The sequence below is a fragment of the Micrococcus sp. PSi08 genome (genome assembly GCF_054960655.1).
The window spans coordinates 1-55,676 of the sequence record NZ_JBHNYP010000014.1 but is presented as its reverse complement, the minus strand read 5'-3'; the positions used below and the strand labels follow the sequence as shown (position 1 = coordinate 55,676).

The 55,676-nt window shown below is 74.4% G+C and carries 53 protein-coding genes, 1 tRNA gene, 1 pseudogene and 1 riboswitch (1 of these 56 running past the window's edge); of the genes and pseudogenes, 37 read left to right on the top strand and 18 right to left on the bottom strand.

What is annotated here, in order from left to right:
- Positions 1–193: the 3' end of an MFS transporter gene (locus tag ACFI33_RS06535; RefSeq protein ID WP_127445834.1), read on the top strand. Its footprint begins 1,031 nt before the window's first position; the window shows 193 of its 1,224 coding nt (coding positions 1,032–1,224); its start codon lies off the left edge, out of view; the stop codon is at positions 191–193.
- 63 nt (positions 194–256) lie between these two features.
- Here the strand turns inward: ACFI33_RS06535 and ACFI33_RS06530 are convergent, their stop codons facing one another.
- Entirely contained in the window at positions 257–460 is a 204-nt protein-coding gene (locus ACFI33_RS06530) for a cold-shock protein (protein ID WP_010080175.1), read from the bottom strand.
- 238 nt (positions 461–698) lie between these two features.
- Positions 699–1,223: a flavin reductase family protein gene (locus ACFI33_RS06525; RefSeq protein ID WP_036316175.1), complete on the bottom strand. Its 525-nt coding sequence runs from the start codon at positions 1,221–1,223 to the stop codon at positions 699–701.
- Positions 1,224–1,296: 73 nt separating this feature from the next.
- Positions 1,297–1,416: riboswitch (SAM riboswitch) on the bottom strand.
- 193 nt (positions 1,417–1,609) lie between these two features.
- On the opposite strand from ACFI33_RS06525, the gene ACFI33_RS06520 reads away from it, so the two are divergent.
- Positions 1,610–2,209, top strand: a complete 600-nt coding sequence (locus tag ACFI33_RS06520) for a hypothetical protein (protein WP_231119479.1) — start codon at positions 1,610–1,612, stop codon at positions 2,207–2,209.
- 47 nt (positions 2,210–2,256) lie between these two features.
- On the opposite strand, the gene ACFI33_RS06515 is transcribed toward ACFI33_RS06520, so the two are convergent.
- Together ACFI33_RS06515 and hisD are read right to left on the bottom strand one after the other, a co-directional pair.
- The gene (locus ACFI33_RS06515) at positions 2,257–2,625 is read right to left on the bottom strand and encodes an RNA-binding S4 domain-containing protein (protein ID WP_095347005.1); all 369 of its coding nucleotides are present in this window, start codon (positions 2,623–2,625) and stop codon (positions 2,257–2,259) included.
- Between the two features lie 10 nt (positions 2,626–2,635).
- Positions 2,636–3,952 (bottom strand): histidinol dehydrogenase, encoded by a 1,317-nt coding sequence (gene hisD, locus ACFI33_RS06510; protein WP_127435311.1) that lies wholly within the window; start codon positions 3,950–3,952, stop codon positions 2,636–2,638.
- A 134-nt stretch (positions 3,953–4,086) separates the two neighbouring features.
- Here hisD and ACFI33_RS06505 point away from each other — a divergent pair, with 134 nt between their 5' ends.
- The gene (locus ACFI33_RS06505) at positions 4,087–5,664 is read left to right on the top strand and encodes a mechanosensitive ion channel family protein (protein ID WP_285139450.1); all 1,578 of its coding nucleotides are present in this window, start codon (positions 4,087–4,089) and stop codon (positions 5,662–5,664) included.
- A gap of 16 nt (positions 5,665–5,680) precedes the next feature.
- Here ACFI33_RS06505 and ACFI33_RS06500 read toward each other — a convergent pair whose 3' ends face one another.
- Positions 5,681–6,217: a universal stress protein gene (locus tag ACFI33_RS06500; RefSeq protein WP_049147497.1), complete on the bottom strand. Its 537-nt coding sequence runs from the start codon at positions 6,215–6,217 to the stop codon at positions 5,681–5,683.
- 73 nt (positions 6,218–6,290) lie between these two features.
- Positions 6,291–7,106, bottom strand: coding sequence for an MBL fold metallo-hydrolase (locus ACFI33_RS06495; protein ID WP_127435460.1), 816 nt, complete (start codon positions 7,104–7,106; stop codon positions 6,291–6,293).
- 12 nt (positions 7,107–7,118) lie between these two features.
- On the opposite strand from ACFI33_RS06495, the gene ACFI33_RS06490 reads away from it, so the two are divergent.
- From ACFI33_RS06490 to ACFI33_RS06470, 5 genes are all read left to right on the top strand, one after another.
- Positions 7,119–8,270, top strand: coding sequence for a glutathione S-transferase family protein (locus tag ACFI33_RS06490; RefSeq protein ID WP_127435459.1), 1,152 nt, complete (start codon positions 7,119–7,121; stop codon positions 8,268–8,270).
- Between the two features lie 200 nt (positions 8,271–8,470).
- Positions 8,471–9,238, top strand: coding sequence for a LamB/YcsF family protein (locus ACFI33_RS06485; RefSeq protein WP_060973977.1), 768 nt, complete (start codon positions 8,471–8,473; stop codon positions 9,236–9,238).
- On the top strand, positions 9,235–10,995 hold the full coding sequence (locus tag ACFI33_RS06480; protein WP_144869272.1) for a 5-oxoprolinase subunit B/C family protein: 1,761 nt from the start codon (positions 9,235–9,237) through the stop codon (positions 10,993–10,995). The genes ACFI33_RS06485 and ACFI33_RS06480 overlap by 4 nt, the downstream gene beginning before the upstream one ends.
- On the top strand, positions 10,992–12,770 hold the full coding sequence (locus ACFI33_RS06475; RefSeq protein ID WP_462623828.1) for an acetyl/propionyl/methylcrotonyl-CoA carboxylase subunit alpha: 1,779 nt from the start codon (positions 10,992–10,994) through the stop codon (positions 12,768–12,770). Before ACFI33_RS06480 ends, ACFI33_RS06475 begins: the two co-directional genes overlap by 4 nt.
- Positions 12,767–13,474: a GntR family transcriptional regulator gene (locus ACFI33_RS06470; protein ID WP_129866957.1), complete on the top strand. Its 708-nt coding sequence runs from the start codon at positions 12,767–12,769 to the stop codon at positions 13,472–13,474. The genes ACFI33_RS06475 and ACFI33_RS06470 overlap by 4 nt, the downstream gene beginning before the upstream one ends.
- Before the next feature lie 22 nt (positions 13,475–13,496).
- Here ACFI33_RS06470 and ACFI33_RS06465 read toward each other — a convergent pair whose 3' ends face one another.
- Entirely contained in the window at positions 13,497–14,309 is an 813-nt protein-coding gene (locus ACFI33_RS06465; RefSeq protein WP_036316823.1) for a putative hydro-lyase, read from the bottom strand.
- On the bottom strand, positions 14,302–15,585 hold the full coding sequence (locus tag ACFI33_RS06460) for an NRAMP family divalent metal transporter (protein WP_036316820.1): 1,284 nt from the start codon (positions 15,583–15,585) through the stop codon (positions 14,302–14,304). The genes ACFI33_RS06465 and ACFI33_RS06460 overlap by 8 nt, the downstream gene beginning before the upstream one ends.
- A gap of 168 nt (positions 15,586–15,753) precedes the next feature.
- On the opposite strand from ACFI33_RS06460, the gene ACFI33_RS06455 reads away from it, so the two are divergent.
- The 16 genes from ACFI33_RS06455 to ACFI33_RS06380 all read left to right on the top strand — a co-directional run bounded on the left by ACFI33_RS06455 (position 15,754) and on the right by ACFI33_RS06380 (position 29,574).
- Positions 15,754–16,509 (top strand): VIT1/CCC1 transporter family protein, encoded by a 756-nt coding sequence (locus tag ACFI33_RS06455; RefSeq protein WP_078025513.1) that lies wholly within the window; start codon positions 15,754–15,756, stop codon positions 16,507–16,509.
- A gap of 468 nt (positions 16,510–16,977) precedes the next feature.
- Positions 16,978–17,214, top strand: coding sequence for a 50S ribosomal protein L28 (gene rpmB / locus ACFI33_RS06450; protein ID WP_002858335.1), 237 nt, complete (start codon positions 16,978–16,980; stop codon positions 17,212–17,214).
- 1 nt (position 17,215) lies between these two features.
- A complete protein-coding gene (gene rpmG, locus ACFI33_RS06445) occupies positions 17,216–17,383 on the top strand; it encodes a 50S ribosomal protein L33 (RefSeq protein WP_002858336.1) in 168 nt (55 codons plus the stop codon).
- Position 17,384: 1 nt separating this feature from the next.
- Positions 17,385–17,690, top strand: a complete 306-nt coding sequence (rpsN, locus tag ACFI33_RS06440; RefSeq protein ID WP_002858338.1) for a 30S ribosomal protein S14 — start codon at positions 17,385–17,387, stop codon at positions 17,688–17,690.
- 229 nt (positions 17,691–17,919) lie between these two features.
- The gene (locus ACFI33_RS06435) at positions 17,920–18,201 is read left to right on the top strand and encodes an HU family DNA-binding protein (protein ID WP_002858339.1); all 282 of its coding nucleotides are present in this window, start codon (positions 17,920–17,922) and stop codon (positions 18,199–18,201) included.
- Between the two features lie 157 nt (positions 18,202–18,358).
- A complete protein-coding gene (locus ACFI33_RS06430; RefSeq protein ID WP_127435278.1) occupies positions 18,359–19,054 on the top strand; it encodes a hypothetical protein in 696 nt (231 codons plus the stop codon).
- A 110-nt stretch (positions 19,055–19,164) separates the two neighbouring features.
- Positions 19,165–19,848: a copper resistance CopC family protein gene (locus ACFI33_RS06425; protein WP_002858345.1), complete on the top strand. Its 684-nt coding sequence runs from the start codon at positions 19,165–19,167 to the stop codon at positions 19,846–19,848.
- Between the two features lie 103 nt (positions 19,849–19,951).
- Positions 19,952–20,563 carry a copper chaperone PCu(A)C gene (locus tag ACFI33_RS06420; RefSeq protein ID WP_148408319.1) on the top strand — a complete coding sequence of 204 codons (612 nt, stop codon included), beginning with the start codon at positions 19,952–19,954 and terminating at the stop codon, positions 20,561–20,563.
- Positions 20,550–21,962: a Dyp-type peroxidase gene (locus tag ACFI33_RS06415; RefSeq protein ID WP_061873115.1), complete on the top strand. Its 1,413-nt coding sequence runs from the start codon at positions 20,550–20,552 to the stop codon at positions 21,960–21,962. Before ACFI33_RS06420 ends, ACFI33_RS06415 begins: the two co-directional genes overlap by 14 nt.
- 73 nt (positions 21,963–22,035) lie before the next feature.
- On the top strand, positions 22,036–24,294 hold the full coding sequence (locus tag ACFI33_RS06410; RefSeq protein ID WP_127445803.1) for a cytochrome c oxidase assembly protein: 2,259 nt from the start codon (positions 22,036–22,038) through the stop codon (positions 24,292–24,294).
- Entirely contained in the window at positions 24,284–25,138 is an 855-nt protein-coding gene (locus ACFI33_RS06405; RefSeq protein ID WP_228070732.1) for a hypothetical protein, read from the top strand. Before ACFI33_RS06410 ends, ACFI33_RS06405 begins: the two co-directional genes overlap by 11 nt.
- Before the next feature lie 94 nt (positions 25,139–25,232).
- Entirely contained in the window at positions 25,233–27,332 is a 2,100-nt protein-coding gene (locus tag ACFI33_RS06400) for an NHL domain-containing thioredoxin family protein (protein WP_119217973.1), read from the top strand.
- Between the two features lie 40 nt (positions 27,333–27,372).
- Positions 27,373–27,852 (top strand): flavodoxin domain-containing protein, encoded by a 480-nt coding sequence (locus tag ACFI33_RS06395; protein ID WP_078025518.1) that lies wholly within the window; start codon positions 27,373–27,375, stop codon positions 27,850–27,852.
- A 124-nt stretch (positions 27,853–27,976) separates the two neighbouring features.
- Positions 27,977–28,570, top strand: coding sequence for a hypothetical protein (locus ACFI33_RS06390; protein WP_127445802.1), 594 nt, complete (start codon positions 27,977–27,979; stop codon positions 28,568–28,570).
- A 44-nt stretch (positions 28,571–28,614) separates the two neighbouring features.
- Entirely contained in the window at positions 28,615–28,764 is a 150-nt protein-coding gene (locus tag ACFI33_RS06385) for a hypothetical protein (RefSeq protein WP_153239439.1), read from the top strand.
- 21 nt (positions 28,765–28,785) lie between these two features.
- Positions 28,786–29,574, top strand: coding sequence for a diaminopimelate dehydrogenase (locus ACFI33_RS06380; protein WP_127435528.1), 789 nt, complete (start codon positions 28,786–28,788; stop codon positions 29,572–29,574).
- A 55-nt stretch (positions 29,575–29,629) separates the two neighbouring features.
- Here ACFI33_RS06380 and ACFI33_RS06375 read toward each other — a convergent pair whose 3' ends face one another.
- A complete protein-coding gene (locus tag ACFI33_RS06375) occupies positions 29,630–30,610 on the bottom strand; it encodes an AEC family transporter (RefSeq protein ID WP_127435529.1) in 981 nt (326 codons plus the stop codon).
- Between the two features lie 260 nt (positions 30,611–30,870).
- On the opposite strand from ACFI33_RS06375, the gene ACFI33_RS06370 reads away from it, so the two are divergent.
- Entirely contained in the window at positions 30,871–31,317 is a 447-nt protein-coding gene (locus ACFI33_RS06370) for a DUF2087 domain-containing protein (protein ID WP_020626108.1), read from the top strand.
- A gap of 65 nt (positions 31,318–31,382) precedes the next feature.
- Here ACFI33_RS06370 and ACFI33_RS06365 read toward each other — a convergent pair.
- The 3 genes from ACFI33_RS06365 to ACFI33_RS06355 all read right to left on the bottom strand — a co-directional run bounded on the left by ACFI33_RS06365 (position 31,383) and on the right by ACFI33_RS06355 (position 33,290).
- A tRNA-Gly gene (locus ACFI33_RS06365) sits at positions 31,383–31,456 on the bottom strand.
- A 99-nt stretch (positions 31,457–31,555) separates the two neighbouring features.
- On the bottom strand, positions 31,556–32,803 hold the full coding sequence (locus tag ACFI33_RS06360) for a cation:proton antiporter (RefSeq protein WP_127445801.1): 1,248 nt from the start codon (positions 32,801–32,803) through the stop codon (positions 31,556–31,558).
- Positions 32,804–32,810: 7 nt separating this feature from the next.
- Positions 32,811–33,290 carry a cation:proton antiporter regulatory subunit gene (locus ACFI33_RS06355; RefSeq protein WP_101962221.1) on the bottom strand — a complete coding sequence of 160 codons (480 nt, stop codon included), beginning with the start codon at positions 33,288–33,290 and terminating at the stop codon, positions 32,811–32,813.
- A gap of 179 nt (positions 33,291–33,469) precedes the next feature.
- Here ACFI33_RS06355 and ACFI33_RS06350 point away from each other — a divergent pair, with 179 nt between their 5' ends.
- From ACFI33_RS06350 to mnhG, 9 genes and pseudogenes are all read left to right on the top strand, one after another.
- Positions 33,470–34,999 (top strand): hypothetical protein, encoded by a 1,530-nt coding sequence (locus tag ACFI33_RS06350; RefSeq protein ID WP_462623827.1) that lies wholly within the window; start codon positions 33,470–33,472, stop codon positions 34,997–34,999.
- A gap of 3 nt (positions 35,000–35,002) precedes the next feature.
- Positions 35,003–35,584 (top strand): dCTP deaminase, encoded by a 582-nt coding sequence (dcd, locus tag ACFI33_RS06345; RefSeq protein WP_127435185.1) that lies wholly within the window; start codon positions 35,003–35,005, stop codon positions 35,582–35,584.
- Positions 35,503–36,903, top strand: a pseudogene (locus tag ACFI33_RS06340) (MFS transporter); the annotation flags it as partial. The gene dcd and the pseudogene ACFI33_RS06340, both read left to right, overlap by 82 nt.
- A 68-nt stretch (positions 36,904–36,971) precedes the next feature.
- Positions 36,972–40,070, top strand: a complete 3,099-nt coding sequence (locus tag ACFI33_RS06335) for a Na+/H+ antiporter subunit A (RefSeq protein WP_127435187.1) — start codon at positions 36,972–36,974, stop codon at positions 40,068–40,070.
- Entirely contained in the window at positions 40,067–40,627 is a 561-nt protein-coding gene (locus ACFI33_RS06330) for an NADH-quinone oxidoreductase subunit K (protein WP_127435188.1), read from the top strand. Before ACFI33_RS06335 ends, ACFI33_RS06330 begins: the two co-directional genes overlap by 4 nt.
- The gene (locus ACFI33_RS06325) at positions 40,624–42,255 is read left to right on the top strand and encodes a Na+/H+ antiporter subunit D (RefSeq protein ID WP_127435189.1); all 1,632 of its coding nucleotides are present in this window, start codon (positions 40,624–40,626) and stop codon (positions 42,253–42,255) included. The genes ACFI33_RS06330 and ACFI33_RS06325 overlap by 4 nt, the downstream gene beginning before the upstream one ends.
- Entirely contained in the window at positions 42,242–42,859 is a 618-nt protein-coding gene (locus ACFI33_RS06320) for a Na+/H+ antiporter subunit E (RefSeq protein WP_070708908.1), read from the top strand. The genes ACFI33_RS06325 and ACFI33_RS06320 overlap by 14 nt, the downstream gene beginning before the upstream one ends.
- Positions 42,859–43,197: a monovalent cation/H+ antiporter complex subunit F gene (locus ACFI33_RS06315; protein WP_127435190.1), complete on the top strand. Its 339-nt coding sequence runs from the start codon at positions 42,859–42,861 to the stop codon at positions 43,195–43,197. Before ACFI33_RS06320 ends, ACFI33_RS06315 begins: the two co-directional genes overlap by 1 nt.
- Positions 43,194–43,601, top strand: a complete 408-nt coding sequence (mnhG, locus tag ACFI33_RS06310) for a monovalent cation/H(+) antiporter subunit G (protein ID WP_041104525.1) — start codon at positions 43,194–43,196, stop codon at positions 43,599–43,601. Before ACFI33_RS06315 ends, mnhG begins: the two co-directional genes overlap by 4 nt.
- A 75-nt stretch (positions 43,602–43,676) precedes the next feature.
- On the opposite strand, the gene ACFI33_RS06305 is transcribed toward mnhG, so the two are convergent.
- From ACFI33_RS06305 to ACFI33_RS06285, 5 genes are all read right to left on the bottom strand, one after another.
- Positions 43,677–43,955: a DUF4235 domain-containing protein gene (locus ACFI33_RS06305; RefSeq protein WP_036317169.1), complete on the bottom strand. Its 279-nt coding sequence runs from the start codon at positions 43,953–43,955 to the stop codon at positions 43,677–43,679.
- 77 nt (positions 43,956–44,032) lie between these two features.
- The gene (locus tag ACFI33_RS06300) at positions 44,033–45,034 is read right to left on the bottom strand and encodes an aminotransferase class IV (RefSeq protein ID WP_102708547.1); all 1,002 of its coding nucleotides are present in this window, start codon (positions 45,032–45,034) and stop codon (positions 44,033–44,035) included.
- Positions 45,035–45,097: 63 nt separating this feature from the next.
- The gene (locus ACFI33_RS06295) at positions 45,098–48,376 is read right to left on the bottom strand and encodes an MMPL family transporter (RefSeq protein WP_462623826.1); all 3,279 of its coding nucleotides are present in this window, start codon (positions 48,374–48,376) and stop codon (positions 45,098–45,100) included.
- A gap of 160 nt (positions 48,377–48,536) precedes the next feature.
- Positions 48,537–49,049 (bottom strand): nucleoside/nucleotide kinase family protein, encoded by a 513-nt coding sequence (locus ACFI33_RS06290; protein ID WP_123244408.1) that lies wholly within the window; start codon positions 49,047–49,049, stop codon positions 48,537–48,539.
- Complete coding sequence (locus tag ACFI33_RS06285; protein WP_462623825.1) at positions 49,046–49,522, bottom strand: MarR family winged helix-turn-helix transcriptional regulator; 477 nt, start codon at positions 49,520–49,522, stop codon at positions 49,046–49,048. Before ACFI33_RS06285 ends, ACFI33_RS06290 begins: the two co-directional genes overlap by 4 nt.
- Positions 49,523–49,586: 64 nt before the next feature.
- Here ACFI33_RS06285 and ACFI33_RS06280 point away from each other — a divergent pair, with 64 nt between their 5' ends.
- Positions 49,587–51,869, top strand: a complete 2,283-nt coding sequence (locus ACFI33_RS06280) for an MMPL family transporter (RefSeq protein ID WP_462623824.1) — start codon at positions 49,587–49,589, stop codon at positions 51,867–51,869.
- Between the two features lie 77 nt (positions 51,870–51,946).
- Here ACFI33_RS06280 and ACFI33_RS06275 read toward each other — a convergent pair whose 3' ends face one another.
- Positions 51,947–52,597, bottom strand: coding sequence for a Dps family protein (locus tag ACFI33_RS06275; protein ID WP_049146221.1), 651 nt, complete (start codon positions 52,595–52,597; stop codon positions 51,947–51,949).
- Between the two features lie 324 nt (positions 52,598–52,921).
- Between ACFI33_RS06275 and dnaK the strand changes: the two genes are divergently transcribed.
- The gene (gene dnaK / locus ACFI33_RS06270) at positions 52,922–54,781 is read left to right on the top strand and encodes a molecular chaperone DnaK (RefSeq protein ID WP_036340002.1); all 1,860 of its coding nucleotides are present in this window, start codon (positions 52,922–52,924) and stop codon (positions 54,779–54,781) included.
- Between the two features lie 163 nt (positions 54,782–54,944).
- Entirely contained in the window at positions 54,945–55,607 is a 663-nt protein-coding gene (locus ACFI33_RS06265; RefSeq protein ID WP_010080231.1) for a nucleotide exchange factor GrpE, read from the top strand.
- Positions 55,608–55,676: the final 69 nt, after the last annotated feature.

Sequence of the window (55,676 nt, the reverse complement as noted above, 5' to 3'; positions counted from 1 at the left end):
CCGTGCGACCGGGGCGAACTCGATGGGCATGTACGCCGGCTTCGCCCTGGGCCCGCTGCTGATGGGCGTGCTGCGCGACGTCACGGGCGACTACCGGGCCGGCTTCGCGGTCGTCGCGGCCGGGTATCTGCTGGCCCTGGGCGTGGTGCTGCTGCTGCGTCGCCACGTGGGCCGGCGGGGCGTGGACGCCTGACACACGACGACGCCCCCGGTCCGTGTGGACCGGGGGCGTCGGAAGCCGTGCGTCAGGCGAAGATCAGAGCTTCGTCACGTTGGCGGCCTGGAGGCCCTTGGGGCCGTCCTGGGTCTCGAACTCGACGCGGTCGTTCTCCTGGAGCTCCTTGAAGCCGTTGCCCTGGATGGCGGAGAAGTGCACGAACACGTCCGCGGAGTTGTCCTCGGGGGCGATGAAGCCGTAGCCCTTCTCAGCGTTGAACCACTTGACAGTACCGACAGCCATGATGGTGTCCTTTCGATGTGCCCCCGCGGTGCGGTGGCGGTGTTGGACCGCGGCCCGGATGTGGGACGCGGGTGAAGCGGCGAGACTGAACCGCTTGCCCAACACTCATCGACGCCGGCGATGCCGGGCTGACGAGCAGTGAAGATGGCGGGATACAGCTTGATCAACTTCAGGCTCCATCATTGCACGGATCTCGCCGACCGGGAACCAGGGGCCCGATTGTTCACCTGGGGTTCGCTCAGAGCGCGCGCAGGCCGTGGAAGAGATTGCGGTGCAGGGCGGCCGGGGGAGCGGCGTCCGTGTGATCCGCGAAGGCCGTCACCTCCAGCAGCACCACCGTGTGGTCGCCCGCCGGGACCTCGGCGTGCACCCGCGTCTCGAGCCAGAGCGAGGAGCCCCCGATCAGCAGGGCGTCGTGCGGGCTGCGGTGCACGTCCAGACCGGCGAAGCGGTCGCCCTCGCGGGAGGCCAGCTGGCGGCACAGCGGCGTCTGGTCCGCCGCGAGCAGGGAGACGCCGATCGCCCCGGCCCGGCGCAGGCGCGGCCAGGTGCGGGAGCTGTTCTGCGCGGAGAAGGACACGAGGGCCGGCTCCCAGGAGATGCCCACGCCGAAGGACGAGGACACCATCACCTCGGGGACGCCGTCGGCGAGGCCCGCCAGCGCGACGACCCCGGTGGGGAATGCCGAGAGGCCGGAGCGGAGGTTGCCGAGGGACAGGTCGGTGTCCCACGCGGCGGTGTGGGGTTCGTGGGTCAGGGTCATGGCGCGCGTCCTCTTCCGATGACTGGCGCGGCTCCGCAGACGGCGGGAACGCGGATCGCCCGGATCCGCGGAGGCGCGGTACTTGCCCGTCGGGGTGTCCGAGGGGCCGAATCATCACCTGGAGCACCCCACTACTGCGTGAGAGGGTTGCCGTCCCGCCGGCCAGGGCCGTGAATGACGGGAACTCGTGATTCTGGGGATCAGCCTACGGAGGGGTCCGTGGGGTGGTCAAAGCGCGGCGGTCGCGCGGCGTCATCCGAGCTGCCCGATGTGATGCTTGACACACCGCGCATCGCCAGCCAGGATCAAGCCACTCGAGAGGGGGGACTCGAGACCGCAGCCCGCGGCCCCGCAATCGGTTCTCTGAGAGGGATCGGATCATGCGGATGGACATCGAGAAGAAGCGTGCGGCATTGTCGGCCGCCGTGGTCGTCGCGGCTCTCCTCGGTACCGCTATCTCGGGATGCTCCGCGTCCCCGGGCAGCGTCTCCTCCACCGCTGCGGCGTCCTCCGTCACCGTGACGTCAGCGGCCCCCTCGGCAACCCGGTCGGCCTCCGCCACCGGTTCGTCCGCGTCGTCACCCGCCGGTGAAGAAGCACTCCCCGCCGCGCTGTTCGAGGAGGACGGGATGACGTTGGTGGAGTACACGCGCCGGCATCCGGATGCGGACCATCTCGACCCGGAGAAGGAGTCCGTCCTGGAGGAGGCGGTCGGGACGGGCACACAGCAGATCACCGTGGACGCCCAACAGGGTGCGGTCCTTCGGGTCATCGTGCTGTGTCCTTCGGATGCCACCGGTGAGACGGAGATCCTGACCTCACGGGGTGGCGGGGGAACGAAGACCTGGATGGCCGGGTCGGAGGCGCTGTGCGGCGGCTGGTCGGCGGCGACTCCCCCCGTGGATGAGGCGGGGCCGATGACGTTCACCGTCACGGTGGACAATGACAAGCCGTTCCGGATGGTGCTGACCGCACCCTCCGCATGAGGCCGCCATCACGACGGCGGATGACGGCGCGGGGAGGACTGAGACGCTCAGCGTCGGTCGCGGCCGCGCAGCGCGTCCAGCTGCCGGCGGTCCCGCTTGGTGGGCCGGCCCGCGCCGCGCTCGCGGTACGGCACCGCGAGCAGCTCACGCGGCACGGGCGGCGGGGAGTGGTCCACGTACTGCTGCCGGGCCACGGGGGCGCCCACCCGCTTGGCGATCAGCCCCGTGACCTCGAGGATCCGCTCACCTCCGTCCTGGCGCACCCGCACCCGGTTCCCGACGACGACGGGCGTCGCCGCCTTCACGGGCTCGCCGTCGATGCGCACGTGGCCTGCGCGCACGGCCGCCGTGGCCGCGGACCGGGTCTTGTACAGCCGCACGGCCCACAGCCACGCGTCGATGCGGACGCCGCTCACGCCCGCCCCCTCACGCGAAGCGGGCGCGGATCGCGGCGCCGTGCGCGGGCAGGCGCTCGTCCTCGGCCAGCACGCCGATCCCGTCCGCGACCTCCTCGAGCCCGGTCTCCGTGTAGCGGATGCGCTGCTGCAGGCGCAGGAACGTCACGGTGTTCAGACCGGAGGAGTGCCGGGCCGTCCCCGAGGTGGGGAGCACATGGTTGGACCCGGCCGAGTAGTCGCCCAGCGGCACGGGGGCGTACGGGCCCACGAACACGGCGCCAGCGTTGCGGATGCGCCCCACGAGGGCCTCGGGGTCGCGCGTCTGGATCTCGAGGTGCTCGGTGGCGTAGCGGTCGGAGACCTCCACGGCCTGGTCCATGTCCCGCACCAGCAGCACGCCGGACTGCGGTCCGGTGAGCGCCTCACGCAGCTGCTCCTCGTGGAGCTGCCCGGGCACCTGCGCCTCGATCGCCGCCTGCACGTCCCGGAGCAGGTCCTCGGAGTCCGTGATGAGCACGGAGGCGGCCAGCGGGTCGTGCTCGGCCTGGCTGATCAGGTCCGCGGCCACCCAGTCGGCGCGAGCGGTGCCGTCCGCGATCACGGCGATCTCGCTGGGCCCTGCCTCGGCGTCCACGCCGATCACGCCCTGCAGCGCGCGCTTCGCGGCGGCCACATACACATTGCCGGGCCCCGTCACCAGGTCGACGGGCGCGCAGAGCCACCCGCCGTCGTCGTCCTTCACGCCGTGCGCCAGCATGGCCACGGCCTGGGCGCCGCCGGCCGCGTAGACCTCGTCCACGCCCAGCAGCGCGCACGCGGCGAGCACGGTGGGGTGGGGCAGGCCGCCGTGGTCCCGCTGCGGGGGTGAGGTCACCGCGAGGCTCCCCACGCCGGCGGCCTGCGCGGGCACCACGTTCATCACCACCGAGGAGGGGTACACGGCGCGGCCGCCGGGCACGTACAGGCCCACGCGGCCCACGGGGATCCAGTGGTTCTCCACGACGGCGCCCTCGCCGAGCTCGACCGTGGAGTCCTGGGGGTGCTGGGCGTCGTGCACGAGCCGGGCCCGGCGGATCGACTCCTCCAGGGCGGCGCGCACCCGCGGGTCGAGCCCGGCCAGGGCGGCCTCGAGCGCCTCCGCGGGCACGCGCAGGGCCGGCGGACGGACACCGTCGAACCGCTCAGCCAGCTCCAGCAGGGTCTGCTCGCCGCCGTGGCGGACCTGCTCGATGATCGGGGCGACCACCGGCACCACGGAGGACACGTCCACGTTCGCCCGCGGGATGATGCGGGACAGGTCCGCGGTGGCGGTGTCGAGCGGGCGCAGGTCGGTGACGGAGAGCACGGATTCCTCCAGAGGGGCGGCGGCGGGCCGGCGGGACGGGGCACGACGACGGCCGGGCCCGGACCGCGCGGACGGTCAGGCTCCATTGTGCTCTTCTCCGGGGTGCGTCCGGGGGCGGGTGTCAGACTGTCGTCATGGTCCTCCCCGTCCTGCCCGCCCTCGCGACCCCGCCCCTGCTGACCGCCCTGGACCGCCTCCTGGCGGGCGAGACCGTGCCGTCCGGGGTGGAGGGGGACATCCAGGACGGGGCGGCCGCCACCACCCGGGCCTTCGGCGTGGAATGGGGGACGCTGCTGACCGTGCTGATGGCGTTCGCGATCGGCGCGGCGGTCGTGTACCTGGCCCTGCAGGTGGCGCGCGTCGTGCTCGTGCGCCGCCCCGCGTTCCAGCACGGCGCCGCCCGGCTGAGCCTGCCGGCCGCCGTCGCCGCCGGCCTGCTGGCCTCCCGGATCTGGCTCGGGGTCATGGCCGAGGAGCAGACCTGGTACCGGCCGGCGTCGTTCCTGATGCTCATCGCCGTGGCCGCGGCGGGCGCGTGGGCTGCGTGGCGCCTGGTCGGCGTGATCGAGAAGGGGATCCTCGGCCGCTACCAGGAGACCAGCGTCGAGCACCGCCGCGAGCGACGCATCCGGACGCAGACCATCCTGATCCGGCGCATCCTCAACGCGGTGATCGTGGTGGTGGCCGTCGCCGTGGTCCTGCTGGGGGTGCCCGAGGTGCGCTCGCTCGGGGCCGGTCTGCTCGCCTCCGCCGGTGTGATCTCGGTGATCGCCGGCCTGGCCGTGCAGTCCACGTTGACCAACGTGTTCGCCGGCTTCCAGCTCGCCTTCACGGACGCGATCCGGGTGGGCGACGTGGTGGACATGGAGGGCGTGTTCGGCACCGTCGAGGAGATCACCCTGTCCAACGTGGTGGTCAAGCTCTGGGACGGGCGACGTGTGGTCTACCCGTCCTCGCACTTCACCACGCAGCCGTTCGAGAACTGGACGCGCGTGGGCACCGAGGTCTCCGGCGTCGTGGAGCTGGACGTGGACTGGCGGGTGCCGATGGACGCGCTGCGCGCACGGCTCGCGCAGCTGCTCGAGTCCACGGACCTGTGGGACGGGCGCGAGCACGCGCTGCAGGTGACCGACGCGACCGGCGGCGTCGTGCGCATCCGCGCCGTGGTCTCCGCCCGCAACTCCGGCGACCTCTGGGACCTGCGCTGCCTCGTGCGCGAGGACCTCGTGGCCTTCCTGCGCCACGAGCACCCCGAGGGCATCGTGGTGCAGCGCATGGTGGTCCGGCACCCCGCCCACGACGACGCGGCGCCCGCCTCCGAAGGCTCCGACGCGGGGGCCCGCGGTGGCGACCGGACGGGTGAGCCGGGCCCGGACGGCTCCGGGGTGGCGGCCCGCGAGCCGCGCCCGCGCACCGCGCCGCTGCCGCGCGTCGACGGCGCCGATCCGCGCCCGCACACCCTCACCACACCGCTGACCCGCGTGGGCGACCACTCCGGCCTGTACACCGGCTCGATGACGGCGGTGCAGCGCAACCGCGAACTCGCCGGCCCGGGCGAGGAGGCGTTCGCCGAGCGGCGCGCCCAGCAGGCCAAGCAGGCGGCGGAGGCCGCGGCGGCGGACGAGGCCGGGCGGCGCAGCGGCGCCGGCTCCCACGCGGACGGCCCCCTCGACGACGCCGTCACGCGCCGCCGTCAGGACGACGAGGACTGAGGCCCGGCGGGAGCGCTCAGCGCTCGAGCGTCGGGTCCCCGGAATCGACGGGTGTGAGCCGACGCCGCTCTGCCATCGGCTCGGACGCGGGCAGGCCGTGGGCGGCCGGGTCCGTCTCGGCGACGTGGCTCACGGCCTCGGGCGTGTGGTCCCCGTACTGCCGGTACTCCTTCACGCACAGCACCGGCTGATCGATCTCCTGCAGCAGCTCGTCCGAGACCGATCCCATGACGAACCGGCCGAAGCCGCCGCGGCGGCGCACGCCGATGACCACGATGGACGGGTCCAGCTCCGCGGCCACGTCCTTCATCTCCTCCACCGTGGACCGGCCGCGCGCGTACTGACGGAACTCGGCCGTCACGCCGGAGGCGTCCAACCGGGCCTGCACGCCGCGCTGCTGCTCCTCCGTGACGAGGGACTTGGTGCGGTGCTCGCCGCCGGGGCCCGCATTGACCACCACCACGTGCTCGCCGGTGGAGCGGGCGATGTCCAGGGCGGTGTCCAGAGCGGCGTCCGCGGCCTTCGAGGGGGCGTAGCCGACGAGGATGGTCATGGGGTGCCTCCGCGGGGTCGAGGGGACGGGTCTGAGGTCAGCGTAGTGCGGACCGGGCCCGCGGCGGAGGGGCTCAGTCCTCGCGCAGGTGGCGCAGGTGCGCGGCCACCGTCTGGACGGCCACGCGGGCCACGGTGCCGGTGAGGCCGGGGTAGATGCGCGGGGCCAGGTCCTCGGGTGTGATCGTCGCCGCCTCGGTCTCGGGCAACGCGGCCAGGGCGGCGCGGATCTGCTCCAGGCGGCCCTCGCGGTGGTGCCGGTAGTCGCGGGCGACGACGTCCAGCGGCTCCGGCACGGGCCCGTGCGCAGGCAGCACCGTGAGCGGGCCCGCCGCCTCGAGGCGGCGCAGGCTGGCCAGGTAGTCGGTGAGGGTGCCGTCCGGGTGGTCGAGCATGGTGGTGCCCGAGCCGAGGATGGTGTCGCCCGTGATGACCGCGCCGTGCGCGCCCGCGTCCGGGACGGCGAACGAGTAGGAGTCCGAGGTGTGGCCCGGGGTGTGCCACGCCAGCACCGGGGTGCCGGCGACGTCGATCCGTTCGTCCGGCGTCAGGACGGCGGCCCCGCCGCGGCACCAGTCCGGGTCCGCGGCACGCACGGGGGCGCCCGTGGCCGCGTGGAACGCGTCCACCCCGCCGGTGTGGTCGGCGTGCCGGTGCGTCACCAGGATGAGCGCGATCCGGCGCCCCTCGGTCGCCGCACGGACGCGCTCGAGGTGGGCGGCGACGTCGTCCTCCGGGCCCGGGTCCACCACGACGGCCGCATCCGAGTCCGGTGCGGCGACCACGTACGTGTTGGTGCCCGCGAGGGTCATCGGGGAGGGGTTCTGGGCGGTCACGCAGCGCACCAGCGGGGCGGGCGTGGGGCCGGGCGTGGCGGTGGTCGTCGTCATAGGCTCGAGTGTATGGAGAACCAGCAGACCGGCCAGGCCGCGGACCGCGGCACCATCGACACGCGCGAGGGACTCACGGGCAACTACGTGCAGTCCGGGGCGGAGTTCACGCGGGACACGAACTACATCGCGGACCGGATCGTGGCGGACCCGGAGGCCGTGCGGGCCCTGCCCGTGGCCGAGCCGTCCACGGTCGGCCGCGTGGGCGGCGGGCTCACCGAGGGGGCCGAGGTGTGGCCCGTCGAGGCGGGCCGCTACCGGCTCGTGGCGGCGCGGGCGTGCCCGTGGGCGAACCGGACGATCATCGTGCGTCGCCTGCTCGGCCTGGAGGACGCGATCTCGCTGGGCACCCCGGGGCCGACCCACGACGAGCGCTCCTGGACCTTCGACCTCGACGAGGGCGGGAAGGACCCCGTGCTCGGCACCGAGCGGATCCAGGAGAACTACTTCACGCGGTTCCCCGACTACCCGCGGGGCATCACGGTGCCGGCGATCGTGGACGTGCCGACGGGCGGCGTCGTGACCAACGACTACCCGCAGATCACCCTCGACCTCTCGACGGAGTGGACCGCGTTCCACCGCGACGGCGCCCCGCAGCTGGTCCCCGACGCCGGGCCGGAGCGGGACGAGATGTTCGAGGTGATCGAGCGCGTGTTCACCGAGGTGAACAACGGCGTGTACCGGTGCGGCTTCGCGGGCTCGCAGGAGGCGTACGACGCCGCGTACGAGCGGCTGTGGGCCGCGATGGACTGGCTCGAGGAGCGCCTGTCGACGCGCCGCTTCCTGATGGGGGAGCGGATCACCGAGGCCGACGTGCGGCTGTTCACCACGCTCGTGCGGTTCGACCCCGTGTACCACGGGCACTTCAAGTGCAACCGGAACAAGCTGACCGAGATGCCGGCGCTGTGGGGCTACGCGCGCGACCTGTTCCAGACCCCGGGCTTCGGCGACACGATCGACTTCGCGCAGATCAAGGAGCACTACTACGTGGTGCACGAGGACATCAACCCGACGCGCATCGTGCCCGCGGGCCCGGAGCTGGGGAGCTGGCTGATCGAGCACGGGCGTGAGGCGTTCGGCGGGGACCCGTGGGGCGGCGGCACCGCACCCGGGCCCGTGCGCGAGGGCGAGCGCGTGGACCCGGAGCACACGCCGCTGCGGTGACGTCGCTCGGCCCGGCCCGCAACGCGGGTTGAGTTATCGCGGGTGGCGCGGCTGGACACCCGCGATAACTCAACCCGCGTTGGGGTGCGGACCGGGTGAGCGCCAGGAGGACGCGGCGAGGATTGTTGAACAATCATCCTTCATGCCTCAAGATTGTGTGACCGGCACCTCAGCCGGGCCCGATCCGAGAGGACTGCACTGTGTCTCACGCGCCGCAGATCGACCTGAACTCCGACGTCGGCGAGTCCTTCGGCTCGTGGACGATGGGGGACGACGCCGCCATCATGCCCTCCGTCTCCTCCGCCAACGTCGCGTGCGGCTTCCACGCGGGCGATCCCTCGGGGATCGCCCAGACCTGCCGTGACGCGGTCGCCGCCGGCGTCACGATCGGCGCGCACGTGGGCTACCGCGACCTCGCCGGCTTCGGCCGCCGCTTCCTGGACTGCACGCCCACCGAGCTGGCCGACGACGTCCTCTACCAGATCGGCGCCCTCGACGCGCTCGCCCGCGCGGCCGGCGGCCGGGTCCGCTACGTGAAGCCGCACGGCGCCCTCTACAACACGATCGTCCGTCACGAGGCGCACGCCCAGGCCGTCGTCGACGGCGTCAGGGCGTTCGGCTCCGACCTCCCGCTGCTGCTCCTGCCCGGCTCCGTCGCCCTGGACAAGGCGGCCGCCGCGGGGCTGCGCGGCGTCGCCGAGGCCTTCGCGGACCGCGGCTACAACCCGGACGGCACGCTCGTCTCCCGCCGCGAGCCCGGCGCGGTCCTCCACGACGAGGACGACGTCGCCGCCCGCATGGTGCGCCTGGCCACCGAGGGCGTCGTCGCGGCGGTGGACGGCACGGACGTGCGCGTCGACGCCGAGAGCATCTGCCTGCACGGCGACACGCCCGGCGCCGTGGCCATGGCCGCGGCCGTGCGCCGCGCGCTCGAGGGCGCGGGCGTGTCCATCAAGGCCTTCGCATGAGCGCCCCATATCACCCCGCCGCCGAGCCGCCGGCCCGCCCGATCCGCTGGGTCGGCACCCAGGGCTTCCTCGTCGAGTGCGCCTCGCTCGAGGACGTCATGGCCGTCCACGCCCACCTCACGGCCCACCCGGAGCGCGGCCAGCGCCAGGTCATGGCCGCCGCCGCGACCGTCCTGGTGACCTTCACCTCGCAGGCCGCCGCCGAGCACGCCGCACCGCGGGTCAGCACTCTCACCCCCGACGCCGGTGAGGTGACGGGGGGTCGGATCGTCGAGATCCCCGTGGTCTACGACGGCGAAGATCTCGCCGAGGTCGGCCGGCTCACCGGGCTCGGCGTCGACGGCGTCATCCGGGCCCACAGCGAGGCCGACTGGTTCGCCGCGTTCGGCGGCTTCGCGCCGGGGTTCATGTACTGCGCCTCCGAAGCGGCCCCGTTCGAGGCGCCCCGCCGCAGCTCGCCCCGCACGGCCGTCCCCGCGGGCGCCGTCGCCGTCGCCGGGGCCTTCTCCGCCGTCTACCCGCGCACCTCGCCCGGCGGCTGGCAGCTGCTCGGGCACACCACCGCGGCCCTGTGGGACCTCGGCCGCGAGCAGCCCGCCCTGCTGCAGCCCGGCGACCGTGTCCGCTACGTCCCCGTGCGCCCGACGGCGTCCGTCACCTCCGGCACGGACGCGGCGGTCGACGCCACCCCGCCCGCCGACGCCGCGGCCGGCCTCCCGTCCGTGGCCGGCCGCCGCGGCGTCACCGTCGTGGACCCGGGGCTCCTGACCCTGGTCCAGGACCTGGGCCGCCCGGGCCTGGGCGACCTCGGCGTCGTCGCGTCCGGCGCGGCCGACCGGGACGCGGCACGCCAGGCGAACCGGCTCGTGGGCAACCGCTCACGCGAGGCGGTGCTGGAGACCGTCCTGGGCGGCCTCACCCTCACCGCGCACGGCCACCAGGTGATGGCCCTGGCCGGCGCCGAGGCCGGCGGGACGATCACCGCGGCCGACGGCGCCACGCGCCGGGTGCTCGCCCGCACGCCGTTCGTCGTGCTGGACGGCCAGACGCTGACGGTGGACGAGCCGGTCGGCGGCCTGCGCGTGTACGTGGGCCTCCGGGGCGGGATCGACGTGCCGCCCGTGCTCGGCAGCCGCTCGACCGACACCCTGTCCGGGCTCGGCCCCGCCCCGCTGACGGCGGGGGACCGCCTCGCCCGCCGCGTCGGCCCGGATGCGAGGGGCGCCGCCGGCGCCTCCGCCGCGCGCCCGACCGCCGCCGGCGCCCCCGCCTCGGCGGAGGCCGGCGTCGCGACGGTGGGGGACCCGGAGACCTCGCTGCGCCCCATGCCCGCGCCCGGCCAGGTGGCCGTGCTGCGCGTGGTCCCCGGCCCCCGCGACGACTGGTTCGGCGAGGCGGGCCTGGAGCGCCTGTTCACGCAGGACTGGGACGTGAGCCAGCAGACCGACCGGATCGGCGTGCGCCTCACGGCCCCCGACGACGGCGCGCCGCTCGAGCGCGTGCGGGAGGGCGAGCTGAAGTCCGAGGGCGCCGTGCGCGGCGCGCTGCAGGTGCCGCCCTCGGGTGAGCCCGTCCTGTTCCTCTCCGACCATCCGGTCACCGGCGGCTACCCGGTGATCGGCGTCGTGGCCCGCGCGGACCTCAGCCTGGCGGCCCAGCTGCCGCCGGGCGCCCGCGTCCGCTTCGTCCCCCATCCCCGCCCCGGCGCCGAGACCGTCGTCGACTCCGCATCGCCCTCCGAGGAGACCCCCGCATGACCACCACCACCCCCGCCGCCCGCCCCGTCACGCGGGTGCTCATCGCCAACCGCGGCGAGATCGCCGTGCGCGTGGCCCGCGCCGCCCGCGACCACGGCATCGCGTCGATCGCCGTCTACTCGGATCCGGACGCCGACGCCCTGCACGTGGCCGTCGCGGACGAGGCCTTCCACCTGCCGGGCGCGTCCTCGGCGGACACCTACCTGAGGATCGACGCGGTCCTCGACGTCGCCCGCCGCGCCGGCGCCGACGCCGTGCACCCGGGCTACGGCTTCCTCTCCGAGAACGCCGACTTCGCGCAGGCCGTGATCGACGCCGGGATGACCTGGATCGGCCCGTCGCCGGACGCGATCCGCGCCCTCGGGGACAAGATCACCGCCCGCTCCCTCGCCCAGCAGGCGGGCGCCCCGCTCGTGCCGGGCTCGGACGGCCCCGTGCCGGACGCCGCCGCCGCGCGCACGTTCGCCGAGGAGCACGGCCTGCCGATCGCCATCAAGGCGGCCTTCGGCGGCGGCGGCCGCGGCATCCGCGTGGTGCGTGAGCTCGGCGACGTCGAGGACGCGTTCGAGGCGACCGTCCGCGAGGCCGTGGCCGCGTTCGGCCGCGGCGAGTGCTTCGTGGAGCGCTTCCTGGACCGCCCCCGCCACGTGGAGGCCCAGGTCCTCGCCGACGAGCACGGCCACGTGGCCGTGCTCGGCACCCGCGACTGCTCCCTGCAGCGCCGCAACCAGAAGCTCGTGGAGGAGGCCCCGGCGCCGTTCCTCACGGACGAGCAGCGCGAGCGCATCCACACCTCCGCCCGCGAGATCTGCCGCGCCGCCGGGTACACCGGGGCCGGCACGGTCGAGTACCTCGTGGCCCCGGACGGCCTCATCAGCTTCCTGGAGGTCAACACCCGCCTGCAGGTGGAGCACCCCGTGACCGAGGAGGTCTTCGGCGTGGACCTGGTGCGCGAGCAGTTCCGCATCGCCGCCGGCGAGCCGCTGAGCATCCCCGAGGACCCGACCCCGCGCGGCCACGCCCTCGAGTTCCGACTCAACGCCGAGGACCCGGCGTACGGCTTCCTGCCCGTGCCCGGCCCGATCGACGCGTTCGAGGCCCCCACCGGCCCCGGGGTCCGCATGGACTCGGGCGTCCGCACCGGCTCCGTGGTGCCGGGCGAGTACGACTCCCTGCTCGCCAAGCTCATCGTGTGGGGCGAGGACCGCGCCCAGGCCATCGCCCGCGCCCGCGACGCCCTGGCCGAGCTGCGCATCGACGGCGTGCCCACCGTGGTGCCGTTCCACCGCGCCGTGCTCGAGCAGGACGCCTTCACCTCGGGGGACCGCCTCGGCGTCTACACCACGTGGATCGAGTCCGAGTTCGCCGAGCCGCTGGCCGAGTCCCCCTACCTGGGCGCCGAGGTTCCCGCGGGCGGCCGCACCTCCGTCACCGTGGAGCTGGACGGCCGCGCCGTGCGCCTGGGCCTGCCCGCGGATCTCTACGCGGCCCTCCTCGGCGGCGGCGGTGCGGGTGCCGCGGCCCCGGCTGACGCCGCGGGCGCCGGGAAGCCCGACGACGACGGCGCCGTGGCCTCGCCGGTCACCGGCACCCTGGCCTCGTGGAAGGTCGAGGACGGCGCCGAGGTGGCCGAGGGTGACACGGTCGCGATCGTGGAGGCGATGAAGATGGAGACGCCGATCCGTGCCCCGCGTGCGGGCCGGATCCAGCTCCTCGTGGCCGAGACCCCGGCCTCGGTGACGCGCGGCCAGGCGATCGCCCGGCTGGGGGCGTGAGGGTGCCGACGCGCGACGGTGTCACCGGGGACGACCTCGCGCCCGGCGCCGGTGACGGGGAGTCCGCCCCGGCGCCGGCTCCCGTGGCCGCGGCCGCGCAGCTGCGGCAGCGGATCGCGGCGGCCGGGCTCGTGCCGGGGGAGCGGCTGGGGGAGGTGGCGCTGGCCGCCGAGCTCCAGGTCAGTCGCAACAGCCTGCGCGAGGCGTTCACCATGCTGGCCTCGGAGGGCCTCGTGGAGCGCCGGCCGCACCGCGGGGTGTTCGTGGCGGCGCCGGGTCCGCAGGACGTGCGCGGGCTGTACCGCACGCGTCGGGTGATCCAGCTCGGCGCCCTCGAGCACGGCGAGCTCACCCCCGGCGCGGCGCGCCACCTGCGCTGTGCCCAGGACCTGCTCTCCGGTGGCCCGGACACGCCCGCGCGGGTCCTGGGCGACGCCAACCATCGCGTCCACGTCGGCATCGTGGACCTGGCCGGCGCCCCCGAGCTCACGCGGCTCATGGCGTCGGTGCAGGCCCGCGTGCGCCTGGCGTTCCATCCGATGGACGAGCAGACGCGCCTGCACGTGCTGTTCGCGGACCGCAACCGGTGGATCGTGGAGCGGCTGCTGGCCGGCGACCTGCCCGCGGTGCACGCCATGTTCGGCGGCTACCTGGACGAGGCGGAGCAGTTCGTCCTGGCGCACCTCGCCGCCGTGGGGGGCTGACCGTCTCCCCGGGCCCCGGCGGTCACGGGACCTGGAACATCCGGTCCGGCAGGTCCGTGATGAGCATGTGCCCGGGCGCGTGCGTGATGGCCAGCGGCGGGCGGGACTCCATGATCGCCGCCTGCGGCGTCACCCCGCACGCCCAGAACACGGGCAGGTGGCCGTGCGGGACCTCGACGGCGTCGCCGAAGTCCGGTGCCGACAGGTCCGTGATCCCGAGGCCGGCCGGGTCGCCCACGTGCACGGGCGCGCCGTGCACCGCAGGGTAGCGGGAGGTGATGCGCACGGCGTCGGCCACGCGGTCGGCGGGGATGGGGCGCATCGAGACCACGAGCGGGCCTGAGAGGCGGCCCGCCGAGGCGCAGCGCCGCGTGGTGCGGTACATCGGCACGTTCACGCCGGCGTCCTGGTGGGCCATCCGGATGCCCTCGGCCACCAGGGCGGACTCGAAGGTGAACGAGCAGCCGATCACGAACGTCACGAGGTCGTCCCGCCACACGTCGAGCAGATCCGTGGGGCGGTCCGTCTCCACGCCGTCGCGGTACACCACGTACTGCGGCACGTCCGTGCGGACGTCGCCGTCCAGTGCGGGGCCGTTGACCTCGCCGGCCTCGAACACGCCGAGCAGCGGCAGGGCCTGGGGGTTGCGCTGGGCGAAGAGCAGGACGTCGTAGGCGTGGTCCTGCGGGATCGAGACGAGGTTCGCCTGCGCGTAGCCGTCGGCGATCCCCGAGGTCGGCCGCACGAGCCCCGCGCGGAAGCGCTCGCGGGCCTGCGCGGGGGTCGTGGCGCCGTCCAGCGGCGGCAGCGGTTTCGTCGTGGTCATCTCAGGCACCGGTGATCATCTCGACCATGGGGATGAACCCGCGCACCGCGATGAACACGGAGACGATCCACGCGAGCGCGCCGATCACGAGCAGCCACCCGGGGTAGCGGTAGCCGTGCAGCAGGTCGCGGCGGCGCCAGGCCACGTACAGGAGGGCGGCGAAGCCGACCGGCAGGATCATGCCGTTGAACGCGCCGGCGAACACGAGCAGCGTCTGCGGTGCCTGGCGCAGCGCCAGGTAGAGGGCGGTGCAGACCACGATGAAGGCGACCGTCAGCAGGTTGCGGGTGCGGGCGCTGGTGGTGGAGCGGGTGACGAAGCTGATCGAGGTGTACGACGCACCGATCACGGAGGTGACGGCGGCGGCCCACAGGACGATGCCGAACATGCGCAGGCCGATGTCGCCGGCGGCGGCCTGGAAGGCGGAGGCGGCCAGGTTGTCCTTGGACAGCACCGCCCCCGAGGCGACGACGCCGAGGATCGCCAGGAACAGGAGGGCGCGCATCAGGCCGGTCACGAGGATCGAGGCCACGGAGCTGCGGGTGATGTCCTGGACGTCGTCCACGCCCTTCACTCCGGAGTCGATCATGCGGTGGGCGCCCGCGTAGGTGATGTAGCCGCCGATGGTGCCGCCCACGAGGGTGACGATCACGAAGAAGTCGACCTCCTCCGGCATCACGGACTGGCGCAGGGCCTCGCCCACGGGCGGGGCGGAGGTGATGGCCACGTACAGCATCAGCAGGATCATGACGGCGCCGAGCGCCACCACGATCCGGTCCAGGGCCACGCCGGCGCGCTTGGAGAGGAAGATCAACAGCGCGATGAGCGCGGAGACGCCGCCACCGATCAGGGGGTCGACGCCGAGCATGGCGTTCGCGCCGAGGCCGGTGCCGGCGATGTTGCCGATGTTGAAGACCATGCCGCCGAGGAACACGAGCGCGGCGAGGACCCAGCCGAGGCCGGGCAGGACGCGGTTCGCCAGCTCCTGGGCGCGCATGCCGGAGACGCCGATGACGCGCCACACGTTCATCTGGACGGCGACGTCGATGAGGATCGAGACCAGGATGGCGAACGCGAACGCGGCGCCCATCTGGACGGTGAACGTGGCGGTCTGCGTGATGAAGCCGGGGCCGATGGCCGAGGTGGCCATGAGGAACATGGCGCCGAGCAGTGCGGTGCGCCGGGTGGCGCTCGCGGCGCGGGAGTCGGTCTTCGGCGCGGTGCCCGAGGGGGTCGAGCCGTCCGGTCCGGCGTGGGGGATGTCTGCGTGGGACACGGTGGTCACCTTCGTCGAGGGCGCCAGGCGAGGTGACGGGCGTCACGAGGCGCTGGGGAGACGGTAGCTGTTGTTGAACAATCCTGGCAACAGCACCAGCGAGTCTCGTGGCATCCCCGTCCGAAGGAACGCCTCACCTGCCTGGCGCACCCCGCCCCGCGCCGCGACCATGGAGACATGTCGCACACGTCTGAACAGTCCTCGCCCCTCGCCGATCAGGTCCCGCCGGGCGGTCCCGACGAACCGCACGCCGCCGAAGGCGTGCATGCCCGCCTCAACTGGCTCCGCGCGGGCGTGCTCGGCGCCAACGACGGCATCGTGTCCGTCGCCGCCACCGTCGTCGGAGTCGCCGGTGCGACGACGGCGCTCACCCCGGTCCTGCTGGCCGGTGCCGCCGCCGTGGTCGGCGGCGCCTTCTCCATGGCGCTGGGCGAGTACGTGTCCGTCTCCTCGTCCTCCGACTCGCAGAAGTCGCTGATCGCCAAGGAGCGCCGCGAGCTCGAGGAGGATCCCGAGGGCGAGCTGGAGGAGCTCGTGCAGCTCTACGAGGCGGACGGCCTGAGCCGGGCCACGGCCGAGGCCGCTGCGCGGGAGCTCACCGAGAAGGACGCGCTCGCCGCGCATCTGCGCATGGAGCTGGGCATGGCGGAGGAGGACGTCGTCAGCCCCTGGGCTGCCGCCGGGGCCTCCTTCCTCTCGTTCCTCGTGGGCGCGCTGCTGCCCTTCCTGACGGTCGTCCTGGCGCCGGTGGACTTCCGTATCCCGCTCACGTTCGGGGTCACCCTCGTGGCCCTCGCTGTGACCGGCTGGGTCGGGGCCCGGCTCGGCGACGCGCCCGCGCTGCGGGCGGCCGTGCGCGTCGTCCTCGGCGGTGCCCTGGCGCTCGGCCTGACCTTGGCGGTGGGCTCGCTGCTGGGGGCGTCGGTCGCCTGATCCGCGCCGCAGGGGTGGGCCGGCCCAGCGCCCGTGGCCGCGCCGAGCCGTGGCGAGCGGAGCGGCCCTGGGGGCCGAGGACCGTGCGCATACCACAGGCGCCCCCCGTCGAGTTGAAGCGACGCCCACGGTTCGCGTAAGGTGGGACGGCGCACGCCGCGTTGTTCTCGTCGTTCCATCGGTCAGGTGACCGGGGGGGCGGCGGGTCGGAAAAGCAACGCGCTCCCGCAGACCGGATCCCGGGACGTCCTCAGGACGGACCGGGGCTCACCGTCCACACCAGCGATCCCATAAGGAACTTCGGTTGGCTCTCACCCAGCCTGGTCCCCCTTTTCGAGAAGTCGCAGTAAGAGTGCGGTGTCCACACCCGGGGCGGGGCTCACAACAGGTGTCCGCGGACAGGTCCGCGGCTCGCCGCCATGCGGGTTCCGCCCGTCCTTTTACTACTACTTGCCACGAGGAGTGATCATGGCAGCTCACTGCCAGGTAACCGGGGCTGGGCCGGGATTCGGCCACAGCATCTCCCACTCGCACCGTCGCACCAAGCGCCGGTTCGACCCCAACATCCAGAAGAAGACCTACTGGGTCCCCTCCCTGCGCCGCAACGTCACCCTGACGCTGTCCGCCAAGGGCATCAAGACCATCGACGTGCGCGGTATCGACGCCGTCGTGGCGGACCTGATCGCGAAGGGAGTGAAGCTCTGACATGGCCAAGGACAAGGACGTTCGTCCGATCATCAAGCTGAAGTCCACCGCCGGCACCGGGTTCACCTACGTGACCCGCAAGAACCGCCGGAACAACCCGGACCGCATCACCCTGAAGAAGTACGACCCGGTGGTCCGCAAGCACGTCGACTTCCGAGAGGAGCGCTGAGATGGCCAAGAAGTCCAAGATCGCCAAGAACGAGCAGCGCAAGGCCATCGTGGCCCGTTACGCCGAGAAGCGTCTCGAGCTGCGCAAGACCCTCGTGGACCCGAACGCGTCGGACGAGGCCCGCGAGGCCGCCCGCCTGGGCCTGCAGAAGCTGCCCCGCGACGCCTCCCCGGTCCGCGTGCGCAACCGCGACGCCATCGACGGTCGCCCCCGCGGCACCTTCCAGCGCTTCGGCATCTCCCGCGTGCGCTTCCGCGACATGGCGCACCGTGGCGAGCTGCCCGGCGTGACCAAGTCCTCCTGGTGACCTGAGGCCCGGTCTCCGGGCGCTCGGCACCACCGCGACGGCGGCGTCCCTCCTCAGGAGGGGCGCCGCCGTCGTCGTGCCTCGGGGATCAGGGCCGCCCGGGTCACGGGAAATCGCGGATTCTCGCGGTTCAGGGGGCGATTCGCCCGCGGAGAGGTGGTACGTTCACAACTGGCAGCCCGATCCGAACGGCCCGGGAACCGTAACCGACGTCCCATAGGGAGGACCCATGGCCATGAACCGCAAGGAACTCGTCGCCGCCGTCGCCGAGCGCTCCGGCAACACCCAGGCCGCCGTCAGCGATGTGCTGGACGCCCTCTTCGAGGTGTTCACCGCCCAGGTCAAGAAGGGCGAGAAGGTCTCGATCCCGGGCTGGCTGGCCGTGGAGCGCACCGAGCGCAAGGAGCGCACCGGCCGCAACCCGCGCACCGGCGAGGAGATCACCATCCCGGCCGGCCACTCCGTGAAGGTGACCGCCGGCTCCAAGCTCAAGGCCGCCGCCTCCGAGTGATCCCGGTCGCGGTGCGGGTCCCCGGACCCACGCCGCACGCCGCGGGACGGGCGTCGCACCCTCGGGTGGGGCGCCCGTCGTCGTCTGCGGGCGCGTAGGATGGGCGGACGATCGTCCGGCCGACGTGGGCCGGGGCCGTGCGGAGAGGAGTCGTGGCATGCGCAGCGCCGTCGCCGCCGCTCCGTGGGCCCCGTCCGGCCTCGAGGACGCCCCTCCGCGCGTCGTGCGTGGGCCGGCCCGTCTGGTCCGGGGCTGGGCCGGGGCCCTGGCGATGACCGCCCTGGCCGCGCTGTTCCACACCGCCGCCGAGCCCGGTCACGGGTTCCCCGAGGTCGGCGTGGTCGCCTTCGCGGCCGTCCTCGCCGCCCCGCTCTGCACCGCCCTGGCGGGCCGCGCCCTCTCGCTGTGGCGCACCGCCGCCGCCGTCGCGATCGCCCAGGGGCTGTTCCACGTGCTCTACGGGCTCGCCGCCGGCGGACACGCCGTGGCGCCGGTCGCCGGCGTCGACCCGGCCCACCTCGGCCACGCCCATCCCGGCGCCGGGGCCCTCCTGGCGCCGGGGGAGGCCCTGTCCGGCGCCCCCACCGGCCACCTGACCGACCTGCGCATGCTCGCGGCCCACGTGATCGCCGCGGTCCTCACCGTGCTGGTGCTGCGGCGCGGCGAGGCCCTCGTGCTCACCATCGCCGAACGCGTGGTGGCCGCCGTCTGCCCGCCGCCGGCCGCGCACGGCCCCCTGCCGACGCCGGCCCGCCTCCGTGTCCCCGTCCCGCCGGTGCTCCGGCCGACGACGTCCCTCGCCCTCCTCAGCTCTCCGGGGCGGCGCGGCCCGCCGTTCGCCCTCGCGGCCTGAGGACGCCGGCTCCGTCCGCGTCTCGAGGCCCGACCGCGCCCGACGACCCTTCGGAACGGTCCGCCCGCGACTCCCGTCCGGGACCGCGGCAGACCCGTGAGGACACCACCATGCATCACCAGACCGCCCCTGTCCGCCGCGCCGCTCGCGCCGCCGCCGGACTCACCCTGCTGCCTGCCCTCGTCGTCGCCGGAGCCGCCCCCGCGGCCGCGCACGACGAGCTCATCCGCACCGCCCCCGCGGTCGGCGAGACGGCCACGACGGCGCCGTCGGAGGTCTCACTGACCTTCAGTGGCGAGCTGATCGACGGCGAGGGCATCCAGAACCTCCTGCAGGTCCGCGACGCCGACGGCAACCAGTGGCAGTCCGCTGCCGGCACCGTGGACGGCCCCACCTTCTCCGCGCCGCTGTGCGAGGGGCTGCCCAACGGCGACTACGAGGTCGCCTACCGCGTCGTCTACTCGGACGGGCACTCCGAGGAGCGCTCGTTCGACTTCGCGGTGGACGACCCGGCCGCACCGGCCGCCGGCACCGCGCCCCAGGGCTGCGGCACCGCCGTCGCCGGGGCCTCGACCGCCGCCTCCCCGGAGGCCGCGGCAGGTCAGGGCGACGCCGCCTCGGCCGAGGCGACCGCGCAGGCGGACGCCTCCGACGCCGCGCAGCCCGCGGACACCGACGCGCTGCCCGCCTGGGTGTGGGTCGCCGGCATCGCCGGCCTGGCCGTGCTCGTCGTGGCCTTCCTCCTGATGGGCCGCCGCGCCCGCGCGCTCGGCCACCTCGACGACGGCCGCTGACCTCCGATCCCCGGTCGGCCCCCTGAGGGGGCCGGCCCCGCCCTCGCGCGCCCGAACGCCCCGCGCGTCGTCGCGCGCCCGCCTGACAAGGAACCCCACAGACGTGACCACCACCTCTCCCCGCGCCCCTCGCCGCCTCGGCGCCGCCGCCGTGCTCGCCGTCGCCGCCCTCGGCCTGACGGCCTGCGCCGGAGACGACGCCGGCTCCGCCCCGAGCGCGTCGGACGCCTCGAGCGTCGCGCCGGCCACGGGCGCCTCGTCGGCCGCGTCCACCGCGGACGGCCAGGCCGCCGGCCTCACGATCACCGACCCCTGGACGAAGGCCACCGAGGAGGGCATGACCGGCTCCTTCGGCATGCTCGAGAACTCCTCGGACCAGGACCTGCACATCGTCGGCGTCCGCTCGGAGCTGGGCGAGACGGTCGAGCTCCACGAGATGGTCTCCGGCGAGGACGGCCAGATGGTGATGCAGGAGAGCCCCGACGGCTTCACCGTGCCCGCGGGCGGGAGCCTCGAGCTCGCCCCGGGCGGCAACCACGTGATGTTCATGGGCCTGACCGACCCGATCGAGCCGGGTGAGGACGTGACCTACGACCTCGAGCTGGAGGACGGCTCCACCCTCGAGGTCACCTCCGTGGTCCGGCCCTTCACCGGCGCCAACGAGTCGTACCACGGCGGCCAGTCCCACGAATCGGAGGACCATGCCGACCACTGACCCCGCCGTCCGGCCGGACGACCACCACGGGTCGGGCGGGCGCGAGGGCGCCCGCCCGGCCCCGGGGGGCCCCTCCCGCCGCGGCCTGCTCCTCGGGGCGGGCGCGGTGGGCGGCGGCCTGCTGGGCACGGCACTCGGCTACGGCGCCGGCCACGCGTCGGCCTCGACCGCCCCGGGCGCGTCCGCCGCGCCCGGGGCGGGGGCCTCGCCCTCCGAGGTCATGGGCGACACCGGCATCGAGGGCGACGTCGGCCGGGCCGGCTGGGCCGAGCCCGGCGGCCAGGCCGCCCGGGTGGCCGTCAGCTCGCCCGTGGGCACGGACACCGTGCCGTTCCACGGGCCGCGCCAGGCCGGCGTCGACACCCCCGCCCAGGCCCACGCCGTCTTCCTCGCCCTCGACCTGCGCGAGGACGCGGACCGGGTGCGCATCGAGCGGATGCTGCGCCTGCTCACCGACGACGCGGCGCGTCTGACCCAGGGCCGCGCCACGATCGCCGACACCGAGCCGGAGCTCGCCGCCGCCCCCGCGCGGCTCACCGTGACGTTCGGCTTCGGCCCGGAGCTCGTCCGCCGCGTGGCCCCGGACCGGGCCCCGGCCTGGCTGCGCCCGCTGCCGGCGTTCGAGCAGATCGACCGCCTGGACCCCGCGTTCAGCGACGGCGACCTGCTGCTGCAGATCTGCGGCGACGACCGGATGTCCGTGGCCCACACCCGGCGCATGCTCCTCAAGGCGGCCCGGCCGTTCGCCACCGAGCGCTGGGTGCAGGAGGGCTTCCGCTCCGCCCGCGGCGCCCACCCCACCGGCACCACGATGCGCAACCTCTTCGGGCAGGTGGACGGCACCGGCAACCCGGCGGCGGACACCCCGCACCTCGACCGCGTGGTGTGGGGCGTGGGCGCCGAGCAGGTGGGTGTCACCCCGTGGATCCCGGACGGCACGTCCGTGGTGATCCGGCGCATCGAGATGCTCATGGACACGTGGGACGAGCTCGACCGCCCGGCCAAGGAGAAGGTCATCGGCCGTCGCCTCGGCACCGGCGCCCCCCTCACGGGGGAGCAGGAGCACGACGAGCCGGACTTCGACGCCGTCGGCCCCACGGGCTTCCCGGTCATCTCGGACATCGCGCACCTGCGGCGGGCCCGTGGGGAGGAGCCCGAGTACGGGATGCTGCGTCGCGGCTACAACTACGACGACCCGCGCGGGGCGCTGGAGGCGGGCTCCGGCCTGATCTTCGCCGCCTACCAGGCGGACGTGGACCGACAGTTCGTCCCCGTCCAGGCCCGGCTCGCGGAGTCGGACCACCTGAACCTGTGGACCGTGCCCGTCGGCTCGGCGGTCTTCGCGATCCCGCCCGGCTGCGCCGAGGGCGGGTTCGTGGGCGACGCCCTGTTCGCCTGACCCAGGGGCCCGACGGCGGCGGGGCCGCTCCCGTCGTCGCCGGGCGTCCGCATGCTTTGAGAGGATGGACCCCATGTCCGCCGCCACCGCCCCCGCCCGGGGCAGCCACCCCGCCGAGAACGACGACGCCGCCCGCCCCGGTCCGTCGGGGCCGGTCGGTGTGCCCCGGTGGATCTGGATGCTCGTGGCCGCCGCGGGAGCCGCCGGCCTCGCCGCCGCCGGCTGGCTGACCGGCGTCACCGCCGCGCGCCAGCTCTCCGACCCGGGGTGGATCACCCGCTGGGGCGTGCCCGTGGGGGAGCTCGTCTCCAACCTGGCGATGTCCCTGACCATCGCCGCGCTGATCTTCGCGGCCGGGGTCCTGCCGCCCCACGCGGCGGGGACGGAACGGTGGCACCGCTCCGCCCGGCAGCGGCGCGAGGACGCGGACGCCGCACCGCTGCCCGAGCACCCCGCGTTCACCCGCGTGATGCGGATCGCCGCCGTCAGCGCCGGCGTGTGGACGGTGGCCGCGCTGGCCGTCGGCGTGCTGTCCTACTCGGACCTCGCCGGCATCCCCGTCACGGCGGGGCAGGGCTTCACGGACGGCCTGGCGGCCTACGTGGTCGGCATCTCGGTGGGCCAGGCGTGGTTCTGGGTCACCGTGATCGCCGCCGTCGTGACCACGTTGGCGATCGCCGTCCGCTCCCACAACGGCCTGTTCTGGACCGGCATCCTGGCGATGCTCGCCCTCGTGCCCCTGGCCCTGATCGGGCACGCGGCGGGCGGTGACGACCACACCGGCGCCGTGAACTCGATCGGCCTGCACCTGCTCGGCGTCGTCGTGTGGGTGGGCGGACTGCTCGTGCTCGTCGCGATCTCGGACACCCTCGTGGGGCCCAACGGGGCGCAGGGGCGGGGCCGCAGCCTGCGCCGGCAGGGCCCGGCGCCCCTGCTGCACACGGTCCTGACCCGGTACTCCGTGCTCGCCGGGCTGGGCCTGGTCACGGTGGCGCTGTCCGGCGTGGTCAACGCGTCGATCCGCGTGGACGATCCGGCCCAGCTGCTGAGCCCCTACGGCATCCTCGTGTCGGCCAAGTTCCTGGCGGCCCTGGGCCTCGGCCTGATCGGCCTGCTGCACCGCCGGTGGGTGATCCCCCGCCTCGACGCCGGCCCGGACCGTCCCAGCCCCGCCCCCGCGCGTCGCCTGCTGTGGCAGCTCATCGCCGTGGAGGCCGTGGTCATGGGCGCCGTCATGGGTGTCTCCTCCGTGCTCTCCCGGACGGCCCCGCCCGTGCCGGAGGAGATCGCGCCGGACGCCTCCCCGGCCCGCATCCTCACCGGCTACGAGCTGCCGCCGGCCCTCGAGGGCGCCCGGTGGATCACGATGTGGCGGTTCGACTGGCTGTGGGTCGCGATCATCGCGTTCCTGACCCTCTGGTACCTGCGCTCCGTGTGGCAGCTGCGCCGCCGCGGCGACCGCTGGCCCGTGCTGCGCACCGTCGCGTGGCTCGCGGGCCTGGCCGTGCTGCTGTGGGCGACCTCCGGGTCCCCGGCCGTGTACGGCCGCGTCCTGTTCAGCGCGCACATGGTGGGCCACATGACGCTGACGATGCTCAGTCCCGTCTTCCTCGTCCTGGGCGCACCCATCACCCTGGCGCTGCGGGCCCTGCCGTCCCGCACGGATGGGACGCGCGGCCCCCGCGAGTGGATCCTGTGGATCGTGCACTCCCCGTGGGGGCGGTTCATCACGAACCCGATCGTGGCGGGGGTCAACTTCGCCGGCTCGATCCTGGTGTTCTACTACACGGACTTCTTCCGGTTCTCGCTGGAGACCCACGTGGGCCACGAGTTCATGAACGTCCACTTCCTGCTGACCGGGTTCCTGTTCGCCCTGGTCATGATCGGCTCGGATCCGCTGCCGCGCCGGCCCCCGTACGCCCTGCGGCTCGTGCTCCTGATGGCCACGATGGTCTTCCACGCCTTCATCGGCGTCGCCATGACCACCTCCACCGGTCTGCTGCAGGCGTCCTGGTTCGGCAACATGGGCCGCGACTGGGGCCCCACCGCCCTCGAGGATCAGCGCATCGGCGGCGCGGTGATGTGGGGCATCGGCGAGTTCCCCACCGTGATGATGGCGGTGATGGTGGCCGTGCTCTGGTATCGCAGCGACCGCAAGAACGCGGTCCGGCTGGACCGGCAGGCCGACCGCGACGGCGACGCGGAGCTGCGCCGCTGGAACGAGATGTATGCCCGCATGCACGGCACCCCGGCCACCGACGCCCCGAGCGGCGCCGAGCCCGCGGCCCGTGACTCCTCCACCGGCCCCGAGGAGGCCCGTGATGTCCGCTGACCGTGTCCGTCCCCTCCGCCGCCCGGCCGCGCCCCGGCGTGGTCGGCTGCGCCTCGTGGCCGCCGTCGCCGCCGGCCTGCTGGCCCTGACGGGCTGCGGGGCCGGGGACAACGATCCGGCCGCCGCGTCCGTGCCCGCGGACGGGGTCCACGACGACGCCGGCACCGCGGTGCACACGGAGTCGGCGGCCCCGGAGGGGCTCGGCCTGGGCGACCGTCAGGACGAGCGCATGGCGGAGGCCGCGGCCGAGCGTGCGGCCACGTTCGGCTTCGTCCGGCAGCGGGCCGCCACGGCGGAGGAGATCGACGCGGCCCGCGAGGACTCCCGGGACCGGCGTGCGGACGCGGACCGGACCACCGTGCAGCCGGCGCAGTGCAAGGCGCCGCTGACCGCCCTGGACTTCTCTCCGATCGCCCTCGACGGGGCCGAGGCCACGCGCGTGGACGTCGGCGCCGACACCTTCACGGGCACGGGCACCGTGGAGGTCGCCCGGCTCACGGGCCAGGGCCGCCAGGACGTCGAGCGGCACATCCAGACCGTCAACGCCCTGCGCGCCGACTGCCGCGAGATGACCATGACCGTGCAGGAGGGGGACGCGACCGTCGACTACCGCCTCGAGGTCTCCGACGCGCCGCTGTCCGACGGCACGCCGGCGCAGTCCGCCCTCGTGTGGGAGCGGACCGTGGCCTCGGAGTCCGAGCCCCAGCTCACGGCCCAGGTGCTCACCGCCGTCACCTCCGACGCCGTGGTGATGGTCTCCTTCGTGGGCCGGCCCGAGGCCGGGCGCAAGGAGTTCACCCTCATCGCGGAGGAGATGCTGGCCGCCGCCCTGGCCGCCGACTGAGCCGGACCCGCCCGGCGGCGTCGTCTTTCCCCCTGTGACGCCGCGGCGTCCGCTCACGGCTGACGCGTCCGGGACGTGCGCCATGATGGTGGGCATGACCGCACCGCAGACCCCGAACCCCGCCCCGTCCGCTGACGCCCCCGCCGCCGTGCCGCGCGCGGCCACCCGGGTGCGCGCGTCCGAGCTGGTGGGCCGCGGCTGGCTGAACACCGGCGGTGAGCAGGTGACCCTCGAGGACCTGCGCGGCAAGGTCGTCCTCCTCGACTTCTGGACGTTCTGCTGCATCAACTGCCTGCACGTCCTGGACGAGCTGCGCCCGCTCGAGGAGGAGTTCGCGGATGTGCTCGTCACGGTGGGCGTGCACTCGCCCAAGTTCGAGCACGAGGCGGACCCGGACGCGCTCGCGGCCGCCGTCGAGCGCTACGCCATCGAGCACCCCGTGCTGGACGACCCCGAGCTGACCACGTGGCAGGCGTACTCGGCGCGCGCCTGGCCCACCCTCGTGGTGGTGGACCCGGAGGGCTACATCGCCGCGCACCTGTCCGGCGAGGGGCACGTGGCCGGGCTCTACGGGCTCGTGCGCGAGCTCGTGGCCGAGCACGAGGCCAAGGGCACGCTGCACCGCGGCTCCGGCCCCTACGTCCCGCCCGCGCCCGTGGCCCGGGACCTGTCGTTCCCCGGCAAGGCCGTGTCCCTCGGCGGCCGCGGCTCCCGCCCGGGCTCGTTCCTCGTCTCGGACACCGGCCACCACCGCCTCCTGGAGGTCGCCGAGGACCTGACCACGGTGCTCCGCGCGTTCGGCGGCGGGGACCCCGCCACGGCGGACGCGGGCCAGGCCGAGCTCGCATTCCCCACGCCCGGGGAGAAGGGCCACGCGGACGGCGGGCCGGACGAGGCGCTGTTCAACGAGCCCCAGGGCCTGGCGCTGCTGCCCGAGGACGTCGCGGAGCGCGTCGGCTACGACGTGGTCGTGGCGGACTCCGTCAACCACCGGCTGCGGGGCCTGCGCCTGTCGGACGGGCACGTCAGCACCCTCGCCGGCAACGGCGTGCAGAAGCTCATCGACTCCGAGCGCGCCAAGGAGGCCGCCGCCGTCGACGACGAGGGGGACATCGCCGTCGACCTCGCGGACCTGCCCGGGGAGCCGACCGCGATCTCGCTGTCCTCCCCGTGGGACGTCGTGTGGCACCCCGCCCTGGGGCGTGTGGTGATCGCGATGGCCGGCACGCACCAGCTCTTCGACTTCGACCCCGTCACGGGCGCGCTCGCGGTGCACGCGGGCACGGCGCTCGAGGGCCTGCTGGACGGCGACGCCGGACGGGCCTGGTTCGCGCAGCCCTCGGGGCTGTCCGTGGGCGCGGACGGCGCGCTGTGGGTCGCGGACTCGGAGACCTCCGCGGTGCGCTGGGTGCGGACCGGGGAGGACGGGCGCCGCGAGGTCGGGACCGCCGTCGGGGCGGGCCTGTTCGACTTCGGCCACGTGGACGGGGAGGCGGACCGCGCGCGCCTGCAGCACCCGCTGGGCGTCACGGCCCTGCCGGACGGCTCCGTGCTGATCGCGGACACGTACAACGGCGCGATCCGCCGGTACGCCCCGGCCGGCGAGGACGCTGCGGGCCGGGCGGTCCCGGCCACGGTGACCACGGTGGCGCGGGGGCTGCTCGAGCCCTCGGACGTGCTCGTGGAGCACGACGCGGACGGGAACGACACCGCGATCGTGGTGGTCGAGTCCAACGCCCACCGGCTCACGCGGCTGGCGGTGCCGGAGGAGTTCCTCACCGTGGACGAGGGCGCGCGGCAGACGCAGCGTCCCCGCACCCCGGTGGTGGCCGGCGACCTGGACCTGACGATCGGCTTCGCCGCGCCCACGGGGCAGAAGCTGGACGACCGCTGGGGCGACCCCACGCAGCTGAAGATCTCCTCCTCCCCGGAGGAGCTGCTGCTCGAGGGCGCGGGCACGTCCACGGGGCTGCACCGGACGCTGCGGCTGAACCCCGAGGTCGAGGAGGGCGTCCTGCACATCACCGCCCGGGCCGCCGCATGCGACGGGGAGAAGGGGCAGCCGATCCCCGACCACGCCGCCTGCCACCTGTACCAGCAGGACTGGGGCATCCCGGTCACGGTGCACACCCCGGACCGGGCCCCGGAGGGCGCCGAGACCCGCCTGGACCTGGACCTGCGCGGGATACACTGAGCGCGTCGTCCGCCCCCGACCCCGAAGGCTGCGCCCCACCATGACCACGCTCATCGTCACCTCGTCCGCCCACGGATCCACGCGAGAGATCGCCGAGCGTGTCGCGGAGGTGCTGCGCACGTCGCAGGCCGTCCCGACCGTGGTGGAGGACGTCGAGGGCGCCGCCGCCTGGCTGGCCACGGCGGACGCGGTGATCGTCGCGGCTCCGGTCTACACGGGCTCGTTCGCCGCCGACGCCCGGGCGTTCCTTGACACCCGTCGGGCCGAGTTGACGGACCTGCCGCTCGTGATCCTGGCCTCGGGCGGCGCGCCCGAGCTGGCCCGGCCGGTGCGGGAGAAGCTCGAGTCCTACGGTCCGCGCGAGGTGGCGTACTTCCGCGGGGCGCTCTTCGAGGAGCGCCTGGGCCGGCTGGAGAAGCTCAAGCTCAAGCTCTCCCGCAACGAGCACTACGGCGACTTCCGCGACTGGGACGCCATCGAGGCCTGGGCCAAGACCCTCCCCGGCGCCGGCGTGCGCTGACCTCACCCGCCGCTGTCGTCGACGAGACGGTGGAGGCGGAGGAGCCTCCGCAGACGCTTTCGTTGACGAAACGGCGACGGAGGCTCTCGTGTCCGCAGCCGAGGCGAGCGGTTAACCTGGCCGCATGTCCCATGCCGCCCGTCGCCCCGCCGCGTCCTCCCGCCCCGCCCGGCCCCGCCCGACGACGGCGCCCCTCGCTCTGCCCGACCGGCCCGGCTGGGTGCGGCTCGCCGCGGGTGCGGTGGTCCCGGGCGTCGTCGCGGCGGTCGCGGCGCTCGCGGCCCTGCAGGTGTTCGTCCTCAACCCGTTGGCCGCCGCGCCCGGCGACCGCGGCCTCGGGAGGATCTACGCGGACCTGAGCGCGGCGGGCCAGCTCGGCGTCCCCTTCGTCCTTCCGGCCGTGATCCTGGCGGCCGGGTTCGGTGTGGCCGCGATCCTGTGGTTCCTCACGTGGCGTCGCGAGGAGGTCGACCCGCTGGCGGTCCTCGCCCTGGGCCTCGCCTCGCTCGTCGCCGCGTCCCCGGCCTACTTCATGGCCTCGTTCGGGCCGGGCATGGCGCTCGCGGACACCTACGGCATCGGCGGGGGCGACCACAGCCCGTGGGCCTGGCCGATCTACGTGGTCAGCATGCTGGCGTTGGCGGGGCTGGTCGCCGTCGTCGTGCTCCTGCTGCGCGGTCCGGCGGGCGGACTCGGCGCCCCGCGGCGCCGGGCCTAGGCTGGCGGGACCGACCTGACCACGACCCCACCAGGAGGACGCACATGACCATCCGCGCCGGCATCGTCGGATACGGGAACCTCGGCCGCAGTGTGGAGAAGCTCGTGAGGCTCCAGCCGGACATGGAGCTGGTGGGCATCTTCTCGCGCCGCACCGGCCTGGACACGGACACGCCCGTGCTCCCGGCGGAGTGAGCCGCCGAGCACGGCGGGGAGATCGACGTGCTGTTCCTCTGCCTCGGCAGCGCCACGGACATCCCCGAGCAGGCGGCCGGCTACGCGCGGCACTTCACCACCGTGGACACCTACGACAACCACCAGCTCATCCCGCGGCACCGCGCCGAGATGGACGCCGCGGCCCGGGAGGGCGGGCACGTGGCGATGATCTCCACCGGCTGGGACCCGGGCCTGTTCTCGGTGAACCGGGTGCTGGGCGCGGCGCTGTTCCCGCAGCCGCAGCAGAACACGTTCTGGGGCAAGGGCCTCTCGCAGGGCCATTCCGACGCCGTCCGGCGGGTCCCCGGCGTCCGGCGCGGCGTGCAGTACACGATCCCCAGCGAGGAGGCGATCGCCGAGGCCCGCGCCGGACGGGGCGCCGAGATCACCGGCGCCTCCGCGCACGTGCGTGAGTGCTACGTGGTGGCCGACGAGGCCGACCACGCGGCCATCACCGAGGCCATCACCACGATGCCCGACTACTTCGCCCCGTACGAGACCACCGTGCACTTCATCTCCGAGGAGGAGTTCGAGCGCGACCACCAGGGCATGCCGCACGGCGGCCACGTCGTCACCTCGGGCGACCTCGGCGGCTCGCGCAGCGCGGTCGAGTTCGTGCTGGAGCTGGAGTCCAACCCCGACTTCACCGCCGCCGCGCAGGTCGCCCACGGCCGTGCCGCCGCGCGTCTGAAAGCCCAGGGGGAGACGGGGGCCCGCACCGTGCTCGAGGTCGCCCCGCACCTGCTCTCGCCCACGGGGCTGGACGAGCTGATCCGCCGGGACGTCTGAGCCGCGGCGAGGCGCCCGGCGCGTGGCACCGGGCCGGGCGCCGCCGTCGTCGGCCTCAGGCCAGCAGCAGGGCGACGGCGATCATCGCCGGGATCGCGACGATCGTGGTGACCAGGATCGTGTCCTTCGAGACGCGCAGGCCCGTGTCGTAGCGCACGGCCGTGACGAACACGTTCTGCGCGGTCGGTAGGGAGGCCAGGACGACGGCGACGAACACGTGCCGCGCGTCCAGGCCGAACACGAACTGCGCGAGCAGCCAGGCCAGCAGCGGGTGCACCACCAGCTTCACCGCCGAGGCCAGCAGGACGTCCGCGCGTCGCCCGCCGGCCCGCTCGAGCGGACGCGAGCCGACCAGCGACATGCCGAACGCCAGGAGCATCGCCGGGATGGACAGCCCGCCGATGAGCTCCACGGACTCTATGAGGGGGCCCGGCAACGACCAGCCGGTGAGAGAGAAGACCAGGCCGGCCACCGAGCCCAGGATCAGGGGGTTGGTGACCGTTTGGCGGACCTGGTCGGCCACGGCACGCCCGGGGGAGCGGCGCACCGCACGACGCCGTCCCGCCGTCGTGCGTCGCCGGGCCTCGCGCGCGGTGACGGCGTCCATCGCGGCCACGTAGAGCGGCGTGTAGATCGCCAGCTGGAAGATGAGCGCCGGGGCGGCCAGGGCGGCGTCGCCGAGGACGTAGGCCGCGATGGGGATGCCGAGGTTCGCCGAGTTCACGAGCGAGGCGCTGAGCGCGGACATGATCCGCTCCGAGGCCGGCCGGCCCTTCAACAGCGGGATCGTCACCGCGAGGTACAGCGCGGCCGCCGCGAACGCGGACAGCGAGGCCACCCACAGCTGGGGGCCCAGCACCGCGCCCACGTCCGCGCGGGAGAGCGTGACGAACAGCAGCGCCGGGTTGCCGATGAAGAACGCCGCGCGGGAGAGCACGGTGCGGCCGTGCTCTCCGAGCACCCCCGTGCGCCCCACCAGGACGCCCACGAGGATGATCACCCACACGACCGCGAAGCCGGAGAGCACCTGGGTCACGGACGGGCCTCCACGGGTCGGGGTGGGGCGGTCCGCGGAGGGGTCAGGGGCATGGCGCGATCCTACGCCGCGGGCGTGGGCTAGCCTGGATCACGACGGCGGCGCCCACCGCCGAGCGCGCCACGCGGCCCGGCCCCGCGCGGCAGGGCCCGGCGGCCCGGCGCGAAGGGGAGCGGATCCTCGGGCCCACCCGCACGCGACGGACGTCGTCCCCGACCCGCGGCGCGGCATGGCCGGGAGCGCGCCGGCGAGGATGCACCATGACCCGTCAGTCCGACCTCAAGACCCTGATCCGCGCCCGCATGGCCGTCACCGGTGAGCGGTACACCGCCGCGGCGGCGGCCCTCGCCGACGAGTGGCAGTCCGCCGAGCGCTACCACGCGACCGTGCTCACCCGCTTCTTCGACGGGGACCGGCTGCGCTCCATCCCTGCGCGTCGCAAGCCGCGGGTGGCCGTCCTTCTCGAGCTGCTGCGTCGCTTCAGAGCGGGCCGCGCCTACGCGGAGGCCGAGGTCAACGACCTGCTGCGCCCCGCCCACGAGGACGTGGCCACGCTGCGTCGCGAACTCGTGGACTACGGGTTCCTCGACCGCGCCGACGGCGTCTACCGACTGGCGGACGCCGGGCCCGACCTCGACCCGCGCTTCGCCGCAGACCTGCCGGTCGACCTGGAACGCCGGCTGCGCGAGATCCGTGCGGGCCGTTGAGCGCGACGGTGTGGACCGACGCGGCCCCGGGTCCCTCGCGTGAGGGGCCCGGGGCCGTCGTGGTGTGGAGCGGGCGACGGGAATCGAACCCGCGTATCTTGCTTGGGAAGCAAGCGCTCTACCATTGAGCTACGCCCGCGCAACCGCTCGGTTTCCGCCTGCGGCGCGGGCACCACGATACACCAGCCCGGCCGGTGCACCGGCCCCGCGTCGTCATCGAGCCCCGCGGACCCGTACGTCAGTGCACCGGGTCCGCCGCGCCGGCCTCGCGCGACCGCACCCGCCGCGTCGCCGCCCGGGCGCGCGAGCGACCGAACGCGTCCGCGTACCGCATGAGCACCGGCCCGGCGACCGCCAGGGCGAGCACATAGGCCGTCGCGAACGCGGTCATCTCCGGTGGCACGCCACCCGCCGACGCGGCGAGCCCGGCGATCACGATGGAGAACTCCCCGCGGATCGTCAGGGCCGCCCCCGCGCGCCAGCGGCCGGCCACGCCGATCCCCGCCCCGCGCGCGGCGAGGTAGCCCGTGGCCACCTTCGTGGCGGCCGTGACGAGGGTCAGGGCCAGCGCGGCCAGCAGCACGGGCGGCAGGGTGCGCGGATCCACGCTCATGCCGAACAGCACGAAGAACAGGGCGGCGAAGAGGTCGCGCAGCGGCTCGAGCACGGCGCGGGCCTGTTTGGCGGCCGCTCCGGAGATCGCGATGCCCAGCAGGAACGCGCCCACACCCGCCGAGACCTGCAGCGCCCCGGCCACGCCTGCGACGACGAGCGCCAGCCCCAGCACCGTGAGCAGGAAGGTCTCCTGCTCGTCCGAGTGCAGCAGCCGCGAGATCTGGGGACTGTACCGCACCGCCACCCCCAGCACGAGGGCGACGACGACGAGCGCGACGCCCGCCGCCTTCAGACCGGAGACAAAGGCGGTGCCCGCCGCGAGCGCCGTCATCACGGGCAGGTAGACCGCCATGGCCAGGTCCTCGAACACGAGCACGGACAGCAGCACGGGGGTCTCGCGGTTGCCGACGCGGCCGAGGTCGCTGAGGACCTTCGCGATGATGCCGGAGGAGGAGATGTAGGTGATGCCGCCCAGCACGAGGGCACCCACCGGCCCCCAGCCGAGCAGCAGCCCGGCCACCGCTCCGGGGGTGAAGTTCAGGACGATGTCCAGCACACCGGCCCGCCAGGAGCCGCGCAGCCCGCCGACGAGCTCACGGGCCGAGTACTCCACGCCGAGCATGAGCAGCAGGAGCACGACGCCGATCTCACCGGCCAGTCGGCTGAACTCCTCGATGGGCTCCATAGGGTTGTGCGCGACACCGGCCGCGTCGACGTGGGTGAACAGCAGCCCGCCGACGCCGACCATGAGTCCGCCCAGCAGGTACAGCGGGACGGGGGACATGCCGATCTTTCCGGCGAACCGGCCGAGGGCGCCGAGCAGCAGGAGCACGGCCCCGAGCTCGATCAGGGCGATCAGCGTGGTGTCCACGGGGGCCTCAGGCGGCCAGCAGCCGCTCGGCCTTCCGGAGGCCCTCGCTGGTGCCGACCACCACGAGCAGGTCGCCGCCCTCGAGGAGCATGGTCGGGGCGGGGGAGGCGTGGGTGACGCCGGAGCGGACGACGGCGACGATCGAGACGCCGGTGCGCGTGCGCATGCGGGTCGCCCCGAGCACCTCGCCCGCGTACGGGGAGTCGGACGGCAGGATCAGCTGACGGGTGGTGATGCCGGGCAGGTCCGCGTGCTCCTCCTGGAGCTGGGAGACCAGTCGCGGCCCGGACAGGAGCGCGCCCAGGGCGGACGCCTCCTCGAGGGTCAGGGGGAGCGAGGTCGCGCAGGCGTCCGGGTCCTCGGCATCGGAGAGGATCAGCTCGGTCTGGCCGTCGCGGTGGGTGACCACGCCGATGCGGCGGCCGTCGGCGAGGGCCAGCTCGCGGCGCACGCCGATGCCCGGCAGGGAGGTCTCGTGGAGGCTCATGTCGTACATCGTAGGTTGTGGCCGCGCCGTCGACGTCCCGGCCGCCGTTTCCCGAACGAAAGTGCGCCAGGGGCCGCCGTTTCCCGAACGAAAGTGCGCCGGGGGCCGCTGGTAGAGTCCGAACCGCGCCCGGCCGCGGCCGGACGCGTCCGGCAGCCCCTGTCCCGGAAGGACGTCCCATGCGCGACACCACGGCCGACGCGGCCCAGGTCCCCGCCCGCCCCGACGACGCGGCGGTGTACCGCTACCTCGCGTTCGGGGAGGCGGACCGCCCCTTCCTCGTCGGCGGTCCCCGGCCCGCACCGCTGGCCCCCGCCGCGACGCCGTCCCCGGTCGCCGACCTCGAGTCGGTCCGCGCCGCGATCCGCGCCCACGGCGGCCCCCTGGCCTCGACCGCGCACGTGTGCGGCCGCCCCGCCCCGACGCCTTCGGCCGCCGACGCGTCCCGCGGCCTGCGCGGTGCCGCGCGCACCCTGACCGCGACCCGCCGCAACGTCGCCGCACGCCTGGCCGACTCCCGCGAGCGCGCCGACGTGCCCGTCGAGGCGCTGCTGAACTCGGCCTTCGTCGACGCCCACGCGGACGAGCGCCCCGCCGATCGCGGCGTGCCGCGCGGGCGGCTCGCCGGCCTGGTGGACGCCGTCCTCCCGCCGGCCCGTCTCGCGGACGACGACGCCGCGGCCGGCCTGCTGCTCGCCCTGCGCGAGCCGGTCCGCGAGGTGTTCGCCTCCGACTCGTTCGCCGCCCGCCCGTACGCCGACGCGCCCACCGTCCGCGCGCTCTTCGAGGACTTCCTCGCCCACCCGCGCCGGCACGACCCCGAGCGCTTCTGGCGCCTGCTCAACCTCGAGCTCTGGCTGCGCGACGCGGTGGACGCGGACGCCGCCCCGGCCGGCCCCGCCACCGCGGTCGACGAGGCCCCCACCGCCCCGGCGCCGGCCAAGCCGGACCACGAGCCGAACCCGGGCAAGGAGCTCGACCTGGTCTCCGCCGAGGACGGCCGCCGCTACCGCCGCTTCCCGGTGCAGACCGGCCTGGTGGACCGGGACACGGACCTGCAGGCCTACCTGCGCGGCGAGATCGAGGACTTCTTCCGCGACCTGCCCGCGGACGCGATGCCGCAGGACGCCCCGTGGCACTTCTCCGTGTCCGAGAAGATCGTGGCCATCACCCAGGGTCGCTCCTACTACACGTGGGAGGTCCGCCCCTCCGTGGCCGCCCGCGTCCTCTCCCGCCTGGTCACCCGCACGCCCGCGGGCATCGGTCTGGGCGATCCCACCACCATGCAGCTGGCCATCCAGGAGGCGGGCCTGCCGCGCATCGTGCTCTCCGCGGCGGCCGGCGCCGCCGGCAAGGTCGCCGGCAAGCGCGGTGTGTTCTACAACGTGGTGGGCGGCAACGTCCGCGCGATCGACGGGCCCACCTCCTACTCCACGTTCCCGGCCAACGTCTCGGCCAAGCTGCCGCCGGCCGAGCCGGACCGGGTGGCCGCCGAGGTCTCGGCGATGATCCGGGCGGCGGACATCCCGGCCTGGGCGAAGGCCTCCTTCGCCGGCACCGTCGTGATGGACGCCAACGACATCGGCCGCAACGCCCTCGGCAAGGACACGGCCGCGTCGGCCGCCGTCCTCGAGGCCGCCTTCGCGGACAACCCGCTGGGCCAGGGCCGCGAGCGCACCCCGCTGGCCGTCGTCGTGCGAATGGAGTGAGCCGTGCTGCTCTCCGACCGCGACATCCGCGCCGAGCTCGACTCCGGGCGCGTCGGCCTGGACCCCCTCGACCCGGCGATGGTCCAGCCCGCGTCCGTGGACGTGCGCCTGGACCGGTACTTCCGGCTCTTCGACAACCACCGGTACGCGCACATCGACCCGCGCCAGAAGCAGGACGAGCTGACCCGGCTGGTGGAGGTGGACCCGGACGAGGCGTTCATCCTGCACCCGGGGGAGTTCGTGCTCGGCTCCACCTATGAGCAGGTCACCCTGCCGGACGACCTCGCCGCCCGCCTCGAAGGCAAGTCCTCGCTGGGCCGGCTGGGCCTGCTGACGCACTCGACCGCCGGGTTCATCGACCCCGGGTTCTCCGGGCACGTCACGCTCGAGCTGTCCAACGTGGCCACGCTGCCCATCACGCTGTGGCCGGGGATGAAGATCGGCCAGCTGTGCTTCTTCCGGCTCTCCTCGGCGGCCCAGTCGCCGTACGGCACCGGGGCCAACCAGAACCGGTACCAGGGTCAGCGCGGGCCCACGGCCTCCCGGGCGCACCGCGACTTCCACCTCACCCGCATCGAGCGATGACCGGCGCCGCGCTCCCGCCGGTCGCCTCCGCCGCCCCGCGTCGCCAGGTGGCCGCGTGGGCGCTGTGGGACTGGGGCTCGGCCGCGTTCAACGCGGTCATGGTCACCTTCGTGTTCGGCACCTACCTGGCCTCGGACGCGTTCGGGCCGGACGAGCGGGGCACGGCCTGGCTCTCGACGGCGATGGCGGTGGCCGGCGTCGTCATCGCGGTCACCGCGCCCGTGCTGGGCCGGCGCGCGGACGGCGCGGGCCGGCGCCGCCTCTGGCTGGGGGTGACCACCGGCGCCGTGATCGTGTGCACAGCGGCCTGCTTCTGGGTCACCCCGGAGGAGTCCTCGCTGCTGCTGGGCGTCACCCTGATCGCCCTGGGCACGGTGTTCTTCGAGTTCGCGGAGGTGCAGGTCAACGCGATCCTCGTGCACATCTCGACGCCGGCCACGATCGGCCGGATCTCGGGCATCGGCTGGGGTGCGGGCTATCTCGGTGGCATCCTGCTGCTGCTGATCGTGTTCGTGGGCTTCGTCTCGGGGGACGCGCACTGGTTCGGCGTCACGGAGGACGCGGCGCTGAACATCCGGGTGGTCGCGCTCGTGGCCGCCGCGTGGTTCCTCGTGTTCGCGATCCCCGTGCTGGTGGCCGTGCCGGACCCGGCCCCCGCCCCGGCGGCGGACGGCGGGCCGCGCCGTGAGTCGGTGCTGGGCTCCTACCGCGAGCTCGGGGCCACGCTGGCCCGGATGTGGCGCGAGGACCGGAACACGCTGTGGTTCCTCGTGGCCTCGGCGGTGTTCCGCGACGGCGTGGGCGCGGTGTTCGTCTACGGCGCCATCCTGGGCACCACGGTCTACGGGCTGGCGGCCTCGGACGTGGTCCTGTTCGCGATCGCGGCCAACGTGGTGGCCGCCCTGGGCGCCTTCGTGGGCGGGCGGCTCGACGACGCAGTCGGCCCGCGCCGGGTGATCCTCGGTTCGCTGGCCGCCATGGTCCTCGTGGCCGGGGCGCTGTTCTTCGCCTCGGGCACCCTCGCGTTCTGGGTCGGCGGGCTGGCGCTGTGCCTGTTCGTGGGCCCGGTGCAGTCGGCCTCGCGCGCGTTCCTGGGCCGGCTCACCACGCCGCGGACGGCGGGCGAGGTGTTCGGGCTGTATGCCACCACGGGCCGCGCGGTCGGGTTCATCACGCCCGCGCTCGTGACGCTCGCGCTCGCCCTGCACCCGGACAACCGGGTGGTCATCCCCGTGATCGCCGTCGTGCTCGTGGCCGGCGGGCTGCTGTTCGCCCGGGTCACGGAGCCGATCACGCGGAGCGCGGAATCGGTCCGCTGACCCCGGGTGGGGCGCATCCCTCCGCTAGGCTGGACCGTACCCCCGCCCGTGCCTGACGAAGGGACCGCATGCTCGTCATCCTGACCGCGCTCTTCGTCGTCGCGCTCGCCGCCCCGGTGATCTTCCGGTGGACGGGACGTCAGGGGTTCTATCTGCTCGCCGCCGCCCCCGCGGCGGGCTTCGTCTGGCTGCTCACCCAGCTGCCGCACGTGTTCGCGCTGCAGGAGGCGCTCGACGCCGGCCGGCCGGTCCCGGCCTCGGCGGCGCACCTGGACCGCGCCGTGCCGTGGGTGCCGTACCTCGAGATCGAGCTCGCGTTCCGCATGGACGTGCTGGCCGCGTTCATGTCCCTGATCGTGCTGGGAGTCGGCGCGCTGGTCCTGGCCTACTGCGCCCGCTACTTCCGGGAGCACGAGCCGCGCAACGCGGTGTTCGGCGGGCAGCTGCTGGCGTTCGCCGGCGCGATGTTCGGGCTCGTCACCACGGACGACCTGATGGTGCTCTACACCTTCTGGGAGATCACGTCCGTCCTGTCCTTCCTGCTGATCGGCTACTCGGGCCACCGCATCTTCGCCCGCCGCTCCGCCATCACCGCCCTGATCGTCACCACGTTCGGCGGCCTGGCCATGCTCGCGGGCCTGATCATGCTGGCCCACTTCGCCGGGTCCTGGCGGATCTCCGGGGTCCTCGAGGCCGCCCCCGCCCTCATGGCCGACGCCGGGCTGCGCGGGCTGCTCGAGGTCGCCGTCGCGCTCGTGCTGATCGGCGCCCTGACCAAGTCGGCCCAGGCGCCGTTCCACTTCTGGCTCCCGGCCGCCATGGCCGCGCCCACCCCCGTGTCCGCGTACCTGCACGCGGCGGCCATGGTGAAGGCCGGCGTGTTCCTCGTGGCCCGCCTGGCCCCGGAGTTCCACGACCTCACGTCCTGGCAGATCCTGGTGCTCGGCGTCGGCCTGTGGACCCTGGTGCTCGGCGGCTGGCGCGCCCTGCGGCAGACGGACGTCAAGCTCGTGCTCGCCTACGGCACGGTCTCCCAGCTCGGCTTCCTCATGGTGGCCAACGGCCTGGGCACCCGGGACGCGGCGATGGCCGGGCTCGCCATGCTCCTGGCCCACGCGGTGTTCAAGGCGCCGCTGTTCATGATCGTCGGCATCATCGACCATGAGGCCGGCACCCGCGACCTGCGCAAGCTCTCCGGCATCGGGCGGCGCCATCCGGTCCTGGCCGCCGTCGCCGTGGCGGCGGGGCTGTCCATGGCCGGGCTGCCCCCGCTGTTCGGCTTCGTGGCCAAGGAGTCCGTGCTCGAGTCGCTGGCCGCCCACGGGGCCGCCCACGGCGGCGTGTGGGCCTGGAGCCCGCTCGTGGTCATGGCCCTGGGCTCGGTGCTCACCTTCGCCTACACGTGGCGCTTCCTCTGGGGCTGCTTCGCCGTCAAGCGGGACGAGGCGGGCGAGACGGTGCCGGAGACGCAGTTCCACACCCGCGTCACCACCCTCGAGCTGGCCCCGGCCGCGCTGCTCGCGCTCGTCGGCCTCGTGCTCGCCTTCCTGCCCGGCCCGGTGGAGGGGATCATCACCGCCCACACGGGCTCCCTGCCGCCGCTGGACCCGGCGGAGAAGCCGGCCTACCTGGCCCTGTGGCACGGCTGGACGCCCATCCTCGCCCTCTCCGCGGGGATCTGGGTGCTCGGCGCGCTGCTCGCCCTTGCCCGCCGCCCGTTCGAGGCGCTTCAGGAGCGCACCGAGTCCCCCCTGGACGCCGCCCGCGGATACCGCCGGCTCATCGGCTACGTGGACGAGACGGCCGTGTGGGTCACGGGCCGCACCCAGACCGGCTCGCTGCGCCGCTACCTGGCCATCATCCTCACGACGGCGGCCGGCCTGCCCGTCGCCTTCCTCCTGTTCCCCGTCGGGCGGGAGGACCGCGTCCTGGCCACCGCGTTCCTCGACGGGGACATCATCGGGGCGGAGAGCCCGGCGCAGCTGGTCATCGTCCTGATGATCGCCGTGGCCACCGTGTTCGCCGTCCGCGCCCGCCGCCGCTTCAAGGCGATCATGCTGGTGTCCGTGACCGGCTACGGCGCCGCCGCCCTGTTCGCCCTGCGCGGCGCCCCGGACCTCGCCATCACCCAGGTGCTCGTGGAGACCATCATCCTGGTCACCCTCATCCTGGGCCTGCGCGTGCTGCCGCCGGACTGGTACGACCGCCGCACCGGCTCACGGCGGCTGGGCCGCCTGGCCGTGGCCGTCGGGTTCGCGCTGACCATGATGTGGATCGCCGCCACCGCGCTGGCCGCCCGCACCGCCGAGCGCATCTCGCTGCCCATGCCGGAGCTCGCCTACACGGACGGCTACGGCGCCAACGCCGTGAACGTCACCCTCGTGGACATCCGCGCGTGGGACACGTGGGGCGAGATCACCGTGCTGGCCGCCGCCGCCACCGGCGTGGCCTCCCTGATCTTCCTGCAGCACCGCGACGGGCGCACCCGCAGCATCGACGACGTCGCCCCCGGCTCCGTCGGCAACTTCGGCGCCGACTCCTCGCTCGGGGCCCGCGAGCTGTCCGTCGTGCGCAGCTTCGCTGTGGACGATCGCAAGGGCCAGTGGCTCGTGGCCGGCCACACGATGGCCCCCGAGCGGCGCTCGATCATCCTCGAGGTCGTCACCCGCTTCATGTTCCCGATCATGATGCTGCTCTCCGTCTACCTGCTGCTGGCCGGGCACAACACCCCCGGCGGCGGCTTCGCCGGCGGCCTGCTCGCGGGCCTGGCCCTGACCCTGCGGTTCCTGGCCGGCGGCCGGTACGAGCTGCAGGAGGCCTCCGTGATCCCGGCCGGGCCCATGATCGGCCTGGGCCTGGCGATCGCCACGCTCACCGGGATCGCCCCGCTCTTCTTCGGCGGGCAGATCCTGCAGTCCTATGTGGTGGAGTTCACCGACCTGCCGCTGTTCGGCGACGCCCTCAAGCTGGTCTCGGCCACGGCGTTCGACATCGGCGTGTACCTCGTGGTGGTCGGGCTCGTGATCGACGTGCTGCGCTCGCTCGGCGGTGAGGTGGACCGCCGGGGCGAGGAGGCCCGCCGCGCCCGCCTGCGCGCCGCGGCCCGCCGTCGTCATCCGCGCATGCCCACCCCGTCCACCCCCGACGCCCCGGAGGCCGCCCGATGATGACCGTCGACCTGGCCCTGCTCCTGGCCATGGGCGTGATGTTCGCCGGGGGGATCTACCTGGTGCTCGAGCGCAGCCTGACCCGCATCCTGCTGGGGATCATGCTGATCAACAACGGCGCCATCATGCTGCTGTTCCTCTCCTCCGGCGGCGTCGGCCTGGCCCCGCTGTTCGTGCGCGGCCGGGACCCGCACGAGTACGCGGACACCCTGCCGCAGGCGCTGATCCTCACCGCGATCGTGATCGGCTTCGCCGTGGTCGCGTTCCTGACCGCCATGATCTACCGCTCGTGGCTGCTCATCCGCGAGGACGAGGTCGAGGTGGACGCGGAGGACGTCAAGATCGCCCGGATGCCCGCCTGGGACGCGGAGGACGACGCGGAGCTCGTGGAGGAGTCCTCCGAGTTCCTGGACGACGCCGCGGACCCCAACGCCCACTACGAGCACACGACGCAGGCACGGCCCCAGGTGCAGCACGCCACGCCCGCCCCCCAGGCGCCCACCGGATCCGGGGCAGCGTCCCGCGGCCGCCGTCCCGAGGGCGGGGAGCGCGCATGAGCATCGGTTCCGTCCCCCTGACCGACCTGGCCCCGCTGGCCGTCATGATCCCCGTGCTCGGCGCGGCCGTGACCTTCATGCTCGTGCGCCGCCCCCGCGCGCAGATCACCGTCACGGTCTCCGCGCTCGTGCTCACCCTCGTGCTGGACGCGCTGCTGCTGGCCGCGGTCTGGGACACCGGGGTCGCGGCCGTCCACCTCGGCGGCTGGCCGGCCCCGCTGGGCATCGCCCTCGTGGTGGACCGGCTCTCGGCCCTCATGCTCGTGGTGTCCGCGCTGGTCACCCTGGCGGTGCTGCTGTACGCCTCGGCGCAGGGGCTGATCAACCGGGACGAGGGCGGGCCGGTCTCGATCTTCCACCCCACGTTCCTGATCCTCGTGGCGGGGGTGTCCAACGCGTTCCTCGCCGGCGACCTGTTCAACCTCTACGTGGGCTTCGAGATCCTCCTGACGTCCTCCTACGTGCTGCTGACCATGGGGGGCACCGCCCAGCGCATCCGCGCGGGCATCACCTACGTGGTGGTCTCCGTGCTCTCCTCGGTGGTGTTCCTGATCGCGATCGCGATGATCTACGCGGCCACCGGCACCGTGAACATGGCGGACCTGGCCGTGAAGCTGGGCGAGCTGCCCACCGACGTGCAGATGGTCCTGCACGTGCTGCTCCTGGTGGGCTTCGGCATCAAGGCGGCCGTGTTCCCGCTGTCCTTCTGGCTGCCGGACTCGTACCCCACCGCGCCCGCCCCGGTGACCGCGGTGTTCGCGGGCCTGCTCACCAAGGTGGGCGTGTACGCGATGATCCGCACCGAGACGCTGCTCTTCCCGGGGGAGCACGTCAACGCGCTCCTGCTCGTGGTGGCCGCGCTGACCATGGTGGTGGGCATCCTCGGCGCGCTGGCCCAGACGGACATCAAGCGCATCCTGTCCTTCATCCTCGTCTCCCACATCGGCTACATGATCTTCGGCCTGGGCCTGGCCACGGAGGCGGGGCTGGCGGCCACCGTGTACTATGTGGCCCACCACATCACCGTGCAGACCGCGCTCTTCCTCGTCACGGGCCTGATCGAGAACCGCGCCGGCACCGCGAACATCGACCGCCTCGGGTCCCTGGCGAAGGTCTCCCCGTTCGTGAGCGTCCTGTTCCTCGTGCCCGCGCTCAACCTCGGCGGCATCCCGCCGTTCTCCGGCTTCCTCGGCAAGGTCGGCCTGCTGCGCGGCGGCGTCGAGCAGGCCACGCCCCTGGCGTACACGCTGGTGGGCGTGTCCCTGCTCGTGTCCCTGCTGACCCTGCTCGTGGTGGTGCGCGTGTGGACCCGCGCGTTCTGGCGCCGCGTCGAGGACGTGGAGCACCCGCCCGCCCAGCTCGTGGCCGCCTACGAGCGGGCCGTCGCCCGTGGCGAGCGCCCCCGCCCGCTCGAGCCGGGCCTCGTGCTGCCCACCACGGCGCTCGTGGGCCTGACGCTGGTGTTCACGGTGGCCGCCGGTCCGCTGTTCGCCCTGGCCGACGAGGCCGCCACGGACATGCTCGACCGCTCGCCCTACATCGCGGCGGTGCTCGACGACGCCGCGGCGGAGCGGGCCGCGGCCACCCTCAGCGTCGACCCGACGGAGGTGCACGATGCCCGGAAGTGACTCCGCCCGCCGCGACGTGGTGCGCCCCGACCGGGTCCGGGGCATCGTGGCCCAGTGGCCGCTGATCCTCGTGATGGTGGCCGTGTGGTGCGCCCTGTGGCAGGACTTCGCCCCGCACGTGGCCCTGGCCGGCCTCGCCTTCGCGCTGCTGATCCTCGGGCTCTTCCCGATGCCGAGCATCCCGTTCAGCGGCCGTCTGAACCCCTGGTGGTCCCTCGTGTTCACGGTGCGGTTCCTCGTCGACGTCGTGCGCGCCTCGGTCAACGTGACCGGGGTGGTGCTGCTGCGTGGCCGCCGCGCCCGCGGCTCGATCGTGGGCGTCCCGCTGCGCAGCCACGACGACCTCATCATCACGCTCGTCAGCCACGCCCTGGTCCTGGTGCCGGGCTCGATCGTGCTGGACGTGGACCGGGTCCGCTCCGTCCTGTACCTGCACGTGCTCGACGCGACCACGGACGAGGACGTGGAGGGCTTCCGCGCCAAGGCCCTCGACGTGGAGGCGGGCATCATCCGCGCCGTCGGCACGCGTGAGGACCTCGAGCTGGTCCGCCGCTTCCCGAGTTCGGCGCCCCCCGCCGCCCGCCCCCCGAAGGAGGAGGCCTGATGGACCCCATGGACCTGGCCACGTGGGCCGGCGGGGCGCTGCTCGTGGTCGGCGCCGTCGGTGCGCTCTACCGGATCGTGCGCGGCCCCTCGCTGCTGGACCGGGCGGTCGCCACGGACGTGCTGCTCGTGGTGTTCTCCGGGATGCTCGTCCTGGAGATGGCCGCGCACCGCCACACCCACCACGTGGTCCTCGTGGTGCTGGCCGCCACCGTCGGCTTCGTCGGCTCGGTGACGGTGGCGCGCTTCGCGGAGGACCGGCGCCCGGACCACTCGCTCGAGGACCAGGCGCGCGTGCCCGGCACCACGGACGTGCCGGGCGGGGAGGAGGGCCGATGACCGACACCGCCACGCTCCTGGACTGGCTGGCCGCGTTCCTGCTCGTCAGCGGCGCCTTCTTCTCCCTGGTGGCCGGCGTGGGCCTGTTCGTGCTGCCGGACCTGCTGGCCCGCATGCACGCCGCCGCCAAGCCGCAGGTCCTCGGCCTGCTGCTCATGCTCGCCGGGCTGGGGATCGTGTGGCGGTCGTGGGTGTGGCTGCCCGTGCTGTTCCTGGCGTGGATCACCCAGATGGTCACGGCCCCGGTGGCCTCCCACCTGGTGGGCCGCACGGGCTACCGCACCAAGCACGCCCGCCGTGAGCTGCTGCACCGGGACGAGCTGGCCGCCGTCGGCCGTCGGGCCGAGCCCCCGGCGGACCCCGGGCCCCGCCGCGCCGGCGCCCGGCCGCGTGGGCGCCGCTGACGCCACCGCGCACAGCACGACGGCCGCCGTCCGGATCCCTCCGGACGGCGGCCGTCGTCGTGGTGGCGGGGCGGCTCAGACCTCGTGGTCCACGCGGTGCGCGGTGGACTCGGACACCTTGCGGATCGCGGCGCCGGCGCCGCGCTGGCCGGCGACCTTCAGCAGCGCCGCGACGCCCGCGGAGATGAACGCGAAGGACAGGGCCTCGACGAGGGGCAGCGTCTCGTCGGCCGCGTCGTCCGGGGCGCTGTGGCCGGTGACGAGCCGCCAGCCGCCCGCGACCACGCGGGAGCCGACGATGCCGCCGACCAGCGTGATGCCGGCGGACAGGGCTTTCTGGACGAGCGTGTTCATGGTGCGCCTTCCGTGGTCGGGGATATCACGTGCGGTTGCGGTCGCGGCCGACGACGTCGGACGGGCCGGTCTCCAGCCTAGCCCGCGGTGGGCACCGGGTCGCCGCTGACGTGCCGGCCGGGGTCGCCGTCGGCGTCCAGATGGGCCTGCAGCATGCCGGTGAGCTCGTGGTCCACGGGGATCTCGACGCCGTCGACGGCGCGCACCGGCAGGACGCCGCGCACCGAGGAGACGAGCCAGACGCCCTCGGCACCCTGGAGGTCCGCCGGGACGAGCGGGCCGTAGCCGAGCTCCCAGCCGTCCGCGTGGGCGGCCGCGAAGATCACGGCCTGCGACGTGCCGGCGAGGATGCCCTTCTGGCGCAGCGGGGTGAGGAGGCGGCGGACGCCGTCCTCCCCGGTGCGCACGATCAGCACCGTGGAGGTGGGACCCTCGAGCAGGTAGCCGTCCGCGCTGGTGAAGACGACGTCGTCGGCGCCGTGGGCGCGGGCGTAGCGCAGGGCGGCCATGTTCACGGCGTAGGAGAGGGTCTTCGCGCCGGTGAGCAGCCACGGGGAGCGCTCGGGGGCCTGCGAGTCGATGCCGCGGTCCAGCAGCAGCACCCGCAGCCCCCGCCGCCGCTCCTCGTCCTCGACCGCCGGGGCCGGGCTCAGCAGTGCCCACGCGGTGGGCGTGGGCACTGCGCCGGGGGCCGCGTCCGGGCCGCGCGTGACGGTCAGGCGCACGGCGAGGCGGTCCCCGGGCGCGACGTCGTTGGCCTCGGTGAACGCCCGCAGGCCGAGCGCGACGGCGGCCTCCCACGCCGCCGTCTCGGGGGCGGCCAGCTGCAGGGCGGCGGCGGACGCGGCCAGCCGGCCGAGGTGGGCTCCGAGCTTGCGCATGCGCAGGGTCCCGAGCCCGTCGGCGACGGCGAGCGCCGTCTCGAAGATGCCGTCGCCGCGCGTGACCCCCTGGTCCGTGACGCTCAGGTGCGGGACGGCCGGGTCCGCGAGCCGCGGGGCGGGGGCGCCGTCCGCGTCCGTCTCGAGCAGGACGAGGACGGGCGAGCCGGCGGCGGGGGAGAAGGAGGTGGGACGCATCCGCCCAGGATAGACGCCCGCCCCCGGCCGATCGGGGCCGGGGGCGGGCGTCAGGAGGGGCGGTCAGGCCCGGTGGGCGCCGCCGTCCGGGGCGGGGCCGGAGGGGTGCGCCGGGGCGTGGGCGCGCTCGAGCTGGGCGCCCTCCACGTCCACGTCCGGCATGATGCGGTCCAGCCACCGGGGCAGCCACCACGCCGCGTCCCCGAGCAGGTGCATCAGGGCCGGCATCAGCAGCAGCCGGACGACGAACGCGTCCAGCAGCACGCCGAAGGCCAGGCCGAAGCCGATCGGGCGGATCATCGCGTCCTCGGCGAAGATGAAGCCGCCGAACACGGAGATCATGATGATCGCCGCGGCCATCACCACCGCGCGGCCCGAGCGCAGGCCGGACAGCACCGCCTGACGGGCCGGCAGGCCGTGCGCGTAGGCCTCGCGCATGCCGGAGGCGATGAACAGCTGGTAGTCCATGGCCAGGCCGAACAGCACGCCGACCATGATGGTCGGCAGGAAGCTGAGCACCGGGCCCGGGTTGTGGACGCCGAACAGGGCGCCCAGCCAGCCCCACTGGTAGATGGCCACCACGCCGCCCATCGCCGCGAACACCGAGAGCACGAAGCCGCCGGTGGCGATCAGGGGCACCAGGATGGAGCGGAACACCAGGATCATGATCAGCAGGGACAGGCCCACCACCACGCCGAGGTAGAGCGGCAGGGCCTCCGCCAGGGTGTCCGAGACGTCGATGAAGCCGCTGGTCACCCCCGCCACACCCGGGTTCGAGGCCTCGCCGGCCGGGTCCAGGGACCGCAGCTCGCGCACGAGCTCCTCCGTGGAGACCGCATTGGGCCCCTCCTCGGGCAGCACCTGGTACATCGCGACCGTGCGGTCCTCGTTGAAGCCCGCCGGCACCACGGCGTGCGCGTGGTCGAGGGCGGCCAGCTGCTCGCCGACGTCGAGCTGGGCGTCCGTGGCGCGCCCCTCGTCCAGGCCGGCGGGCAGGTCCACGGTGACCACGAGCGGGCCGTTGTAGCCCTCGCCGAACTTCTCGGCCGTGAGCGCGTAGGCGAGCTGGGAGTCCGAGCCCTCGGGCTCGGAGCCGCCGTCCGGCAGGCCCAGGCGCATGGACCAGAACGGCACGGCCACCAGGACGAGCAGGGCCACGGAGGCGAGCGCCGTGGCGAGGGCGGTCGGCGTGGACAGCGTGGCGCGGCGGTGGGCGCGGCGCACGGCGTGGGCGCCCTCGCCGACGGCCGGGGAGGTGGCGGTGAGCCGTGCGCGCTCCCGGCGGGAGAGCACGCGCGGGCCGGCCAGGGCCAGCAGGGCCGGGGTCAGGGTCACCGCCACGAGCACGGCGACGGCCACGCAGACCGCGCCCACCGTGCCCATCAGGCCCAGGAAGCCGATGCCGGTGACGTTCAGGGCCGCGAGGGCGATCACCACGGTCACGCCGGCGAACACCACGGCGTTGCCGGAGGTGCCGGTGGCCAGCGCGATCGACTCGTGCAGGCCCGTGCCGCGCCGCAGCTCATGGCGGTGCCGGTTGACGATGAACAGCGCGTAGTCGATGCCCACGGCCAGGCCCAGCATCACCCCGAGCACCGGGGTCACGGAGATCATCTCCACGGCGGAGGAGAACGCGAGCGCCCCGGCGGCGCCCACGCCCACGCCCACCAGCGCGTTGACCAGCGGCAGACCCGCGCCCACGAGGGTGCCGAGCATGACCACCAGCACGATCGCGGCGACCACGAGGCCCACGACCTCGCCCGGGCCGAGCAGGGAGGGCACGGTGGCGTTGAGCTCCTGGGAGGGATGCACGGCGACGCCGTCGATGTCCGCGCCGGTGAGGGCGCCGGTGACCGCCTCCTTGTCCTCGGCGGTCACGTCCAGGGTCGGCGTCGTGAAGGTGACGATCCCGACGGCGGTGCTGCCGTCCTCGGACACGGTGCGGAAGTCCTCCGCGAGGGCCAGGGTGCGCTCGCCGCGCTCGGCCTCGACGCGGCCGTCGTCCAGCTCGGCGCGGCCGTCGGCGAGGTCGGCCTCGGCCTGGTCCAGGCGCTCCGCGCCGGCGGCCAGCTGGGCCCGGCCGTCCTCGAGCTCGGCGACGCCGCGCTCGTACTCGGCCCGGCCCTCGTCGATCTTCTGCTGCTGCGCGTCGAGCTCGGCCTCGGCCGCGTCCAGGGCCTGCTGCCGTCCCGCGGCCACCTGCTCGCGGCCGGCCTCGAGCTCGGCCTCGGACTCCTGCAGCTGCTGCCGGCCGGCGGCGAGTCGGGCGGCGCCGTCGTCGGCCTCGGCCTGGGCCGCCGCGAGCTGTTCGGCGCCCGCGTCGGCCTCGGCCTGGGCGGCCTCCAGCTGGGCGCGGGCGGCGTCGGCCTGGTCCTGACCGGCCGCCAGCTGTGCCTCGCCGGCGGCGAGCTGCGCCTCCTGGTCGGCGAACTGCGCGGCGACCTGCTCCGCCGGGACGCCGGCGGCCTCGGCCTCGGCCAGGGCGGCGTCCCGGGCCTGCTCGAGCTCGGTGCGGCCCGCGGCCAGCTGCTCGGCCCGGGCGTCGAGCTCGGCCTGCCCGGCCTCGAGCTCGGCCCACCGGGCGTCGAGCTCGGCCTGCGCGGCCTCGAGCTTCTGACGCTGTGCGTCGAGCTTGGCCTGGCCGGCCTCGAGGCGCTCCGCCTGCTCCTCGAGCTCGGCGCGGCCGGCGTCGAGCTGCTCCTGGCCTTCGGCCACCTGCTGCTCGGCCTCCCGGAGCGGGGCCAGGGCCTCGGCCGGCAGGGCGTCCAGGCCACGCTCCTCGAGGTCGGCGCGCGCGGCGTCGAGCTTCGCCTGCCCCTCCTCCAGCTGGGCGGCGGCCTCGGCCAGGCGCTGCTCGCCCGCGTCGGCCTCGGCCGTGCGACGCTCGAGCTCGGCCCGGCCGTCCTCGATCTCCTGGCGTCCGTCCGCGAGTCGCTGCTCGCCGTCGGCCAGCTCGGTGCGGCCCTCGTCGAGCCGGGTGCGGGCGTCGTCCTGCTGGGCCTGGGCCTCGAACGGGTCCACGACGCCCTCCACGGCCTCCTGTTCGGCGACGTCGTCCAGCAGGGCGGTGATCTGCTCGCGCTGGGCGTCGGTCAGGGGGGAGCCGTCCTCGGTGGTGAACACGACCTGGCCCCTGCCGCGGGAGGCCTCGGGGAACTCCTCCTTGAGGCGGTCCGTGACCTGGGCGGTGGGCGTGCCGGGGATGGTGACGGTGGAGGAGAGCGTGCCGCCGAAGGCGAGGAACCCGCCGACGGCGAGGGCCAGGACGAGCACCCAGGCGAGGATCACGAGGAGGGGGCGGCGGGCGGCGCCGAGGCCGAGACGGTAGAGCAGTGTCGCCATGGGAAGGGGAGGTCTCCGTGCGCTGGGGTGGGACGCGGCCGGACGCGGCGCGCCGCCTCCGATGCTACACCTAAGCGGAGCGAACCGCTCCGGTCCCGGCGCGGGCACCCGACCGGCCCGCACGCAGACCCCGACGCCCCGGCCCCGGGCACCGCCGCCGTCAGGCGGAGGGCGGGTGCAGGACCAGGTCCGCCGCGGCGCGCGGGGCATGCCGGGCCAGGTAGTCCTCTTCCTGTGCGGCCCAGCGGTCCCAGTGTGGGGCGAAGGTCTCGCCGTCCCGGGCCAGCGCCCGCGTGCGCCGCGCGGGGGTCTCGAGCTCGAGCCACACCGCCAGGTCGAGCAGCGGCCGGGCGGCGGTGCTGAGCGCGCCCACGCCCTCGCACACCACGACGTCGGCCGGCGCGGTCCCCCGCGGCGGACCGGGGGCGGCACGGTGCCAGTCCCATGTGGTCCAGGTCGCCGTGCCGCCCTCCCGCAGCGCGCGCACGACGGCCGGGTAGGGGCCGTCGTCGCCCACCGCCGCGGCCAGCCCGTCCCAGCCCCGGTACATGGACTCGATCTCGATCACCTCGACGCGCGCGAATGGTGCGATCCGGGCCGCGAGCGCGGCGGCGAGGACGGTCTTGCCCGACCCCGAGCGGCCGTCGAGGCCGATGAGCGCCGGTCGAGTCACGGGTCCTCCGGGGCGGGGTCCGTCAGTGCGGCGGTGGCCGCCTCGAGCACCCGCACCGCAGCCCGCAGCTCCGCGGCGGAGAATCCCTCGAGGGCGGCGCTCAGCCGCTGGGACATCGGTTCGAACGCGCGCTGTCCGTCGCGGCGGGCCGTGTCCGTGTGCTCCACCAGCACGCGCCGCCGGTCGCCCTCGTCCCGGCGGCGGCGGACGTGGCCCGCGGCGGCCAGGCGGTCCACGAGGGCGGTGGCCGAGGCCCGGGTGAGGTGCAGGTGGGCGCCGAGGTCCGTGGCCGTGACGGGCTCACCGGCCGCCGCGCGGGCCATCAGGAGCGCCAGGGCTCTGAGGTCCGTGCGGTGCAGGCCGACGCCGCGGCCGGCCTCGTCGACGGCGTGCTCCGCGCTCTCGCTGAAGACGCGCAGCGCGTGGACCACGGCGAGGTGCTCCGCGGGGGCGGAGGGGGGCTGCGTGGTCATGGCCGGGAGTCTAGCCAGCCCCCATGGTTGTTTGATCATCGAACCACCCCCTACGCTCGGAGGCATGCCCACCCCGCCTGACCTCTCCGGCTTCCGCACCCCCGCCGCGCCGGGGCGTCCCTCCCGGGGGCTGCGGCTGGGCCTGGCCGCGGCGCTGGCCGTGGTCTGGTTCGCCGTGCTCGGCCTGGGCGGCCCCGTGTTCGGCAGGATCGGCGACGTCTCCTCGAACGACCAGGCCACCTTCCTGCCGGCGTCGGCCGAGTCCACCCGCGCGGGGGAGCAGGCGGCGGCCTTCCAGGACGGTGAGGCCGTGCCCGCCGTCGTCGTGGGCCCGGCGAGCACTGCGGACCCCGCGGCCGCCTTCCCCGCGCTCGCGGACCTCGCGGGCCGGCTGGGCGAGGTGCCGGGCGTGGTCGACGTCGCCGGTCCGATCCCCTCCGACGACGGTGCGGCGGTGCAGTTCCTGGCCTTCGTCGACTCCTCGGCCGGGGCTGAGCGACCCGTGGCCGACGTGGTGGCCGACCTGCGGGAGGTCGTGGCGGACCCGGCGGCCGCCGACCCCGCCCTCGCCGGCACCGTGGCCGCGGACACCGAGTGGCACGTGGGCGGTCCGGCGGGCCTGGTCGCGGAGCTGGGCGGCGCGTTCGCGGGGATCGACGGGCTGCTGCTGCTCGTGGCGCTCGTCGTGGTGTTCGTGATCCTCGTGGCGGTGTACCGCTCCGTCCTGCTGCCGGTCCTCGTGCTGCTGACGGCCGTGGCCGCGCTCTGCGGCGCGATCGTGGCCGTCTACGGGATGGCCCTGGCGGGCTGGATCCAGCTCAACGGCCAGGCCCAGGGCATCCTCTCGATCCTCGTGATCGGCGCGGCCACGGACTACTGCCTCCTGCTCGTGGCCCGGCACCGCGAGGAGCTGCTGGTCCGGGCGGACGTCGGGGAGGCGCTGCGGGCCGCCGTGCGCGGGTCCTTCGGCGCGATCACCGCGTCCGCCTCGACCGTGGCCCTCGCCCTGCTGATCCTGATGGCCTCGGACCTCAACTCGACGCGCTCCCTCGGCCCCGTGGCCGCCACGGGTGTGGCCTTCGCGTGGCTCGCCGCCCTGACCCTGTTGCCGGCGCTGCTGCGGCTGACCGGGCGTGCCGCCTTCTGGCCCACGATCCCGTCCCCCGAGCGTGCGCGCCGTCGCGCGGAGCGCCGCGCCGCCCGGGGCCGGGCCTTCACCCCGCCGCGCGACGGCGCGGGCCGGCCCATCGCCGGCCTCGAGGAGGACCACGGGGTGTGGACGCGGGTGGGTGCCGTCGTCGCGCGCCGGCCCCGCCTCGTCTGGGTCGCCACGACGGTCGTGCTCCTCGCCCTCTGCGGCGGCCTGCTGCAGCTGCGCGCGGACGGCGTCGCCCAGGAGGACGTGCTGCTCGGCGACTCCGACGCCCGGCAGGCCCAGGCCCTGCTGACCGAGCACTTCGACGCCGGCGCGGGCGCCCCCGCCCAGATCCTCGCCCCGGCCGGGGACGCGGAGGCGGTGCTCGCCGCCGTCACGGAGGACCCCGGCGTGGCCGAGGCCGCGGTCACCACGGACACCCCCGAGGCCGCCGCGGGCCTGCCCCCGGGCGCGCTCGACGCGGAGGGCGGGACGGGCGCCGCGTCCGCGCCGGAGCCGCAGCCCCGCGTGGTGGACGGCCGCGTGCTGGTCTCTGCCACCCTGGCGGACCCGGGCGAGTCCCTCGCCGCGCAGCAGACCGTGGCCCGCCTGCGCGACCGGCTCGCGGACCTGCCCACCTCGGGCGAGATCCTCGTGGGCGGCCCGGCGGCCCAGGCGCTGGACACGAACGTCACCACGCAGCGCGACCTGCGGGTCGTCATCCCGCTGATCCTCGCGATGCTGCTGGTCATCCTCGCGGTGCTGCTGCGCTCGCTCCTGGCACCCGTGCTGCTCGTGGTCAGCTTCGGTGCGGCCCTGGGCGTCTCGGCCCTCGTGTTCCGGCACGTGTTCGGCTTCGAGGACGCCGACCCCACCGTGCCGCTGTACGGCTTCGTCTTCCTCGTGGCGCTCGGGATCGACTACACGATCTTCCTGATGACCCGGGCGCGGGAGGAGACCCCGCGGCACGGCACGCGGGCGGGCGTGCTGCGCGCCCTCACCGTCACGGGCGGGGTCATCACCTCGGCCGGCGTCGTGCTGGCGGCCACCTTCGCCGCGCTCGCGGTGATCCCGCTGATGTTCATGGTGCAGTTGGCATTCATCGTCGCGTTCGGCGTGCTGCTGGACACACTGGTGGTGCGCACGCTGCTGATCCCCGCGCTCGTCCGGGACATCGGCCCGCGCGTCTGGTGGCCGGCGCGGGCCGCCTGAGCCCGGACGGCGACAGAGGGCCCGACCGGCGGTGCGGTCGGGCCCTCCGTGCACGCGGGCGCCTCAGGGGCGCGCGGTCACTTCTTCTTCGACTTCTTCGCGTTCGAGGCCGTGGCCTTCTTGGCAGCCGACTTCTTCGTGCGAGCGCCCTGCGGGGCGGGCGCGGCCTGGTCGTCCTTCACCCGGCCCGCGGCGGCGGCCTCCGTGGCCGCACCCGCGCTGCTCAGGCGGCCGTCGTCCGTGGTCAGGAAGGAGCGCATGAACCACTGGAACAGCTCGAGCTGGGCCACCTGGTCGATGAGGATGTCCTGGGTGACCGGGTCGAGGTCCTCGGTGGCGTCGATCGCGGCGCGGTGATCCGTCACGACGCCGTCGTAGACGAGGTCCAGCGCGGCCAGGTGCTCCAGGGTCGTCGCGCGGCCCAGCGTGTAGTCGTCCCACGTGCGGGCGGCCACGAGGGCGCCCGGGGTGCCGGCGGGGGAGACGCCGAGGGTGGCGATGCGCTCGGCGACGACGTCCACCATCGCGCGGACCAGCTCGATCTGTGGGTCGAGCATCTCGTGTACGCCGATGAAGCCCGGACCCACGACGTTCCAGTGGGCGTGCTTCAGGGTGAGCTGCAGGTCGTTGAGGGCGTGCAGGCGACCCTGGAGGATCTCGGCGGTGCGGCGGCCCGTGCTCAGGGACAGGCCCGGGACGGTGTACTCGGCGGCGTTCTTCTCGGCCATGGTGGTGCTCCTTCTCCGTCGGGACGGGCGCGCCGTCGGCGACGCCCCGTGTTCCGCCATTCAACCGCGCGAGACCCGCGCGCTTCCAGGGCCCGGCGCCTGCACCGGGACGGATCAGGGATGGACCCGGGCCCCGGGAATGGATCGCGGACGGCCCGCGTTGACCCTCGCAGAAGCAGAAGTGAGTGAAGTCGACTCAGGTTCACTTGACAGTCCACCGCCCCGGTGGCAACCTGAGTCATGAAGGCTCAATTCCCTGCGGCGCCGGTGCCCCGGCCCGCGGGTCCGGCCCCCGCTTCACCGTCAGACAGGAAGGACCCCATCATGTCCCGTGCAGTCGGCATCGACCTCGGCACCACCAACTCCGTTGTCGCCGCCCTCGAGGGTGGCGACCCGGTCGTCATCGCGAACGCCGAGGGCGCCCGCACCACCCCGTCCGTCGTCGCGTTCTCCAAGGGCGGGGACGTCCTGGTCGGCGAGGTCGCCAAGCGCCAGGCCGTCAACAACCCCGAGCGCACCTTCGCGTCCGTCAAGCGCCACATGGGCACCGACTGGACCACCGAGGTGGACGGCAAGAAGTACACCCCGCAGGAGATCTCGGCCCGCACGCTGATGAAGCTCAAGCACGACGCCGAGGAGTACCTGGGTGAGAAGGTCACCGACGCGGTGATCACCGTGCCCGCCTACTTCAACGACGCCGAGCGCCAGGCCACCAAGGAGGCCGGCGAGATCGCGGGCCTGAACGTCACCCGTATCATCAACGAGCCCACCGCGGCCGCCCTGGCCTACGGCCTGGAGAAGGGCAAGGAGGACGAGCTCATCCTGGTCTTCGACCTGGGCGGCGGCACCTTCGACGTGTCCCTGCTCGAGGTCGCCAAGGACGAGGACGACTTCGCCACCATCCAGGTGCGCGCCACCGCCGGCGACAACCGCCTCGGCGGCGACGACTGGGACCAGCGGATCGTGGACTGGCTGCTCCAGCAGGCCAAGTCCAAGGGCGCGGACCTGTCCAAGGACAAGATCGCCCTGCAGCGTCTGAAGGAGGCAGCGGAGCAGGCCAAGAAGGAGCTCTCCTCGGCCACCTCCACCAACATCTCGCTGCAGTACCTGTCCGTGACCCCCGAGGGCCCGGTGCACCTGGACGAGCACCTCTCCCGCGCCAAGTTCCAGGACCTCACCAAGGACCTGCTCGAGCGCACCCGCAAGCCGTTCGAGGACGTCATCAAGGAGGCCGGCGTCAAGGTCTCCGACATCGACCACGTGGTCCTCGTCGGCGGCTCGACCCGCATGCCCGCCGTCTCCGACCTGGTGAAGGAGCTGACCGGCGGCAAGGAGCCCAACAAGAGCGTGAACCCGGACGAGGTCGTCGCCATCGGCGCCGCGGTGCAGGCCGGCGTGCTCGCCGGCGAGCGCAAGGACGTGCTCCTGATCGACGTGACCCCGCTGTCGCTGGGCATCGAGACCAAGGGCGGTGTGATGGCCAAGCTCATCGAGCGCAACACGGCCATCCCGACCAAGCGCTCCGAGACGTTCACCACGGCCGAGGACAACCAGCCCTCCGTGTCCATCCAGGTCTTCCAGGGCGAGCGCGAGTTCACCCGGGACAACAAGGCGCTGGGCACCTTCGAGCTGACCGGCATCGCCCCGGCCCCGCGCGGCATGCCCCAGATCGAGGTCACCTTCGACATCGACGCGAACGGCATCGTGCACGTCTCCGCGAAGGACAAGGGCACCGGCACCGAGCAGTCGATGACCATCACGGGCGGCTCCTCGCTGTCCAAGGAGGACATCGACCGCATGGTCAAGGACGCCGAGGCCCACGCGGACGAGGACAGGAAGCGCCGTGAGGCCGCCGACCGCCGCAACCAGGCGGAGCAGTCCGCGTACTCCGTGGACAAGCTCCTGCAGGACAACGCGGACAAGCTGCCCGAGGACGTCAAGACCGAGGTGCAGGCCGACGTCGACGCCCTGAAGGCCGCCCTGGAGAAGCAGGACAACGACGACGAGGTCGCCGCCGCGTTCGAGAAGCTCCAGGCCTCCCAGGTCAAGATCGGCGAGGCCCTCTACGCCCAGCAGGGCGCGGAGTCGGCCGACGCCGGCGCCGAGTCCGCCGCCCCGCAGGACGACGACGAGGACATCGTCGACGCCGAGGTGGTCGACGAGGACGACGAGAAGAAGGCCTGACACCCCGGTGCCGGGGCGGGCGTCCACGCCCGCCCCGCCCGGAGGCCCACGACGCCGGCGGGCCGGCCCGGCAGCGCCCCTGCCGGGCCGGCCCGCCGGCCTTCCCGCACCACCCCCCCGCGCGGCGGACCCGCCGCGCCCACCCGCTTCGAAAGGACACACCATGAGCGCCGACCAGCAGCGTCCGCACGGCTCCTCCGATGCCGAGCGCGGCTCCGAGGAGGAGCCCATCGTGTTCAACGACCGTCGCCGCATCGACCCCGAGACCGGTGAGCCCCGGGTCTCCGCCGAGAGCGCGGCCGAGCAGGCCGAGGACGGCGACGCCCTCGCCCAGGCCGAGCGCATCCTCGACGAGGCCGGCGCGCAGGCCGGGACCGAGGCGCCGCAGCCCGCGGCCTCGGACCGCGAGGCCGAGCTCGAGACCGACCTGCGCCGGCTGCAGGCCGAGTTCGTGAACTACAAGCGTCGCGTGGACCGCGACCGCGACCTGGCCAGGGACGCCGGTGTGGTCAAGGCCGTCACCGCGCTGCTGCCGGTGCTCGACGACATCGACGCCGCCCGCGCCGCCGGCGACCTGACGGACGGTCCGTTCGCCGCGATCGCGACCAAGCTCGACACCGCCCTGGCCGGCCTCGGCCTCGAGCGCCACGACCAGGAGGCGCTGGCCGGCGTCGAGTTCGACCCGGCCGTGCACGAGGCCGTGATGCGCCAGCCGCACGCAGAGGTGCCCGCGGACCACGTGGTCCAGGTCTTCCGCAACGGCTATCTCCGGGACGGCCGCGTGCTGCGCGCCGCCCAGGTGATGGTCTCCGCCGGAGACGAGTGACCCCGTCGGGGGGGGGGGCCCCCCCCCCCCCCCCCCCCCCCCCCCCCCCCCCCCCCCCCCCCCCGCCCC

Coding starts and splice junctions, on each gene's coding strand:
- ACFI33_RS06390 (WP_127445802.1), top strand. CDS start 27,977: ATGTCCCATGCCGCCCGTCGCCCCGCCGCGTCCTCCCGCCCCGCCCGG.
- ACFI33_RS06275 (WP_049146221.1), bottom strand. CDS start 52,597: ATGGCCGAGAAGAACGCCGCCGAGTACACCGTCCCGGGCCTGTCCCTG.
- rpmB (WP_002858335.1), top strand. CDS start 16,978: ATGGCAGCTCACTGCCAGGTAACCGGGGCTGGGCCGGGATTCGGCCAC.
- ACFI33_RS06500 (WP_049147497.1), bottom strand. CDS start 6,217: ATGACCATCCTCGTCGGCTACGCCCCCTCGAAGGCCGCGGACGCCGCT.
- ACFI33_RS06325 (WP_127435189.1), top strand. CDS start 40,624: ATGAGCATCGGTTCCGTCCCCCTGACCGACCTGGCCCCGCTGGCCGTC.
- ACFI33_RS06435 (WP_002858339.1), top strand. CDS start 17,920: ATGGCCATGAACCGCAAGGAACTCGTCGCCGCCGTCGCCGAGCGCTCC.
- ACFI33_RS06425 (WP_002858345.1), top strand. CDS start 19,165: ATGCATCACCAGACCGCCCCTGTCCGCCGCGCCGCTCGCGCCGCCGCC.
- ACFI33_RS06525 (WP_036316175.1), bottom strand. CDS start 1,223: ATGACCCTGACCCACGAACCCCACACCGCCGCGTGGGACACCGACCTG.
- ACFI33_RS06355 (WP_101962221.1), bottom strand. CDS start 33,290: ATGAGCCTCCACGAGACCTCCCTGCCGGGCATCGGCGTGCGCCGCGAG.
- ACFI33_RS06415 (WP_061873115.1), top strand. CDS start 20,550: ATGCCGACCACTGACCCCGCCGTCCGGCCGGACGACCACCACGGGTCG.
- ACFI33_RS06315 (WP_127435190.1), top strand. CDS start 42,859: ATGGACCCCATGGACCTGGCCACGTGGGCCGGCGGGGCGCTGCTCGTG.
- mnhG (WP_041104525.1), top strand. CDS start 43,194: ATGACCGACACCGCCACGCTCCTGGACTGGCTGGCCGCGTTCCTGCTC.
- ACFI33_RS06395 (WP_078025518.1), top strand. CDS start 27,373: ATGACCACGCTCATCGTCACCTCGTCCGCCCACGGATCCACGCGAGAG.
- ACFI33_RS06400 (WP_119217973.1), top strand. CDS start 25,233: ATGACCGCACCGCAGACCCCGAACCCCGCCCCGTCCGCTGACGCCCCC.
- ACFI33_RS06320 (WP_070708908.1), top strand. CDS start 42,242: ATGCCCGGAAGTGACTCCGCCCGCCGCGACGTGGTGCGCCCCGACCGG.
- ACFI33_RS06330 (WP_127435188.1), top strand. CDS start 40,067: ATGATGACCGTCGACCTGGCCCTGCTCCTGGCCATGGGCGTGATGTTC.
- ACFI33_RS06475 (WP_462623828.1), top strand. CDS start 10,992: ATGACCACCACCACCCCCGCCGCCCGCCCCGTCACGCGGGTGCTCATC.
- ACFI33_RS06295 (WP_462623826.1), bottom strand. CDS start 48,376: ATGGCGACACTGCTCTACCGTCTCGGCCTCGGCGCCGCCCGCCGCCCC.
- ACFI33_RS06505 (WP_285139450.1), top strand. CDS start 4,087: ATGGTCCTCCCCGTCCTGCCCGCCCTCGCGACCCCGCCCCTGCTGACC.
- ACFI33_RS06370 (WP_020626108.1), top strand. CDS start 30,871: ATGACCCGTCAGTCCGACCTCAAGACCCTGATCCGCGCCCGCATGGCC.
- ACFI33_RS06495 (WP_127435460.1), bottom strand. CDS start 7,106: ATGACGACGACCACCGCCACGCCCGGCCCCACGCCCGCCCCGCTGGTG.
- dnaK (WP_036340002.1), top strand. CDS start 52,922: ATGTCCCGTGCAGTCGGCATCGACCTCGGCACCACCAACTCCGTTGTC.
- ACFI33_RS06350 (WP_462623827.1), top strand. CDS start 33,470: ATGCGCGACACCACGGCCGACGCGGCCCAGGTCCCCGCCCGCCCCGAC.
- ACFI33_RS06530 (WP_010080175.1), bottom strand. CDS start 460: ATGGCTGTCGGTACTGTCAAGTGGTTCAACGCTGAGAAGGGCTACGGC.
- ACFI33_RS06490 (WP_127435459.1), top strand. CDS start 7,119: ATGGAGAACCAGCAGACCGGCCAGGCCGCGGACCGCGGCACCATCGAC.
- ACFI33_RS06300 (WP_102708547.1), bottom strand. CDS start 45,034: ATGCGTCCCACCTCCTTCTCCCCCGCCGCCGGCTCGCCCGTCCTCGTC.
- ACFI33_RS06455 (WP_078025513.1), top strand. CDS start 15,754: ATGTCGCACACGTCTGAACAGTCCTCGCCCCTCGCCGATCAGGTCCCG.
- ACFI33_RS06405 (WP_228070732.1), top strand. CDS start 24,284: ATGTCCGCTGACCGTGTCCGTCCCCTCCGCCGCCCGGCCGCGCCCCGG.
- ACFI33_RS06265 (WP_010080231.1), top strand. CDS start 54,945: ATGAGCGCCGACCAGCAGCGTCCGCACGGCTCCTCCGATGCCGAGCGC.
- ACFI33_RS06520 (WP_231119479.1), top strand. CDS start 1,610: ATGGACATCGAGAAGAAGCGTGCGGCATTGTCGGCCGCCGTGGTCGTC.
- ACFI33_RS06305 (WP_036317169.1), bottom strand. CDS start 43,955: ATGAACACGCTCGTCCAGAAAGCCCTGTCCGCCGGCATCACGCTGGTC.
- ACFI33_RS06410 (WP_127445803.1), top strand. CDS start 22,036: ATGTCCGCCGCCACCGCCCCCGCCCGGGGCAGCCACCCCGCCGAGAAC.
- ACFI33_RS06280 (WP_462623824.1), top strand. CDS start 49,587: ATGCCCACCCCGCCTGACCTCTCCGGCTTCCGCACCCCCGCCGCGCCG.
- ACFI33_RS06430 (WP_127435278.1), top strand. CDS start 18,359: ATGCGCAGCGCCGTCGCCGCCGCTCCGTGGGCCCCGTCCGGCCTCGAG.
- ACFI33_RS06285 (WP_462623825.1), bottom strand. CDS start 49,522: ATGACCACGCAGCCCCCCTCCGCCCCCGCGGAGCACCTCGCCGTGGTC.
- ACFI33_RS06480 (WP_144869272.1), top strand. CDS start 9,235: ATGAGCGCCCCATATCACCCCGCCGCCGAGCCGCCGGCCCGCCCGATC.
- ACFI33_RS06385 (WP_153239439.1), top strand. CDS start 28,615: ATGACCATCCGCGCCGGCATCGTCGGATACGGGAACCTCGGCCGCAGT.
- ACFI33_RS06335 (WP_127435187.1), top strand. CDS start 36,972: ATGCTCGTCATCCTGACCGCGCTCTTCGTCGTCGCGCTCGCCGCCCCG.
- rpsN (WP_002858338.1), top strand. CDS start 17,385: ATGGCCAAGAAGTCCAAGATCGCCAAGAACGAGCAGCGCAAGGCCATC.
- rpmG (WP_002858336.1), top strand. CDS start 17,216: ATGGCCAAGGACAAGGACGTTCGTCCGATCATCAAGCTGAAGTCCACC.